This window comes from Yoonia sp. (assembly GCF_017854415.1).
Lineage (GTDB): Bacteria > Pseudomonadota > Alphaproteobacteria > Rhodobacterales > Rhodobacteraceae > Yoonia.
The window spans coordinates 1-47,779 of the sequence record NZ_JAFMHR010000006.1; the positions used below are offsets into that span (position 1 = coordinate 1).

The 47,779-nt window shown below is 54.6% G+C and carries 48 protein-coding genes, 1 tRNA gene and 1 riboswitch; of the genes, 17 read left to right on the forward strand and 32 right to left on the reverse strand.

What is annotated here, in order from left to right:
* Window positions 1-1,022: aminotransferase class I/II-fold pyridoxal phosphate-dependent enzyme (locus QZ197_RS01510; protein WP_296429461.1), on the reverse strand; the 1,022-nt coding region annotated here is incomplete at its 3' end.
* Window positions 1,023-1,141: 119 nt separating this feature from the next.
* Window positions 1,142-1,219, reverse strand: a riboswitch (SAM riboswitch).
* A 104-nt stretch (window positions 1,220-1,323) separates the two neighbouring features.
* Between QZ197_RS01510 and QZ197_RS01515 the strand changes: the two genes are divergently transcribed.
* Both QZ197_RS01515 and QZ197_RS01520 read left to right on the forward strand, forming a co-directional pair.
* On the forward strand, window positions 1,324-2,025 hold the full coding sequence (locus QZ197_RS01515; protein ID WP_296429462.1) for a glutathione S-transferase N-terminal domain-containing protein: 702 nt from the start codon (window positions 1,324-1,326) through the stop codon (window positions 2,023-2,025).
* 65 nt (window positions 2,026-2,090) lie between these two features.
* Complete coding sequence (locus QZ197_RS01520; protein ID WP_296429465.1) at window positions 2,091-2,420, forward strand: PilZ domain-containing protein; 330 nt, start codon at window positions 2,091-2,093, stop codon at window positions 2,418-2,420.
* Here QZ197_RS01520 and QZ197_RS01525 read toward each other — a convergent pair.
* The 4 genes from QZ197_RS01525 to QZ197_RS01540 form a co-directional block, all read right to left on the reverse strand.
* Complete coding sequence (locus tag QZ197_RS01525) at window positions 2,417-3,028, reverse strand: inner membrane-spanning protein YciB (RefSeq protein WP_296429467.1); 612 nt, start codon at window positions 3,026-3,028, stop codon at window positions 2,417-2,419. The two genes, QZ197_RS01520 and QZ197_RS01525, sit on opposite strands and share 4 nt — an antisense overlap.
* 11 nt (window positions 3,029-3,039) lie before the next feature.
* Window positions 3,040-3,951: a DMT family transporter gene (locus tag QZ197_RS01530; RefSeq protein ID WP_296429518.1), complete on the reverse strand. Its 912-nt coding sequence runs from the start codon at window positions 3,949-3,951 to the stop codon at window positions 3,040-3,042.
* Window positions 3,952-4,003: 52 nt separating this feature from the next.
* Window positions 4,004-5,221, reverse strand: a complete 1,218-nt coding sequence (gene ftsY / locus QZ197_RS01535; RefSeq protein WP_296429469.1) for a signal recognition particle-docking protein FtsY — start codon at window positions 5,219-5,221, stop codon at window positions 4,004-4,006.
* A 116-nt stretch (window positions 5,222-5,337) separates the two neighbouring features.
* Window positions 5,338-7,023: an NAD(P)H-dependent oxidoreductase subunit E gene (locus QZ197_RS01540; RefSeq protein WP_296429471.1), complete on the reverse strand. Its 1,686-nt coding sequence runs from the start codon at window positions 7,021-7,023 to the stop codon at window positions 5,338-5,340.
* 125 nt (window positions 7,024-7,148) lie between these two features.
* Between QZ197_RS01540 and QZ197_RS01545 the strand changes: the two genes are divergently transcribed.
* Window positions 7,149-8,183 carry an alkane 1-monooxygenase gene (locus tag QZ197_RS01545; RefSeq protein WP_296429473.1) on the forward strand — a complete coding sequence of 345 codons (1,035 nt, stop codon included), beginning with the start codon at window positions 7,149-7,151 and terminating at the stop codon, window positions 8,181-8,183.
* Window positions 8,184-8,232: 49 nt separating this feature from the next.
* A complete protein-coding gene (locus QZ197_RS01550; RefSeq protein WP_296429475.1) occupies window positions 8,233-8,562 on the forward strand; it encodes a hypothetical protein in 330 nt (109 codons plus the stop codon).
* A gap of 5 nt (window positions 8,563-8,567) precedes the next feature.
* Here the strand turns inward: QZ197_RS01550 and xseA are convergent, their stop codons facing one another.
* Both xseA and QZ197_RS01560 read right to left on the reverse strand, forming a co-directional pair.
* Window positions 8,568-10,052 (reverse strand): exodeoxyribonuclease VII large subunit, encoded by a 1,485-nt coding sequence (gene xseA / locus QZ197_RS01555; protein WP_296429477.1) that lies wholly within the window; start codon window positions 10,050-10,052, stop codon window positions 8,568-8,570.
* The gene (locus tag QZ197_RS01560) at window positions 10,045-10,629 is read right to left on the reverse strand and encodes a hypothetical protein (RefSeq protein WP_296429478.1); all 585 of its coding nucleotides are present in this window, start codon (window positions 10,627-10,629) and stop codon (window positions 10,045-10,047) included. The genes xseA and QZ197_RS01560 overlap by 8 nt, the downstream gene beginning before the upstream one ends.
* A 183-nt stretch (window positions 10,630-10,812) precedes the next feature.
* Between QZ197_RS01560 and purD the strand changes: the two genes are divergently transcribed.
* Entirely contained in the window at window positions 10,813-12,075 is a 1,263-nt protein-coding gene (purD, locus tag QZ197_RS01565; protein WP_296429479.1) for a phosphoribosylamine--glycine ligase, read from the forward strand.
* 103 nt (window positions 12,076-12,178) lie between these two features.
* Here the strand turns inward: purD and QZ197_RS01570 are convergent, their stop codons facing one another.
* From QZ197_RS01570 to QZ197_RS01590, 5 genes are all read right to left on the reverse strand, one after another.
* Window positions 12,179-12,685: a CarD family transcriptional regulator gene (locus QZ197_RS01570; protein WP_296429480.1), complete on the reverse strand. Its 507-nt coding sequence runs from the start codon at window positions 12,683-12,685 to the stop codon at window positions 12,179-12,181.
* 211 nt (window positions 12,686-12,896) lie between these two features.
* Window positions 12,897-13,232, reverse strand: coding sequence for a ferredoxin FdxA (gene fdxA / locus QZ197_RS01575; protein WP_296429481.1), 336 nt, complete (start codon window positions 13,230-13,232; stop codon window positions 12,897-12,899).
* Between the two features lie 48 nt (window positions 13,233-13,280).
* Window positions 13,281-13,667 (reverse strand): RNA-binding S4 domain-containing protein, encoded by a 387-nt coding sequence (locus tag QZ197_RS01580; protein ID WP_296429482.1) that lies wholly within the window; start codon window positions 13,665-13,667, stop codon window positions 13,281-13,283.
* Window positions 13,664-16,411, reverse strand: coding sequence for a helicase-related protein (locus tag QZ197_RS01585; protein WP_296429483.1), 2,748 nt, complete (start codon window positions 16,409-16,411; stop codon window positions 13,664-13,666). The genes QZ197_RS01580 and QZ197_RS01585 overlap by 4 nt, the downstream gene beginning before the upstream one ends.
* Before the next feature lie 30 nt (window positions 16,412-16,441).
* Complete coding sequence (locus QZ197_RS01590; RefSeq protein WP_363157872.1) at window positions 16,442-16,996, reverse strand: tetratricopeptide repeat protein; 555 nt, start codon at window positions 16,994-16,996, stop codon at window positions 16,442-16,444.
* Window positions 16,997-17,075: 79 nt separating this feature from the next.
* On the opposite strand from QZ197_RS01590, the gene QZ197_RS01595 reads away from it, so the two are divergent.
* A complete protein-coding gene (locus QZ197_RS01595; protein ID WP_296429485.1) occupies window positions 17,076-17,366 on the forward strand; it encodes an SCP2 sterol-binding domain-containing protein in 291 nt (96 codons plus the stop codon).
* A 2-nt stretch (window positions 17,367-17,368) separates the two neighbouring features.
* Window positions 17,369-18,307 (forward strand): alpha/beta hydrolase, encoded by a 939-nt coding sequence (locus tag QZ197_RS01600; protein ID WP_363157873.1) that lies wholly within the window; start codon window positions 17,369-17,371, stop codon window positions 18,305-18,307.
* On the opposite strand, the gene QZ197_RS01605 is transcribed toward QZ197_RS01600, so the two are convergent.
* Window positions 18,299-19,513 carry a threonine ammonia-lyase gene (locus QZ197_RS01605; protein WP_296429486.1) on the reverse strand — a complete coding sequence of 405 codons (1,215 nt, stop codon included), beginning with the start codon at window positions 19,511-19,513 and terminating at the stop codon, window positions 18,299-18,301. The two genes, QZ197_RS01600 and QZ197_RS01605, sit on opposite strands and share 9 nt — an antisense overlap.
* A gap of 104 nt (window positions 19,514-19,617) precedes the next feature.
* Between QZ197_RS01605 and QZ197_RS01610 the strand changes: the two genes are divergently transcribed.
* From QZ197_RS01610 to QZ197_RS01620, 3 genes are all read left to right on the forward strand, one after another.
* On the forward strand, window positions 19,618-20,613 hold the full coding sequence (locus tag QZ197_RS01610) for a ligase-associated DNA damage response exonuclease (protein ID WP_296429487.1): 996 nt from the start codon (window positions 19,618-19,620) through the stop codon (window positions 20,611-20,613).
* Window positions 20,610-22,199, forward strand: coding sequence for an ATP-dependent DNA ligase (locus tag QZ197_RS01615; RefSeq protein WP_296429488.1), 1,590 nt, complete (start codon window positions 20,610-20,612; stop codon window positions 22,197-22,199). Before QZ197_RS01610 ends, QZ197_RS01615 begins: the two co-directional genes overlap by 4 nt.
* A gap of 63 nt (window positions 22,200-22,262) precedes the next feature.
* Window positions 22,263-24,080: a M3 family oligoendopeptidase gene (locus QZ197_RS01620; RefSeq protein ID WP_296429489.1), complete on the forward strand. Its 1,818-nt coding sequence runs from the start codon at window positions 22,263-22,265 to the stop codon at window positions 24,078-24,080.
* An 88-nt stretch (window positions 24,081-24,168) separates the two neighbouring features.
* Here QZ197_RS01620 and QZ197_RS01625 read toward each other — a convergent pair whose 3' ends face one another.
* The 5 genes from QZ197_RS01625 to QZ197_RS01645 all read right to left on the reverse strand — a co-directional run bounded on the left by QZ197_RS01625 (window position 24,169) and on the right by QZ197_RS01645 (window position 27,827).
* Window positions 24,169-24,456: a DUF4389 domain-containing protein gene (locus QZ197_RS01625; RefSeq protein WP_296429490.1), complete on the reverse strand. Its 288-nt coding sequence runs from the start codon at window positions 24,454-24,456 to the stop codon at window positions 24,169-24,171.
* A 9-nt stretch (window positions 24,457-24,465) separates the two neighbouring features.
* Entirely contained in the window at window positions 24,466-25,446 is a 981-nt protein-coding gene (locus QZ197_RS01630; RefSeq protein WP_296429491.1) for a Gfo/Idh/MocA family oxidoreductase, read from the reverse strand.
* 127 nt (window positions 25,447-25,573) lie between these two features.
* Window positions 25,574-26,470 (reverse strand): RNA polymerase sigma factor RpoH, encoded by an 897-nt coding sequence (gene rpoH / locus QZ197_RS01635; protein WP_296429492.1) that lies wholly within the window; start codon window positions 26,468-26,470, stop codon window positions 25,574-25,576.
* A gap of 161 nt (window positions 26,471-26,631) precedes the next feature.
* Window positions 26,632-27,660 carry an RluA family pseudouridine synthase gene (locus QZ197_RS01640; RefSeq protein ID WP_296429494.1) on the reverse strand — a complete coding sequence of 343 codons (1,029 nt, stop codon included), beginning with the start codon at window positions 27,658-27,660 and terminating at the stop codon, window positions 26,632-26,634.
* 90 nt (window positions 27,661-27,750) lie between these two features.
* Window positions 27,751-27,827: transfer RNA gene (locus QZ197_RS01645), tRNA-His, on the reverse strand.
* 161 nt (window positions 27,828-27,988) lie between these two features.
* Here QZ197_RS01645 and QZ197_RS01650 point away from each other — a divergent pair.
* Entirely contained in the window at window positions 27,989-28,180 is a 192-nt protein-coding gene (locus QZ197_RS01650; RefSeq protein ID WP_296429496.1) for a DUF6324 family protein, read from the forward strand.
* On the opposite strand, the gene QZ197_RS01655 is transcribed toward QZ197_RS01650, so the two are convergent.
* The gene (locus QZ197_RS01655) at window positions 28,167-28,625 is read right to left on the reverse strand and encodes an MmcB family DNA repair protein (RefSeq protein ID WP_296429497.1); all 459 of its coding nucleotides are present in this window, start codon (window positions 28,623-28,625) and stop codon (window positions 28,167-28,169) included. The two genes, QZ197_RS01650 and QZ197_RS01655, sit on opposite strands and share 14 nt — an antisense overlap.
* A 321-nt stretch (window positions 28,626-28,946) precedes the next feature.
* On the opposite strand from QZ197_RS01655, the gene QZ197_RS01660 reads away from it, so the two are divergent.
* The gene (locus QZ197_RS01660) at window positions 28,947-29,093 is read left to right on the forward strand and encodes a hypothetical protein (protein ID WP_296429498.1); all 147 of its coding nucleotides are present in this window, start codon (window positions 28,947-28,949) and stop codon (window positions 29,091-29,093) included.
* Between the two features lie 260 nt (window positions 29,094-29,353).
* Window positions 29,354-29,851: an aggregation factor core gene (locus QZ197_RS01665; protein ID WP_296429500.1), complete on the forward strand. Its 498-nt coding sequence runs from the start codon at window positions 29,354-29,356 to the stop codon at window positions 29,849-29,851.
* Here QZ197_RS01665 and QZ197_RS01670 read toward each other — a convergent pair.
* Complete coding sequence (locus QZ197_RS01670) at window positions 29,848-30,174, reverse strand: hypothetical protein (protein WP_296429502.1); 327 nt, start codon at window positions 30,172-30,174, stop codon at window positions 29,848-29,850. The two genes, QZ197_RS01665 and QZ197_RS01670, sit on opposite strands and share 4 nt — an antisense overlap.
* 65 nt (window positions 30,175-30,239) lie before the next feature.
* Window positions 30,240-30,713, reverse strand: a complete 474-nt coding sequence (gene nusB, locus QZ197_RS01675; protein ID WP_296429503.1) for a transcription antitermination factor NusB — start codon at window positions 30,711-30,713, stop codon at window positions 30,240-30,242.
* 249 nt (window positions 30,714-30,962) lie between these two features.
* Here nusB and QZ197_RS01680 point away from each other — a divergent pair, with 249 nt between their 5' ends.
* The gene (locus tag QZ197_RS01680; protein ID WP_296429504.1) at window positions 30,963-31,292 is read left to right on the forward strand and encodes a hypothetical protein; all 330 of its coding nucleotides are present in this window, start codon (window positions 30,963-30,965) and stop codon (window positions 31,290-31,292) included.
* Between the two features lie 39 nt (window positions 31,293-31,331).
* Window positions 31,332-32,132: a DUF2145 domain-containing protein gene (locus QZ197_RS01685; protein WP_296429505.1), complete on the forward strand. Its 801-nt coding sequence runs from the start codon at window positions 31,332-31,334 to the stop codon at window positions 32,130-32,132.
* Window positions 32,133-32,215: 83 nt separating this feature from the next.
* On the opposite strand, the gene QZ197_RS01690 is transcribed toward QZ197_RS01685, so the two are convergent.
* From QZ197_RS01690 to QZ197_RS01700, 3 genes are all read right to left on the reverse strand, one after another.
* Window positions 32,216-32,746: a 6,7-dimethyl-8-ribityllumazine synthase gene (locus tag QZ197_RS01690; RefSeq protein ID WP_296429506.1), complete on the reverse strand. Its 531-nt coding sequence runs from the start codon at window positions 32,744-32,746 to the stop codon at window positions 32,216-32,218.
* A complete protein-coding gene (gene ribB / locus QZ197_RS01695) occupies window positions 32,746-33,876 on the reverse strand; it encodes a 3,4-dihydroxy-2-butanone-4-phosphate synthase (protein WP_296429508.1) in 1,131 nt (376 codons plus the stop codon). The genes QZ197_RS01690 and ribB overlap by 1 nt, the downstream gene beginning before the upstream one ends.
* 61 nt (window positions 33,877-33,937) lie before the next feature.
* Entirely contained in the window at window positions 33,938-34,534 is a 597-nt protein-coding gene (locus QZ197_RS01700) for a riboflavin synthase (protein WP_296429509.1), read from the reverse strand.
* Between the two features lie 139 nt (window positions 34,535-34,673).
* Between QZ197_RS01700 and QZ197_RS01705 the strand changes: the two genes are divergently transcribed.
* On the forward strand, window positions 34,674-35,954 hold the full coding sequence (locus tag QZ197_RS01705; protein ID WP_296429510.1) for a capsule biosynthesis protein CapA: 1,281 nt from the start codon (window positions 34,674-34,676) through the stop codon (window positions 35,952-35,954).
* 25 nt (window positions 35,955-35,979) lie between these two features.
* The gene (locus tag QZ197_RS01710) at window positions 35,980-37,962 is read left to right on the forward strand and encodes a capsular polysaccharide biosynthesis protein (RefSeq protein ID WP_296429511.1); all 1,983 of its coding nucleotides are present in this window, start codon (window positions 35,980-35,982) and stop codon (window positions 37,960-37,962) included.
* On the opposite strand, the gene ribD is transcribed toward QZ197_RS01710, so the two are convergent.
* The 8 genes from ribD to QZ197_RS01750 all read right to left on the reverse strand — a co-directional run.
* The gene (ribD, locus tag QZ197_RS01715; protein ID WP_363157874.1) at window positions 37,927-39,045 is read right to left on the reverse strand and encodes a bifunctional diaminohydroxyphosphoribosylaminopyrimidine deaminase/5-amino-6-(5-phosphoribosylamino)uracil reductase RibD; all 1,119 of its coding nucleotides are present in this window, start codon (window positions 39,043-39,045) and stop codon (window positions 37,927-37,929) included. The two genes, QZ197_RS01710 and ribD, sit on opposite strands and share 36 nt — an antisense overlap.
* The gene (nrdR, locus tag QZ197_RS01720; protein ID WP_296429512.1) at window positions 39,042-39,515 is read right to left on the reverse strand and encodes a transcriptional regulator NrdR; all 474 of its coding nucleotides are present in this window, start codon (window positions 39,513-39,515) and stop codon (window positions 39,042-39,044) included. Before nrdR ends, ribD begins: the two co-directional genes overlap by 4 nt.
* A 154-nt stretch (window positions 39,516-39,669) precedes the next feature.
* The gene (locus tag QZ197_RS01725) at window positions 39,670-39,933 is read right to left on the reverse strand and encodes an HlyU family transcriptional regulator (protein ID WP_296429513.1); all 264 of its coding nucleotides are present in this window, start codon (window positions 39,931-39,933) and stop codon (window positions 39,670-39,672) included.
* 119 nt (window positions 39,934-40,052) lie between these two features.
* Window positions 40,053-42,035: an RNA polymerase sigma factor RpoD gene (gene rpoD / locus QZ197_RS01730; RefSeq protein ID WP_296429514.1), complete on the reverse strand. Its 1,983-nt coding sequence runs from the start codon at window positions 42,033-42,035 to the stop codon at window positions 40,053-40,055.
* 132 nt (window positions 42,036-42,167) lie between these two features.
* Entirely contained in the window at window positions 42,168-44,132 is a 1,965-nt protein-coding gene (dnaG, locus tag QZ197_RS01735) for a DNA primase (RefSeq protein ID WP_296429515.1), read from the reverse strand.
* A gap of 94 nt (window positions 44,133-44,226) precedes the next feature.
* The gene (locus QZ197_RS01740) at window positions 44,227-44,748 is read right to left on the reverse strand and encodes a sarcosine oxidase subunit gamma (protein WP_296429516.1); all 522 of its coding nucleotides are present in this window, start codon (window positions 44,746-44,748) and stop codon (window positions 44,227-44,229) included.
* Window positions 44,741-47,647, reverse strand: a complete 2,907-nt coding sequence (locus QZ197_RS01745; RefSeq protein WP_296429517.1) for a sarcosine oxidase subunit alpha family protein — start codon at window positions 47,645-47,647, stop codon at window positions 44,741-44,743. The genes QZ197_RS01740 and QZ197_RS01745 overlap by 8 nt, the downstream gene beginning before the upstream one ends.
* On the reverse strand, window positions 47,644-47,779 hold a 136-nt coding region (locus QZ197_RS01750), incomplete at its 5' end, for a sarcosine oxidase subunit delta (protein WP_296429521.1). The genes QZ197_RS01750 and QZ197_RS01745, both read right to left, overlap by 4 nt.

The following is a 47,779-nucleotide window of genomic DNA, read 5'->3' on the forward strand; positions in this document are numbered from 1 at the left end:
ATTGATTTGGCGTCCCCAAGGTTATTGGAAATCGTCCAAATCTCTAGCGCATTCAACAGTTTAAAAGCCGCCTCTTGGGTACCAGCATCGATGGACAATACTGTTCCACCTTCTGCCATCTGGCTTACAACCAACTCGTGCTGCGGATGGCTGTCCAAGCCTGGGAAAATCACGTTTTGCAGGGCACCGTCCGCTTCGAGTGCGGTCGCAATCACCAGTGCAGTCGCGGCTTGGGCGCGGACACGCAGGTCCATCGTCTCAAGCCCTTTTACCATCATCCAAGCCGTAAACGGGGACATCGAACCACCCGTATGCTTCATGAAAGGTTCCACCGTTTTACGGATGTATTCCTTGGTTCCAAGGATGATGCCGCCCAGCGCACGGCCCTGACCGTCGATATGTTTGGTTGCCGAATAGATCACAACATCCGCACCCTGATTGATCGCATCCGAAAATACAGGCGTCGCAAAGACATTGTCCACGACAACGGTCGCCCCAACCGCATGCGCCAGCTGCGATACTGCAGTAATATCAATAACTTCTAGCGTTGGATTAGAAATGCTCTCAAAGAACACAACCTTGGTTTCCGGTCGGATGGCGGCCTGCCATGCAGTCAAATCAGTGCCGTCGACAAAGGTCACCTCGACACCGAAACGGGTCAGAATGTCTTCAAGGATATAAAGACAGGACCCAAACAGCGCGCGCGCCGACACGACATGATCACCCGCCTTCAACAAGGACATCAGCGCCCCGTTGACGGCAGCCATACCTGACGCCGTCGCAAAGCCGGCTTCCGCCCCCTCTAGCGCCGCAATCCGGTCTTCGAACATCGCAACAGTCGGGTTACCATAGCGGGCATAGATGAATTCATCTTCACCCGATTGGATAAAACGGGCCTGCGCGTCTTCGGCGGTGTCATAGACAAAGCCTTGGGTCAGGAAAATTGCTTCGCTGACCTCGTTATATTGGCTGCGGCGAATGCCAGCATGCACGGCTTTGGTGCGTTTATTCCAAGTCTTCATCTTCATTCCCCGTGCGCGCCTGACGCGCTCTCTCATTCATGCGCGCCTGACGCGCTCTCTTAGTCATGCCCGCCTAACGCGCAATAAAAAACCTCGACACCGGGAAAAGGTATCGAGGCGTAAAAACCCGAAAACCCTCTTTAGCAGCATATTTAACGTGGCCCGCAATCCGGTAACAAATCGCCACAACCATCCAGATACGCCCGTGCCGCGATCCCGTCAAGCGGTGCGCACTGCAATGCACTTGTCCTTTTTGGTCAGGCTGCGATGTTGGCGCCACCGAACAAAAAGGAAGACCGACGTGACAAAGCCCATTGATCTGTATTTTTGGCCGACCCCAAATGGCTGGAAGGCATCCATTGTCCTTGAAGAACTCGCGTTGCCTTATACCGTGCACCTGATCAATATCGGCGCAGGCGATCAGTTTAAGCCCGATTTCCTCAAGATTTCGCCCAACAACCGGATGCCAGCAATTGTCGACCATGACGGACCCGATGATGCGCCAATCTCGATCTTTGAATCCGGTGCGATCCTCCAATATTTGGCACGTAAAACTGGCAAGCTATATGGCGATACAGCCCGCGACCAGATCAATGTCGATCAATGGTTGATGTGGCAAATGGGCGGTCTGGGACCGATGGCGGGCCAAGCGCACCACTTCTTGAAATATGCCCCTGCAATGGATCCGCCAAACGACCTGCCTTACGCCAAAGACCGCTACCGGAACGAAACGGCACGGCTTTATGGAGTACTCGACCGTCAGTTGGCTAACCATGAATATGTTGCGGGTGATTTCTATTCAATCGCCGACATTTCGATTTGGGGTTGGGCATCGCTATGGGAAGGGCAGCAGCAAACGCTTGACGACAAACCACATATGGCACGCTGGCTTGAAAAGGTAAGCGCGCGGCCGGGCGTGCTGCGTGGGCGCGCGTTGGCCGCAGAAAAGCGCGGGGATTTCCGCAAAGATAGCGCCGCCCAAAACGTACTTTTTAAGAAATAGACGTAACGAATTCTTAGGTTTCACTTGGTAGCTTTGTAGAAAGTTATCAGAAAGTGAGGCCTATTATGCAGTATAGATCACATCGCTATCCCACGCAGTTTCCCCTTAGGGTCCAAACCCGGCAGGGGTCTCAACAGGGTGAAGTTGTTGATGTGAACCATAGTGGCGCGCGACTGACAGGTCTTAAGCGATTAAGCCGCGGCGACAAAATTCAGCTGGATATTCTATCGCACCGTGTCGAAGCCGTGGTGCTTTGGGCTGCGCGCGGCGGCATCGGGGTGATGTTTCGGCCCAAGCTATGTGATCATCATCTCGATACACTGCGACAACGATGCAACCGACGCAGCACACCGCAACGTGGACAGGTCGGTTTCACATTCGTCGAAATGAGCTAGCTTTGAGGGTCCTGCGGGTCTTCAATCAAAAACCTTTGTAGCCCGATAATCTGCACCCACAGAAATACGAAAAGCACGACAGGGAAGGCAAAAGTCTCAAGCTTGACCCAAAGGTCTGTTGACTGGGTCCGCCAAATAACCTCATTCGCAATGGCCAAAGCAAAGAACATATAGCACAGACGCCGGGTAAAAATCATCCAGCCTTCTTGTTCCATCGGAAGGAATTCTTCCATCACGTATTGCAGATAGCTTTGACCGCGCAACAACCCGATGCCAAGCAGCGTTGCCATACAGCCATAAACGATCGACGTCTTCATCTTGAAGAAACGCTCGTCATTGAAGTAGGCTGTCAAACCACCAAAAAAGATGACCATAAAGGCGGTGAACACCTGCATACGGCTAAGCTTGCCAGTCAAAATCCAAAGAATTCCCATCGCGACCAGCAAAATGGGAACAAAGACCAAAGCCGCCACAATAAAGCCGGTGTACTCACTGCCTGCAAAGGCAAACGTGTCATCTTTGATACGCAAATAAATCAGGAAAAACGCAAGTGTCGGTCCAAGCTCGAGCACCTGTTTCAATACCGGATTGATCTTCTTTTCAGTCATTGCCGTCTCCCTTAGCCACCCGTTTCAACGATGATGGCGCCAAGTGCAACCAGCGTCATTAGTAACAGGCGGCGCGGGCCAACTTTTTCGCCCAAAATGAACCATCCGATAAATGCGGCAAAAACGACGGATGTCTCGCGCAAGACCGCAGCCTCGCCAACCTTGTCCAGTCGCGTTGCCATCAACACACCACCAAAACTGACCCATGCAATCAAAGCGCCAAAAAACCCCCGCCACATCAGTGGCCCTAAGTCCGGCTTCGTCACCATGCGGCGATACCGCATTGTCGCAAGGATAGGAAAATCGAAGGCCGTCACAAAAAAGAACCACGCCAAGAACGTGAACGGATCAGGGGATTGGCGAATACCATATGCGTCATAAGTGGTATAAACGGCCACAAGAAATCCGCCGGCAAGTGCCCAAATCAACCCCAGTTTTAACGCATGCAAATCAACGGTTTCTTCGGCTAGGTTGCGCACCGCCAACAACAATATCCCCCCCGACAGACACGCCACGCCGACCCACTGCACAAGTGTGAAATGTTCACCGAAAAACAAGGAGGCCGCCAAAACGGTTACAATTGGCCCCGTCCCGCGCACAACGGGATAAACCACAGTGTAAGCCGCGCGCTCGTATGCCAAGGCCATAGTCACCTTATAGGCAAAATGCACCACGATCGCGCCTAACAATATGAAACCCATCGTAAGGTTTGGCCACGGCACAACGAACAAGGCAATCGGGGCAGACAGCACCAACAACCAACCATCGATAGCGCCGCGCGTCAGCCACGGATCATAGCGCCCCTTTTGCAACGCACCAAATATCGCGTGCGCCAATGCTGATACCAAAGCCAATATCGTCGCAAAACGCGCACCTTCGGGCGTGCCTGAAATATCGACCAGCCATAAGCCGAGGTCATTCAACGCTGCGTCCGGTTCCGGCAGGTGACGGCAGTTTGCGCAAACTGCGCCCCTCTCATGCGTCCAAACCGACCAATGCCGCTGCAAATTCATCCGGATCAAAAGGGGCGAGATCGTCAATCTGTTCTCCGACGCCAATCGCATGGATAGGCAGACCAAACTTATCCGCTAGCGCCACCAAAACACCGCCCTTTGCGGTTCCGTCCAGCTTTGTCATGACAAGACCGGAAACGTCCGACAATTCTTGAAAGACTTTCACCTGTTGCACAGCATTCTGACCTGTTGTCGCATCAAGAACCAAAAGCGTATTATGCGGGGCATCAGGGTCTTTCTTGCGGATGACACGCACAATCTTTGAGAGCTCTTCCATCAAATCAGCACGGTTTTGCAGCCGCCCGGCAGTATCAATCATCAAAAGATCAGCACCATCGGCTTGAGCCTGCGTCATGGCATCAAATGCCAAACTAGCCGGATCGGACCCCTGCGCGGCAGTTAAAACAGGCACGCCCGCACGATCACCCCAGACCTGCAATTGCTCAACTGCAGCCGCTCGAAATGTATCCCCTGCCGCAATCACAACCTTCTTGCCAGACGCTTTGAATTGACTGGCAAGCTTGCCAATCGTCGTCGTCTTGCCCGAACCGTTCACGCCCACCACCAGAACAACTTGCGGTGTCTTGGCGTAGATCGGCATTGGGCGCGCAACCGGCTCCATGATCCGACTGATTTCCTTTGCCATCAATGCTTTGATTTCCGGCACCGATAGCTTTTTCCCCAAATTCCCTTCGGCCATATTCGCAGTGACACGCAGTGCTGTATCAACGCCCATATCGGCTGTAATCAGCAATTCTTCCAACTGTTCAAGCATGTCATCATCAAGCGTACGCCTGACAATTGTTTTCGTTTCCCCGCCGCCGAAAAGCCGACCCAGGATACTCTTTTTTTCAGGGGTCTCGATTGGTGCTTGTCGATCAAGCGCCGCAGTGAGATCGACATCAAATTTGACAGGTTCCGGCGTAATAACAGGCGCGGCATCACCGGCAACATCTTCATCATCATGTGGATGTATCTCAGGCTCAGGCTCAGGCTCAGGCTCAGGCTCAGGCTCAGGCTCAGGCTCAGGCTTTGCTTCCACAACGGCTTCGGTTACGGCAAGAAGTTCTTCACGAATTTCCTCTTCTTCGCCACCGTCTTGGACAATCGCATCAAGCCCTTCGTCAATCTTTGACGAGGATTTGAACATCCGGCTTTTGAGTTTTTTAAAGAATGACATGACGATCAACCATTAGAACCTTTCCACCCACCTAATGATGAACAGCGGTTTTGGAAAGCCGCAACAGCGCAAGACGGGCATTCCGACCCGCCTCGCTTTGTCTTAAATACTCAAAATCAGACTTCGTCTTTGAAGTGCTGCATCACCAATTTGATCGGATTTGGTGCCGCCTGCCCTAATCCACAAATCGATGCATCGGCCATCGCCACGCATAACTCTTGCAATAGTGGTTGGTCCCACTGATCAGCTTGCATCAGCTTCACTGCTTTTTCACACCCCACCCGGCAAGGTGTACATTGTCCGCAGCTTTCATCTTCAAAGAACCGCAGCATGTTCAACGCCGCATCCCGCGCGCGATCTTTGTCTGACAGAACAACAACTGCCGCAGAGCCAATAAACGTGCCCAGCGGTTGCAATGTATCAAAATCAAGCGGAACATCATTGATCGTCGCGGGCAAAAGGCCGGACGACGGCCCACCCGGTTGATAGGCCTTGAACACATGGCCATCAGCCATGCCGCCAGCCGCATCAATTATATCCAAAATGGTAGAGCCCGCAGGCAGCAAAAACACACCTGGTTTTTGCACACGCCCTGACACCGAATAGGATCGCAAACCAATACGGCCGTTCTTTTTAGTGGTGTTCAAAACCTCCGGACCCTCGCGACAAACACGCGCCACCCAAAGCAATGTTTCGACATTATGCACCAGCGTAGGTCGGTCAAAAATGCCGACCTGTGCCACAAATGGCGGGCGATGGCGTGGAATACCGCGTTTGCCTTCGATGCTTTCGATCATTGCGGATTCTTCACCGCAAATATAGGCACCAGCACCACGTCGAAGATCGATATACCCCTTGGCCACGACCCCTGCATCTTCCAATGCTTTGATCTCGCGTGCTAAAATTTCCAAAACTGCAGGGTATTCATCGCGCATGTAGATAAAGCAGGTGTCCGCTTCAACCGCCCAAGCGGCGATCAACATACCCTCAAGAAACAAATGTGGCGTGCGTTCCAGATAGTAGCGATCTTTGAACGTGCCCGGCTCGCCCTCGTCGCCATTCACGGCCAGATAGCGTGGACCCGCATTGCCGCGTACAAACCCCCATTTCTTGCCCGATGGGAAACCTGCCCCGCCCAGACCGCGTAAGCCAGAGGCAAGAATATTGTCCTGCACCGCTTCCCAGTTGCCATTGGCCCGCAGGTCGCTTAGCGCCAGATACCCACCATCTGCCAAGTAAGCAGCATAGGCTTGATAGTCTGGCAAATGCGCATGGGTTTCGCCGGCAGCAATGGCCGCCTCTACTTTTGCGACCGTCGCATGGTCGATGTGGTGATGTCCCAATTCCAACACAGGTGCCGTATCACAGCGGCCCATGCATGGCGCACGCAACACACGCACTTGCGATGCATCCAACCCGTCTTCCAAGGCAGCCTTTAGTTGCTGCGCGCCCGCCAATTCGCACGACAGGCTGTCACAAACACGAATAGTGAGTGCTGGTGGTGCTACCTCTCCCTCTTTCACCACATCAAAATGAGCGTAGAAGGTTGCGACTTCGTAAACTTCAGCCTGGGACATGCGCATTTCTTCGGCCAATGCACGCAAGTGGGCTGCAGACAAGCACCCATGTGCGTCTTGGATCAGGTGCAAATGCTCTATCAGCAGATCCCTGCGGCGTGGACGGTCGCCCAACAGCGTTTGTACGTCTGCCCAAGCTGCATCATCCAACTGGCGGCCTTTAGGCGTGTGACGCCCTTTGCCTTTGCCGGATTTCCAAACACCGTCCCGATTTTCCAAAGCCATTGTACCTTCCGCCGTCAAATCCCGCTCAACATACCGTCCGCCGTGCCCATGAACCACGCAAAAGCGACACGCTGGGTGACCAATACGCGCAGCTTTGCAATTTCCCCTGACCAAGGCGGAAACCCATGCTAACTATCAGAAACATGAACAGGCTGATCCTTCAATTTGCGGTTGCGACCTTGACCCCTGCCCTTCTGCTGGCGCTGGGGGCTCTTTGGGGTGGCATCTGGGTTGCCGTGGCTTTGATCTATTTAACGGCGATGACAAGTTTGCTGGACCGCTTGATCAAACGCGAAAGCAAAGCGGGAGATGCGACTTTCGACAATAGCCTCTCAATCGCTCTCGCACTGACCCATTTCGCTTTGATTCCCTTGGTTGTCTGGGCTTTGGCAGCCGATCATCTTGCACCCTTGGCCAAAGCCGGTGTGTTCTTTGCCGCCGGCCTTTGGTTTGGCCAAGTCAGCAATGCCAACGCACACGAGCTGATCCACCGCAGCACCCACGGCCTGCACCGTCTGGGCATGTGGGTCTATATCACGCTGCTTTTTGGACATCACACCTCAGCGCATGTTTTGGTGCATCACCGCCTGGTGGCGACCCCCGCTGATCCAAACACATCACGCAAAGGCGAAAGCCTTTACCGCTATATCTGGCGGGCATGGACCGGATCATTTCGCGAAGGATATCGTGCTGAAGCTGCGCGATTGCTGCGCATAAGACGCCCCGCTTGGCGCAATCCGTATCTGATTTATATCGGCGGTGCGATCGCCTGTGTCATGGTTGCGTTTGTATTTGGCGGCGGGCGTGCCGTTGTCGCTTATCTCGCTATTTGTGCCTATGCGCAGTCACAGCTTTTGATGTCAGACTACGTCCAGCACTATGGATTGATGCGCGCAAAAGACATCAACGGGAAACGCGAGCCTGTCGGTCCCCGTCATAGCTGGAACAGCCCACATTGGTTTTCATCCGCCCTTATGCTGAATGCCACGCGCCATTCTGACCACCACGCGCATCCAGCGCGCCACTATCCTGCGCTGACCATTCCTGCTGAAGCGCCGATGCTGCCCCGTCCGCTGCCGTTGATGGCTAGCATCGCGTTGATCCCGCCGCTTTGGCGCAAAATCATGGACCCGCGTGTCGCGGCGTTGCGCAATGCGTAGCCTCGCGATCTGCCTCATGTTTGCAGCCCCGCTGCAGGCTCAAGACGCCATGAACGGCCCCGAATTTGACGCCTATGTCACGGGCAAAACCATCACTTTCCGCACCGAAGCAAACCCCGCATACGGGGTCGAGCGTTACCTGCCCAACCGCCGTGTGATGTGGTCGGCCTTTGACGGCACCTGCAAATATGGTGTTTGGTTCGAAAGCAAAGGCGACATCTGTTTTCGCTACGATGACATTCCGTTGGCACAGTGCTGGACAATGTATGACGAACCGAACGGCTTGCGCGGGGTCTACACGACCAATCCAAACACAACCGTCATATTCGAAGTTTTGGGTCGCGATGACCCGTTGATTTGCAATGATTTATCGTCGTAAAGCTGCTAGGTATTCTTAACCGCAACACGCCCGTCTGCGAATTCAATCTCAAGCGATTTCGCCGCCTGCGCCGCACCCTTGCCGGTAACAACAGCCCCATCACCGCGCACAACCGCATAGCCGCGTTTGAGGGTTTCAACATAGCCCAACGTCTCGCGCAGACGGTCCAGTGCATCCAACCTTGCTGCGCGCTCCGCCTGCTGGCGGGTAGCACGATCCGACAAGCGACGCAGTTGCACTTCCAAACGCTCGGCTTGGCGCACAATGCGTGTTTGCAAGATATCAGTGCGCAAGCCACGGCTGGTTTGGTCCAACACACGGCGCCCATCGCGGGCACGTCGCTCCAAGGCAGGGACAAGCCGCTCTGCAAGAGCATCGACACGTCTGCGATCCTCTGCCAATCGACGCGCCAATATACCCGGACGCAATGCGGCCTCTGACATCTGCAAACGCTTCTTCGCCGCCGCTTCGCGCAGCGCAGTTGGCAAACGTTCTCCTAGATAATCCAGTCGCTGACGTGGTCCTTCAACCAAGGTTTCGACCTGCGGCAATGCACGACCCAGATCACGGACACGCTGCTGGCGCTGCGTTAAGCCAGTGCTTAACGCACGGCTTAGGCGCGCACCTTGCTGATCCGCCCATGCCAACAATTCCATCCGCACAGGCACCGCCAATTCCGCTGCAGCTGTCGGTGTCGGTGCGCGTACGTCTGAAACAAAATCAATCAGCGTCGTGTCTGTTTCATGCCCGACGGCCGATATCAGCGGAATATTCGAACGGGCCGCAGCACGCGCCACAATTTCTTCGTTAAAGCCCCATAAATCCTCAAGTGATCCACCCCCACGCGCGACAATCAGCAGATCAGGGCGTGGCAGTGCACCACCAGGCGTCAATGCATTGAACCCATCGATCGCTGCGGCCACATCGGGCGCGCATCGCTGGCCTTGTACGGCGACAGGCCAAACCAGAACCTTACGTGGAAAGCGGTCGCGCAAGCGGTGCAGGATATCGCGGATAACAGCGCCAGAAGGCGACGTGACCACGCCGATAATCTCTGGCAGATATGGCAGCGGTTTCTTGCGTTCCGGTGCGAATAGCCCTTCGGCAGCCAACGCTGCCTTGCGCTTTTCCAGCATCGCCATCAAAGCACCTGCCCCTGCGGGTGCGATATCCTCGATGATCATCTGGTACTTTGATTGGCCCGGAAACGTGGTCAGCTTGCCAGTGGCAATGACTTCCATTCCTTCTTCGGGACTGTGCGCTAGGCCCTGCGCGCGCCCCTTCCAGATAACGGCGTTCAAAACGGCACGGTCATCCTTAAGGTCCAAGTAAATATGGCCCGATGCGGGGCGTGACACGCGCCCTACCTCGCCGCGGACACGCACATAGCCAAACCCACCTTCGATCGCCTTTTTCACAGCTCCTGACAGCTCAGAAACCGAAAACTCCGGCGTATTATCTATAGGTCCGTCATCGAACAAATCACTCATACCGGTCTCCTTGGGCGCCAAGATTTCGCAACGGCAGTGATGAAAATTTCCATCGCAAAAACAATGTCATAACAATAACGAGCGTACCGAAGACCGCAAAAACCGTCGATTGCAACGCCAACGCCAAGGCAACAGCCGCCAAACCAATCAACCAAAACAGAACACTGGACATCCGCACTGACGCAAGATCAGGATCTGGCCAGTATTGCACCTGCGCCCGCCCAAATTCTTGCGCATAATAGTCGAGCGTTCGTCCATAAGCAGGATCGTCTTGAAAATCGAGCAAACCACTATGATCACCATCTGGCCGGTAGATCGTTCGACCAATAACGCGCGGGCAAAAGTCCTCATAATAGGCATCGGTATCTTCGGCATGCAGCCGCCAAACGACATCGACAATCGGCGATGGCGCGAGCACGTCACCGGTGCTGCCCACCAGATAAATAAAGCGGCGATATTCCTCGAGCATCGTATAGCATACGTCGACCGAATGGCCGGTTTCTTCTTGCAGGCGCTCAATCAAAGACTGCGCCAAAGGGCGCTCGTGAAAGCTGTAGCCTTCCAGACGGCGCCACAATGATCGATCTGACTTGATGCGCTTCAAAGTATACAACCTCTGCGTGATAATGTATGCTGGAACGATACCTTGACCCGCAACAAACGCCAAGGCTATCACGCAAGAAATTTGGCCATGTCGTTGCTTGTAGTCATGCTAGCCGCACCTTAGAACCAGCCTCAGACAGCGATGTAAGGGGCAACAATGAACATTCTGATTTTGGGCAGCGGCGGACGCGAACACAGCCTTGCATGGGCGATCAAACAAAACCCCAAGTGTGACCGGCTGATTGTCGCGCCGGGCAATGCGGGCATCGCAGAAATCGCGGAATGCGCCGATATCAACATCCTTGATGGCGGGTCCGTTGCAACCTTCGCCGAAGAAAACGCAATTGATTTCGTAATCATAGGCCCCGAAGCGCCGCTCGCACTTGGTGTCGCTGATCGCTTGCGCGCCGCAGGGCTTTTGGTCTTCGGGCCCAGCAAGGAAGCCGCTCTGCTTGAGGCATCAAAATCCTTTACCAAGGCAGTGTGCGACGCAGCAAATGCCCCAACCGCAGCCTATGCGCATTTCAAGGATGCAGACGCCGCACGCGATTACATCCGCGCCCAAGGTGCGCCCATTGTCGTCAAAGCGGATGGTTTGGCCGCAGGCAAAGGCGTGATTGTCGCCATGACCGAAAATGAAGCCCTCGCTGCCATCGACGACATGTTCGACGGCAGCTTTGGCGATGCTGGCGCAGAAGTCGTAATCGAAGAATTTATGGACGGTGAAGAGGCATCATTCTTTGTGCTTTGCGACGGAAAGACCATCAAGCCTGTCGGCACAGCCCAAGACCACAAGCGCGCCTATGATGGCGATACAGGTCCAAACACTGGCGGCATGGGGGCTTATTCGCCCGCACCTGTCATGACCGACGAGATCACGCAAAAAGCGATGGATGAAATTATCCGACCAACGATGGACGAAATGGCAAAACGCGGCACACCATTCCAAGGGGTGCTGTTTTGTGGATTGATGATTCAGAACGGCCAGCCACGGCTTGTTGAATACAACGTGCGCTTCGGCGATCCGGAATGCCAATGTCTGATGATGCGCTTGGGAGGACAGATCCTGGACCTGCTTCAAGCCTGCGCTGAAGAGCGGCTACATGAAGTCAAAGTGAACTGGGCTGACGATCATGCGCTGTCAATCGTCGTGGCCGCCAAGGGGTATCCGGGCGCATACCAAAAAGGCACTATTATTGGCGGGCTGGACGGCATCCCCGAAGACAGTTTCCACATGGTTTTTCACGCCGGGACAACTGAAAACGAAGGAAAGATTACGGCAACGGGTGGACGCGTCCTTAACGTTACAGCGCGCGGCGCGACTTTGTCCGAAGCCCACGAAAAAGCCTATGCAATGGCACAAAACATCGATTGGAAAGACGGATTTTATCGTTCCGACATCGGCTGGCGCGCGCTCTGATCCACCTTTCTTCAGAGCATAAATATCCCCGCCGGAGGCAAAAAAGTCAAAAGCCGCGCTCTGTTTCCAGAGCGCGGCTTTCGCAAATCAAGTCGCAAGCATTTTAAGCTGCGCGGTTCACCAACACAGAGTCGATCTGAGCTGCCGAAGCATTCTCGTCACCACCAGCAACGGCAGCAAATTCACGGGTCAAACGCTCGAGAGCGGCTTCGTATAGCTGTCGCTCTGAATAGCTTTGTTCGCGCTGGTCATCTTGGCGGTGCAAGTCGCGAACAACTTCAGCAATCGCGATCAAATCACCAGAGTTGATCTTTTGCTCGTACTCTTGCGCACGACGCGACCACATCGCTTTTTTGACTTTGGCCTTACCGCGCAAAGTCTTCAGCGCATGGTTCACCACATCAGGTGTCGCCAAAGCACGCATTCCGACGTCAGTGGCTTTGTGTGTTGGCACACGCAAAGTCATCTTGTCTTTTTCAAAAGCAATCACGAACATTTCCAGCTCGAAGCCCGCAACCTCTTGCGTTTCAATCGAAACGACTTTGCCTACGCCATGTGCAGGGTAGACAACAAACTCGTTGGGGCTAAAATCGTATTTTTTCTTACTCATGGTCGTCCTTTCATAGCGATCCTAATTTGATACGACAAAAGAACCGCCGGTGGCTTGGTGCCTCCGCCGGGGTTTGTGGCTCTCGAAATTGGATCAAATTGTTCGCAGCATCGCAGACACTATACCACAAAAATGGGCATCCTAAAAGTGCTGCATTGCAGCAAAGAAAACCCCTTAGAAATATGGCCCGAGTGGCAGGTCTATCGCCGAATCAGCCGCCCTCGCCTGCTACTTCGGAAAACAGCTCAAGCTTGCCTTCTTTGCCGTCCATATCGTCAGCCGTTGGCAGTGGATCTTTCTTGGTGATGATCACTGGCCACATTTCGGAATACTTGCGGTTAAACTCAACCCACTTTTCCATGTCAGGCTCTGTGTCGGGGCGGATCGCATCAGCGGGGCATTCAGGTTCGCATACACCGCAGTCAATGCATTCGTCCGGATGGATCACAAGCATGTTCTCACCCTCATAAAAGCAATCTACTGGGCAGACTTCGACGCAGTCTGTGTACTTGCAGGCGATACAATTGTCGTTGACGATGTAGGTCATAGGCTCATCCGGATAACTAATGCGCACTTGCTAGAATAGTCGCACCCGTCATTCAAGGTCGAATGGTGTCGCACCTTCACGTTGCGACATCAGATCACGGCGATCTTTCTTGGTGGGGCGGCCTTTGCGGTCACCTCCGGGGTTGTAGGGGCGTTTTTCAACAACGGGTGTCATGTCCTCGTAGAGCGCCTGCGCCTCTGGGGCTGGACCACGTCGCACGCCGCAAGCCACAATCCGCACAACCCGCGTTTCGGCAGCTTGAATGAAAGTGAGCACGTCACCTGCGCCGACAGCGCGGGCAGGTTTGCCAACCAATTGGCCGTCCAAGCGCACCTTACCTGCCGTCACAACCCCCGCAGCAATGCTGCGCGATTTAAAAAACCGCGCCTGCCAAAGCCATTTATCCAAACGGATTGTGGGGCGTGGATCGCTCAATCCTTGTTGAAGCCGGCCAATGCGGCAGCAAACGGGTTGTCCGGATCAATCGGCTTTTCGCGCTTGGGCTTTGCTTGGAAGGTTTGCGGCTTGTTGCTATCCGCCTTTGGCTTGCTTTTACCCTTTGGCTTGCCCTTTGCACGCGGACGATTGTCCGCTTGCGGGCGCGCTGGACGGGCCGCGCGTCCACCCCAAGTAAAGGTGTAAAACGCTTCCATTTCTGGTCCGGTATCAACCGCTTCAGGTGTCGTATCAATCGGGGCTTCATCAGTCGGCGCAACATCTTCCGAAGGCGCGTCCGCAGTAATTTCAGCAGGTGCTTCAGCGTCAGGCGCAGCCTGATCCGCGACAACTTCAGTCGCGACGGCTTTGACTTTTTCGCGCTCGCCCTTCTCGGCCTTATAGCCAAGTCCTGCCATCAAATCCGCAAACTGTTCCAGCGTCATACCGGTGATCGACAACATATCCGGGTTGGCTTCAAAACCACCACGGCTGTCTTTGTCGCGCAGCATATCAGCAAGGCGTTCCAGCATATCAATGCGGATCGCACGTTCGCCGGCAGCACGGTAACCGGCCATTGCATAATACCCTGCAACCGCATCCTTGGCGGCGGGTACTGTCACCAAACCCGGTGGCGGGCTTTCGGGGAATTCGGACAGACCCTTGGACAGTGACCAAAGCACCAAACGCAGACGCGTCGGTGCGGGTTTGAGAAGCAAAGGCATAAAGATCGTAAACTGACCGAACCGCACACCATGTTTACGCAACGCACCGCGGGCATCTTGATCCAGCGCTTTGACTTCATCAGCGACTTCGCCGCGCGGCAAAATACCGAAACCTTCGGCCATGCGGTAGGCAAAGCCTTTGGCAGTGCCCGTCAAAGCCTCATCGTTCTTAAGCGCCAAAAGGGGTTCAAAACCGGCAGCAATCTTGCGATCGATGAAATGCTGCAACCGACGCTGCACTTTTGCTGCGACATCTGATCCGGCCTCTTCGTCAACGAACACTTCGATGGTCGGCTTGAACGGATCAGGACCGGTAGTCAGTTTTCCAACGGCTTGATCGCCCCACATCAATCCACCTTGTTCAGTAAAATCAATCTCGGGATCGGGCGCGTTGTAAAAGCGGTCTGCCAGCAGATGAAACTGCGGCACCAGCGCCTGTACGGATGCCTGACGCAATGTCTTGGCCTCATCGGGGCTACCCGCTTTGTCCATACGGAAACGGAAACCTTCTAACCGTCCAACGAATTCGCCTTCTACGGTCACTTCACCCTTGTCATTCACGTCGGCCACAAGGCTCTCCTTTTGTTTGAGCCGGCGAAGCAAAATGCTGGTCCGCCGATCCACAAATCTTTGCGTCAATGCACCGTGTAGCGCATCTGATAGTCGGTCTTCTACAGCGCGCGTCTCTTCGCGCCAATGAGATTCGTCAACCAACCATCCATTCCGTTGTGCGACATAAGTCCATGTGCGGATATATGCCAGCCTTTTGGACAGCGTATCAATGTCACCATCCGTGCGGTCAATGCGGCGCACTTGCAAGCCAAACCAATTGGATGACACATGCCCAAGTTGATGCAGGTCATTGTAAATCTGCGTGAGTAGCCCCGCATGTTCGCCTTTGCTGATACCGCGAAAATCAGGGACGCGGCACACGTCCCAAAGCAATTTAACTGACGGACCGTCAGTGGCCCGTGCCGCTACTTCCGTATCAGCGCCTAGCGCCTTCAGTGCTGCCAGATCATCGCTTTCGCGCACCCGCGTGAGCCACGGATCATCTGTGCGGTCTTCCAAAGTTGCGATCAGCCGCTTGACCGACCCAAACTGCAACCGGCTATTGCGCCACTGCAATTTCTTGACCGGTTGGAACTTATGATCGCAAATTGCCTGCGCAACCTGATCATCCAAAGGCGGCGCTTCGCCCGTCACGCCAAAGGTGCCGTTCTCGATATGACGCCCGGCGCGTCCCGCAATCTGGGCAAGCTCGTCCGGCATCAAATGCCGCATCCGTCGCCCGTCAAATTTGGTCAGCGATGAAAACGCGACATGACTAATATCTAAGTTTAGACCCATCCCGATCGCATCCGTAGCCACCAGATAATCGACGTCACCGTTTTGGTACATCTCGACCTGCGCATTGCGCGTGCGCGGCGAAAGCGCGCCCATCACGACCGCCGCACCGCCTTTGGTACGGCGCAGCAGCTCTGCGATCGCATATACATTTTCAACCGAAAAGCCGACAATGGCTGCCCTAGCGGGCATTCTGCTTATCTTTTTCGAACCTGAGTACGTTAACTGGGACATCCGCTCACGGCGCATGAACTGCGCATCAGGGACCATCGCTGCAATCGCGTTGCGCATCGTTTCAGCGCCCAAAAACAGCGTCTCGTGCAGGCCGCGCGCGTTCAACAGACGGTCGGTAAAGATATGCCCGCGCTCTGGATCGCCGCAAAGCTGGATCTCATCCACGGCAAGAAAATCGCAACCCATGCCGTCCGGCATCGCTTCGACCGTGCACACCCAATAGGCGGCGCGCGGCGGCACGATACGTTCTTCGCCCGTAATCAGCGCTACGACGCCAGGGCCGCGCGCAGCGACAATGCGGTCGTAAACTTCGCGCGCTAGCAGGCGCAGCGGCAGGCCAATAACACCCGACTTATACGACAGCATCCGTTCAATTGCGTAATGTGTTTTGCCAGTGTTCGTCGGGCCAAGAACGGCCGTAATCCGGGAACCCATCATTTCGTACCCCGATTAAACGAGGGCCCACGCCTAAAGCGCTTGACCCTCTAACTGTAGTTGAAGTCGTGCCTTGGATGCATTCACCTCGGTCGACTGCGGGTTAATTGCAAGGACCATTTCATAAAGCGTCATCGCATCTGCGGGCCGCCCCAGTTCTTCCATGATCAAAGCCAGTCCGCGCATCGCCTCAAAGTGACGCGGGTTCAGGATCAGGGCCTGCCGGATATCATCCAAAGCAGGCCCGATCAGACCAAGCAAATAATAAGACGACGCGCGGCCATAATAGCCTTCGGCAAAGTCCGGGGCATGATCAACAAGCGCGCTGAAATGTTCAACCGCAGCATCAGGTGCGCCTTCATCCAGCGCATCGCGGCCACGGCGCATGAGCAAGTCCATCGCAGCAGACCCGCTCTTGCTCCACTCAGAGATAATCTGCTGCTCAATACGGGAATAGGTTGCGGCGTCTGCCTCGGCCAACTCCTGAAAAAGTTCGTCAATTCCGGATTCTTGCGCCATAAGAGGTAAGGAAAACCCGACCATGAGCAAAAGTGCCGTAACGATACATTTGATGCGCTGTGTCTGCATAACCATATAACCAAATGTAGCGTACTGAGCGGCCAACACCAGAGGCCACGTAGTCACAAAACCTAAAAAGGACAAAAATATGAGTGATGTCATAACAGAAGCCGTCGCAGCACTGAATGCCAAGATGAATGGCGCGGGCTTTGATGGGACCGCCAAGTTCACAATCGAAGACGAAGGCAGCATCATCATTGACGAAAGCGGCGCGCGGGCAAGCGACGAGGATTCTGACGTCACTTTGACCGCAACAACAGATGTCTTCAAAGCAATTCTTGATGGCGAAATGAACCCAACAACTGCGTTCATGACTGGCAAACTGACCGTCGACGGCGACATGGGTCAGGCCATGAAGCTTTCAAGCGTCCTGTCTTAATCATGCAGTCGGCCCCCTATCACGCTGATATCGCAGGCGGACCCGATGGAGGTGCTGCGCATTGGTTAACAACACCAGATGGGCTGCGCATTCGCGTGGCCCACTGGAATATGACAGATGCCAAAGGCACAGTTCTGATCTTCCCGGGCCGCACCGAATTTATCGAAAAATACGGGGATGCCGCGAAAGAATTTCAAAAGCGCGGGTTTGCGACCATCGCAATCGATTGGCGCGGCCAAGGCATCGCTGACCGCATGACATCCAACCGCGCGATTGGCCATGTTGGTGAATTCATCGACTATCAAAGTGATATTGCCGCAATGATGGCCCATGTGGCCGAACTTGATCTACCGCGCCCCTACTTTCTGGTTGGGCATTCTATGGGTGGATGCATTGGCCTGCGCGCGCTGATGAACGGGCTTGATGTCAATGCTGCGATGTTCTCGGCACCGATGTGGGGCATGGAAATGTCGTTGCATCTGCGACCTTTTGCTTGGGGCCTTTCTACGCTTAGCGTCGCGCTTGGCTTTGACGAAAAGATCGCACCCGGCCAGATGGAAGAAGACTACGTTTTGCGCGAAGATTTCGCAGCAAACACCTTGACCAATGATCCCGAAGTCTGGGCAATGCTCGGTCGTCAACTAAAGGCGCAACCGGATCTTGGCCTTGGCGGGCCGTCATTGCGTTGGTTGAATAAATCGCTGCATGAGACGCGCACGTTAAGCAAACTGCCTTCACCTGCGACGCCCTGCCTGACGTTTCTCGGAACTGACGAAGAAATCGTTGACCCGCAGCGCATCAAAGACCGGATGAATGCATGGCCTAATGGCACGCTGCGCGTGATCCAAGGCGGCAAGCATGAAATGCTGATGGACCTTCCGGATCTACGAAAGCAGGTCTTTGATGAAACCGCAGCTTTCTTCGACAACCACCTAGCCTAAGTCGCTGTCCGTACGCACTTTAAAGCCCGCCTGCCGCAGCTCCGCCACCGTTTCGATTACATGTTGCTGATCGCGCGCTTCGATCACGATCTCAAGCTCGGCCTGTTTCAACGAAACACTTTGCATCATTCGCTGATGGATCACCTCGATCACGTTTGCACCCGCTTCGCCAATAATGCGCGAAATGTTGGACAGTTGACCCGGGGTGTCATCAATCTCGAATGTCAGCCGCGTGATCCGACCGTCGCGTACAAGTCCGCGCAAGATCAATGTGGATAGCAATCGCGAATCAATATTGCCGCCACAGACGACCAACCCGACTTTCTTGCCCTTCAGGTCTTTTGCAAGTTTTTCGATTACAGCAAGACCAGCGCCAGCGGCACCTTCGGCTACGATTTTTTCGAGCGATAGCAAGTCAAAGACGGCAGCTTCTATTTCGGATTCGGTCGCTATTTCTACGCGGTCAACGTGTTCCTTGATGATGGCTACGTTGGTCGGCGAAGGTTCACGCACAGCAATTCCTTCGGCCAATGTTGCCCCGCCAAAATGCGTATCAGTGTTGTCAAATTGCGCTTTCACTGCATCAAAATTGGCCGCTTGCGCACCAATCACCTGCACGGATGGTTTCACCGATTTCGCAGCAACGGCCATACCAGCGATCAACCCACCGCCACCTATCGGCACAACGATGCAATCCAGATCAGGTGCTTGCTCTAACATCTCAAGCGCGACAGTACCTTGCCCCGCCGCGACAACCGGATCGTCGAAAGGGTGCACAAAGGTCATTCCTTTTTCAGCCGCCATATCCAGCGTGAACTGCACGCTTTCGTCAAAACCTGTGCCATACAGCACAACTTCTGCGCCAAAATCCTTCGTCCGCTTCACCTTATTAAAAGGGGTGCCTTCGGGCATCACAATCACCGCCGGAATACCCAAGCGTTTGGCGTGATATGCAACACCTTGCGCATGGTTTCCCGCACTGCATGCGATGACACCCGCCTGTCGTTGCGCATCCGTCAACGTCAGCAATTTCGCCAAAGCACCGCGTGCCTTGAAAGCATTGGTATGCTGCAAATTCTCTAATTTGAGGTAAAGATCGACACCCAAATGCAGCGAAAGCCGCGCTGCATGCACAGTCGGCGTGCGCATCGTTGCGGATTTGATCGCGTCATACGTCTGGTCAATCAATGCAGGATCAAGGGCCATCTGCCACCTCGTTTAGGTCGTTTCAATCACACTAGCTGCCCGCGATCACAGACGAAACCCATCACAGCCATTGGCCATACAGCCCGAAGCCCTATAGTTGGTGAATGGCAGATGTTTTGACCTTCACAGATCGCGGAATCTACTGTCCCGCTGGCGATTTCTACATCGACCCGTGGAAGCCCGTGGATCGCGCGTTGATCACTCACGCCCATAGCGACCATGCGCGCCCCGGCATGGGAAGATATTTGGCGACAAAGGGCACGGCACCCGTCATGCGGCACCGCTTAGGTGACATTCAACTTCAGACCATAAACTATGGTGAAAAAAGAAAAATTGGCGATGCCGAGGTTTCATTTCACCCTGCAGGCCACGTTCCCGGATCAGCCCAGATCCGGATAGCGGTCAAAGGCGAAATCTGGGTCGTTTCAGGTGACTATAAGACCGTCGCGGACGGATTGTCAGAACCGTTCGAACCCGTACCCTGCCACGCCTTCATCACCGAATGCACTTTTGGCATGCCGATCTTCAAATGGACCCCCGAAGATGTTCTGACCCAGCAAATCAACGATTGGTGGGCGGCAAATGCAGCAGCGGGAAAAACATCGATCCTTGGCGCATATGCCTTGGGAAAGGCACAGCGGCTGTTGACCACAGTGAACCCCGATACTGGTCCAATCCTGACCCACGGCGCCATAGAAGCCACAAACACTGTGCTGCGCGGTCAAGGGATCACACTGCCCGACACCACACTTGTGACCCCCGATATCACACACAAAACCCATCCGGGCGCATTGGTGCTTGCCACACCTAGCGCCCTTGGCACCACATGGGCGCGGCGCTTTGGCCCCACCTCAACGGCATTCGCCAGCGGCTGGATGGCCTTGCGCGGTGTGCGGCGCAGACGCGCAGCAGATCGCGGTTTCATCGTGTCCGACCACGCCGATTGGGATGGACTAAACGCCGCGATCAAAGCCACAGGGGCCACAAAAATCTTTGCGACCCACGGCTATACATCTGTCTTCCAACGTTGGTTGCGCGATGAAGGTTACGACGCGCATATCGTCACCACAGACTATCAAGGCGATGAGGCGGAAGAATGAAGGACTTTGCAGCCCTTTTCAGCCGCATCGACGAGTCCACCAAGACGTCCGTCAAGACAGCTGCATTGGCAGATTATTTTGCAACAGCCACCCCCAAAGACCGTCTATGGACCATCGCGCTTTTCACGGGCCGCCGCCCGAAACGCACGATCACAGCAACCCGACTGCGCATATGGGCCGCAGAGGTCGCAGGCCTACCTGACTGGCTCTTTGAGGAAAGCTATAGCATCGTCGGGGATTTAGCCGAGACGATCGCATTGGTCTTACCACCCGCAAATTTAGATGTAGATCAACCTCTAGAATATTGGATAAATTACATAAAATTTCTTTCTGCGTTGGATGATGACGCGCGCAAAAAGGGTATACTTGCCGCGTGGGACAGTCTGCCTGGCACCGAACGCTTCCTTTTCACAAAACTGCTGACTGGCGGGTTCCGCATCGGGGTCAGCGCCAAGTTGATCACCCGCGCACTTGCCCAATCCACAGGCCAGCCAGAGCCGCAACTGACCCATAAGCTGATGGGCAACTGGACACCTGACACAGCAACATGGGAAACCTTGATCGAGGCAAACGACCCAACAGCCGACCAATCCCGACCCTACCCGTTCTATCTGGCACACCAACTCGACGGGTTCGATGCTTTGGGCGATCCCGCCGACTGGAGCGCCGAGCGAAAATGGGACGGCATCCGCGGGCAACTTATTGTTCGGGGTGGAACACATCATCTTTGGTCACGCGGCGAAGACCTGATGACAGACCGCTTTCCCGAACTGGCGCAACTCACTGACTACTTGCCCGACGGCACCGTGATCGATGGCGAAATCTTGGCCTTCACAGACGAGACGCCACTGTCGTTTAACGCACTGCAAAAGCGCATCGGGCGCAAAACAGTGCCCAAGAAACTATTGATCGAAGCCCCCGTAATCGTGATGGCTTATGATCTGCTAGAGCACGCGGGCAAAGACATCCGCAACGCCACGCTGAAAGATCGCCGCGCCATTTTGGAAACGCTGGTCGCCGACGTTCCCAAAACTGCACCGCTGCGACTTTCGACCTCTCTCCCCTTCCAAACATGGGATGATCTGGCCAACGCGCGCGACCAATCACGTGCGTTACACGCTGAAGGTTTGATGCTCAAACGTCGCGACAGCCCTTACCTGGCTGGTCGCAAACGGGGTGATTGGTGGAAATGGAAAATTGATCCGCTGACCATCGACGCAGTTATGATCTATGCCCAAGCAGGCCACGGGCGACGGGCCAACCTGTTCACCGACTATACTTTTGCAGTGCGTGACGGCAACGATCTGGTGCCCTTTACCAAAGCTTATTCCGGACTAACCGACGCCGAATTTGGCGAAATCACCGCATGGGTGCGCAAAAACACCCTGCAACGCTTTGGACCCGTCCGCCAAGTTCCCGCACACCATGTCTTTGAAATTGCATTCGAAGGCATCCAAGCCAGCCCCCGTCATAAATCCGGCGTCGCCCTACGGTTCCCTCGCATGCTGAGGTGGCGACGCGATAAACCTATGGATCAGGCCAATACGCTTGATGATCTCAAAGAGATGTTGGCAACGTATGGCTGATGGGCTTTCAACCTATGTTGCGCATGACTATGTTACGCAGAACAGTTTATGAAAGGTCCTACAATGAAATATCCACAGCCCGTATTCGATGCAAACACTAGCGGCGGCAAGGATTTTGGCAATTTGCCAGAATGGGACCTCAGCGACCTTTATCCCGCTACCGATAGCCCTGAATTGACGCGTGATATGGCGTGGCTGGAACAGGAATGCGCAAGTTTTGCAGCCAGCTATGAAGGTAAACTTGCAGGTCTGGATGCAGCGGGCCTTTTGGCTGCGGTGCAGCAGTACGAACAAATCGACATCATCGCTGGCCGCATTATGTCCTTTGCGGGCCTGCGCTATTACCAAGCCACAACTGACAGCGATCGTGCCAAGTTCATGGCCGACTGTCAGGACAAGATCACAAATTTCACAACCCCGCTGGTATTTTACGGGCTGGAGTTCAACCGACTTGACGACGCTCATCTGACAGGTCTGCTTGCCGCTAACGCTGATCTTGCCCGCTATAAACCTGTCTTTGACCGGATGCGTGCGATGAAACCGCACCAGCTATCCGACGAGCTTGAAAAGTTCCTGCATGACCAATCAAGCGTTGGTTCTGCTGCTTGGAACCGCCTGTTTGATGAAACGATGGCTGGGCTGGAGTTCACCGTGGACGGTGAAACGCTAAGCCTCGAATCCACCCTCAATCTGTTGACCGAACACGACCGCAGCAAACGCGAGGCCGCGACCCATGCGCTAGCCGAAGTGTTCCGCGACAACATCAAAATCTTCTCGCGTGTGCACAACACGCTTGCCAAAGAAAAAGAGATCGAGGATCGCTGGCGCAAAATGCCGACCCCGCAGACAGGACGGCACCTGTCCAACCACGTCGAGGCCGAAGTCGTCGAGGCCCTGCGCAACGCTGTCGTCGCAGCCTACCCGCGCCTGTCGCACCGCTACTATGCACTTAAAGCCAAATGGCTGGGTTTGGAACGCATGCAGACTTGGGACCGCAACGCACCCTTGCCGATGGAAATCGACAAGACCGTCGGTTGGGATGAAGCGACAGAAACGGTCATGTCGGCTTACGCCGATTTCGATCCTAAAATGGCCGAGATCGCCAAGCCGTTCTTTACTGACGGCTGGATTGACGCGGCGGTTAAACCGGGCAAAGCACCGGGTGCTTTTGCACACCCGACCGTAACACCTGTGCATCCTTATGTGATGCTGAACTACTTGGGCAAACCACGCGATGTGATGACATTGGCGCATGAATTGGGCCACGGCGTGCATCAGGTGCTCGCCGCAGAACAGGGTGAATTGCTGTCATCGACGCCACTTACGTTGGCCGAAACAGCCTCTGTTTTCGGTGAAATGCTGACCTTCCGCAAAATGCTTGAAGGCGCACAGACCCAGCAAGAACGCAAAGTCCTATTGGCCAACAAAGTTGAAGACATGATCAACACTGTTGTGCGCCAGATCGCGTTCTATGACTTTGAATGCAAATTGCATGCAGCACGTGCAGAAGGCGAATTGACGCCTGACGATATCAACGCGCTGTGGATGTCGGTCCAAGCCCAAAGCCTTGGGCCTGTATTCGACTTTGCCGATGGCTATGAGACCTTCTGGGCCTACATCCCCCATTTCGTGCATTCGCCTTTCTACGTCTACGCCTATGCGTTCGGCGACGGGCTCGTGAATGCGCTTTATGCGGTTTACGAGGAAGGTGACCCTGATTTCCGCGAAAAGTATTTCGACATGCTGCGCGCAGGTGGATCAAAGCACCACAAGGAACTGCTGGCCCCATTCGGGCTAGACGCGTCTGATCCGAAATTCTGGGACAAGGGTCTGTCGATGATCAGCGGAATGATCGACGAACTCGAAGCGATGGAGGGATAAGGCGGCTCGCCTTAACCTTTTGTTAATTAATGCTTCTTGATATCATTGATACAATCCTGTCGTTTCGCGTGCGAAATCTAGGGTTGTATCAATCAAGCTCCGTCCAAGGCCAAGGTTTGACCTCGCTAGCCGCTGTTTGATAGCGCGCAGCTTTGGCCATCCAAACGCCCATGGTCGTGCCCAACTCGGCAAGCGGTTCATTGGGTGTTCGCTTGCTAAACAGCATGATCAGGAATTGCGCAACGGTCAGAAAGCCCAGGATTGTGCTGGCCATGCTCATGAGCACAGCAATAATGACCATATGCAGTAAACGGAGCCAGATATTCTCGAAATCCGCTTCAGCGTCGCTATCGTCTGTATGATGATCCAGAGCCATCGTTCTCTCCTATTGTAAAAGCAGCGGCCCACCGGCGGCAAATACCATGTCCATCATGTGCTGCGTTCCGCACGAAAATTCAAGCGGACAAGGGTAATCTCCGCCATGTTGCACGGTTCCGCAGAAATTCTCTACCTGCAGCACGTAATGATTTACCGCTGGCCACCTCTCTGACACGACCGTTAGACCGTCGTTCTCAAGCGTCAGTTCGGCCACGTCAAAGACGTTGGCATTGAACGGGCAATTCAACCGCAAAACGCCTTTGTCGCCATGAAAGATGATCTCTTGGCGCGGAAACATTCGCATTGAAACGGTAGCCGCATAGGTAAAACGGGGAAATTCAGCTGCGACCTGCGCAAAAACATCCACGCCGTTCTCATAGCGCAGTTTGGCATAGGGCACTGAAACCGGCTCTTGTCCGGTCACAAACCGGGCAGCGCCAAAGGTATAAACACCAATATCGCGCAAACCACCGCCGCCAGCGTCCGGATTGTTACGAATGTTAGCCGCATCATCGTTAAAATAACTAAAAGTCGCATCAACATGAACCAGCTTGCCGATCGCCCCGCCTTGCACCAATTCACGCGCACGGATGAACTGTGGATGATGAACTATCATGAAAGCCTCTGCAGCCAGCAATCCTGTCTCATCGCGCGCGGCAATCAACTGTTCATATTCGGTCGCCGCCAATGTCATCGGCTTTTCACAAAGCACATGTTTGCCAGCCTCTAGCGCCTTGAGCGACCATTCCACATGCATGTGATTTGGCAACGGCACATAAACCGCATCGATATTGGGATCGGCCAATAGCGCGTCATAGCTGCCATAAACCGTAATATTCGGTGCAAATTCCTGAAATCCAGCCGCTTTTTCGGGGCTCGACGTAGCAAGCCCCACAAAATCCGCGCCTTTGGCTGCATGAATGGCAGGTGCCATATGCTTGCGCGCAAAATTCGCGGCTCCCAATACACCCCAACGTAACGCTGTCATCATCTTTTCCTCTTCAAGCAAATGCTAACGCGATCACCATGATAAGGAAATCCAAACTTCTTCCGAGAAAAAATATCCCCGCCGGAGGCTCCGACGGGGATACTATTTTCAAACGCTGCTGAAGAACTTATGCCGTCGCGAGCATCCCTCTTTCACGAGCAAGCTCTTGCATTTTCGACTGCAACTTCTCAAACGCACGCACTTCAATCTGGCGAATACGCTCGCGGCTAACGTCATATTGACCACTGAGATCCTCAAGCGTGATCGTCTCTTCGGACAGGCGACGTTGCATCAAAATGTCCTTTTCGCGGTCATTCAAGACTTCCATCGCCTCTGCCATCAACGCACGGCGGGCATCAAGCTCATCATTCGCTTCATAGTCCGCAGCCGTATTGGCACTTTCGTCCTCAAGCCAGTCCTGCCACTGGGCAGCGCCCTCGCCATCGGCACTGACGGTCGCATTCAATGATGCATCCCCGCCCGACAAACGACGGTTCATCGATATGACTTCGGTCTCTGTAACACCTAGATCAGTTGCGATCCGTTTGACGTTCTCAGGGCGAAGATCGCCCTCTTCAAGTGCGCCAATACGGTTCTTGGCCTTACGCAAGTTAAAGAACAGCTTTTTCTGCGCAGAGGTCGTACCCAGCTTCACAAGTGACCAAGACCGCAGAATGTACTCCTGAATAGAGGCTCTGATCCACCACATTGCATAAGTCGCCAAACGAAAGCCCTTTTCAGGGTCAAACCGCTTAACAGCCTGCATCAAACCAACATTGGCCTCAGATATCACTTCCGCCTGTGGCAAGCCGTAGCCACGGTAGCCCATAGCGATTTTTGCCGCCAACCGCAGGTGTGACGTGACCATCTGGTGTGCCGCATCCGTGTCCTCGTGATCGACCCAGCGCTTGGCAAGCATGTACTCTTGCTCTGGCTCCAGCATCGGAAACTTGCGGATTTCCTGCATGTAACGGTTCAGACCACCTTCCGGGGATGGTGCTGGCAAATTCTTATAATTACTCACTGTCTATGCCCTCCTATGTTTAAAGGCTTAACATCGATATGGGAATACGGATATCTGCTTTCAAGGGCCCGATACACGTTTTCCGTAACCACTATATGAACTCATCAGTTTAGTTTTAGAAGGGGTGTGTCCGTGCGCTCACGCACATGGGATCGATTATTTCAGACTTCTGCGCCAAGTGCGCGCAACAAACCAGTCATATCTGCAGGCAAAGGGGCCTCAAACTCTAGAAACTCGCCAGATACAGGGTGTTTGAACCCCAAAGTGGCTGCATGGAGTGCTTGGCGCGGAAACTGTGCGACTGCCGTCACACCGGCCTCGCCTACGGCCTTTGGTGACAGTTTGCGCCGCCCGCCATAGACAGGATCACCGATCAAGGAATGCCCACAGTGGGCCATATGCACCCTGATCTGATGGGTGCGGCCTGTTTCCAGCCAACATTCAATCAAGGCCGCACATTGCGGATTTCCCAAAGGTGTGACGATCCGCGAACGGGTCACAGCATGGCGGCCATTTGTGAATGACACGGCTTGGCGTTGGCGGTCGGTGCGGTGACGGCCAAGCATTGTCTGAATTTTCAAGATATTGCCCGGGTCAAAAGAGGTGCCTTTGATCCCGCGTAACCGGGGGTCATTCTGGTCCGGCACGCCGTAACATACGGCTAGATAGCGACGGGCGACGGTGTGCGCCGCGAACTGCTTGGCCAAATGATGGTGGGCGCGATCCGTCTTGGCCGCAACAAGCAAGCCGGTGGTTTCTTTATCAATGCGGTGCACAATTCCGGGGCGTTTCATGCCGCCCACACCCGATAGCGTATCGCCACAATGATGGATAAGTGCATTCACCAAAGTGCCACCAGGTGTGCCGGGGGCCGGGTGTACGACCATGCCGCTGGGTTTATTCACGACAATCAGATCGTCGTCTTCAAAGATCACATCAAGCGCGATATCTTCGCCACCGATATGGCTTTCCTCGGCAACAGCGACGGTCACAGCGATCTGCGCACCATGCGCCACGCGGAAACGGGGATCAGTGACGACAACACCGTCAACCTGCACAGCACCATCTGCAATCAGCTTTGCAAGACGTGAACGGCTGAGCGACGCATCTTCCGGCACATCACGGCCTAGCGCCTTATCAAGGCGCGGCGGTGGTGCCGCTGCTATCTCAAACTCGACCAATGTCATCATCTTGCCCTTCAAACTCCCGCCGGAGGCTCCTGCCCCTACCCTACGCGCAAACGCCCGTAAATCACCGGCGACATCTCAAAAAGGGAAAGGTGGTACCACCTCCTGGTCTCGAACCAGGGACCTCCTGATCCACAATCAGGCGCTCTAACCAACTGAGCTAAGGCGGCACAGCGCCGGATTAGCCGCAAGTGTGAATGATTGCAAGACCCTCAAAAGCTATTCTTGCATGTCTTTTAATTTGATCTGGCCAAGAGGAATGCACAGCCCGCCCTTGCCAATCCATCCCGACGCCCTGTAGGAAATTGATCAGCAGACCAAGGGGACAGACATGGGTATCAACAACGAACGCGACATTGAAGCAAACATGCAGATCGGTCCAACCGACCTTGGCATGGTGCGGATCTTCATCGATGCTGGCGAAATTGAGATACCAATGGATTTCTCGCCAGAGGAAGCTGACGAAATTGCTGACGAGATTAAAGCCGCAGCAATGGCAGCACGTTCCGTCAAAAAACGTTAACAAACCCCGGATCACGCGCGGCTTGCGCCCGCATGGCCGCGTGACGGGCGAATTTTTGCACCATGACCTTGCGCCGCGCCGTTGCTAACTTGGCCTCTGGCCCCATGCGGATAATCTCTGCGTCATAGGCATCTGCCAGAATCAGACCTGTCTCATCGGGCAACAGTTCGGTCGGGAAATCGCTATCGACCGCCCAAAAGAACCGGTCACACCATTCCAGATAGCCATGCCATTTGTGATCTGATTGAAAATCAGCGCGGCTGGATTTGCATTCCACAATCCAAATCTCGCCTTTGGGTCCAAGTGCCATCACATCAACCCGCAGCCCCGACGTAGGCACTAATTCTTCCACCGCTACGAAATCATGGCTCCGCATTGCGCGGCTCACACCGCGTGCCAAAAGCTGGCCGGGCATCAATTGTGTGGGGGCTATATCATCTGGCATGAAAATAAAGATGAACAATAGGTGAACAAAACTCAAGTGGAAAAATTTTGCGACTCGGTCCGACTCACTCTCGCGCGAAGCCATACCAAAACTCGGCCTCAAATTGAGGCAAATGCCCACGTTAACTCGCGGTTAAGACCTTAGCGCTTAGATTCAATCACTTACCGCAGAATGCGCGACAAACGGACAGTGAAAACGTTCAGCTTTGTGACGCAATTCGGGCAAATCCGCCTTGAAAACCGCCCAAAAGCCACCTGCGCGTCATGTTTTCGTCTGCTTTGTTACCTATCCACTAATCATCGGAACAAAGGATTTAACCCAATGTCACTGTTAACAAGTATCAGCTTTTTTGACGTATCAATGGCACTTTTGTTTGTTGGCATCGCCGAACGTTTGATCCTGGCCTACGCCCCGTTAGAGATGGTTGGCCGCGATGGCTGGCTTATCCGCTGTGACATTGAAGAATAATCAATACCGCTTACCCCTTGCCCTTATTCTATTGCGCGCCTACCTATTGAGCGACGGGTTCTGCGCTTCTTCGTAAACCATAGGTACAAATCCAGTGGCCTTACGCAAATCCTAGGGGGCTGGCTCTGTTCTGACCCTGGTCAGTTTACCTGGCGCCCACCTGTACATACAGGTCCTCGGGATTAGTTACCTCTACGGTTGCCGTGGTTCCCGTCACCTTCGCTGTTTGACCTCCGCCGATCTTAGGCTAGTTTCAGCTTATGAAATATTTTTTCCCCTTTGCGATTTTGGCATTTACGGCACAGCCGGCTTTTGCCGACGTCAGCGTCCGTTTTGTAGAAAGCGCACCCAAAGACCGCTTTGTCATCAGCACTGACTGCGCTGTCACCGACCTCGCGATCACAATCGACTTGAGCCAGTCAAACGGATCATTGATCTTTGATGTCACCAGCGAAGGTGCAGGTGTTGAGGTGTTCCAACCCGTTGAGGTCCAAACCGGTACAGCAAGCATCACGCAGGTTCTAGATGGCGATCAAACGCTTGGGCTGACAATAGACGCCCTCTCTGAAGGTGCAGATGTCATTATTTCGGCTGATCTGGATGATGTTTTGACCAACAGTAGCCTTGGTCAAATACGCGTTTCTGGCAGTGAACTGGACGGTGCAACAATCGTTCTGGCGATCGCGGGTCAATCACAGCGCGCGACATTTGAAAACGGCAGCAACCGCGTATCGTTCCCACAAGGATGCATCAGCTAAACGCGACGATCCAATGCGTTCTTTTTCGCCCGCGTTGGCACACGAACGGGCATCATAATTCCGCGCCGCGGGCCGTTATCTGTGTCATCATCTGCTTGCGACATGATTACAATTGCGAATTGTACACTGCCAAAGATGGTTCCATTAAAAAACCACAACAAGAATATCGCCAAGACGCCGACATCGGATCCCATGACAAGGCCGCGCAGACCGACCACATCAAACCAAAGTACCAGGCCCACAAACACCGCAGACAATCCAAAGCCGATCACACAGTGACGCAAGTAAAGACGCATGAGGTTTGGTTCATGGACTGGACGCATTGCAGGTCTCCTTTAGGCAAAAATAATGCCGAAACGATCAAATTCAATGCAAAGTTTGGTTCGAACTAGTTGCCAAACGCCTCTGGCTGCACATCGCGAGCCATATGGTCCAGCACCGCGTTGACAAACTTGGGTTCTTTGTTGTCGGCGGAAAATGCCTCTGCCACGCCCACAAATTCGCTAATCACAACCTTTGGCGGCGTTTGCTTAAGAGCAAGTTCAGCCCCTGCTGCCCGGAACAAGGCCCGCCACGTCGGGTCAATCCGTGCAATTGGCCATTTCGCGACAAGCGCCCGATCGGTCATTTGGTCGATCATCGCCTGATCATCAACAGCCTTTTCCATCAGCCCGCGAAACGTATCCAAATCACCTTCGGTCATTTCAATGTCGTCATACGACGCGCCAAAACGGTGGTCTTCGAACTCGCGCTGGACCTGTTCAACAGTCTGCCCAGAGGCTTCCATCTGAAAAAGCGCCTGCACAGTATAGAACCGCGCCGCTGACTTCATTTTCCGTTTTTGGTTATTCGAGAGTGTCATACTGAGGTCTTAATATTGGATACGCCATGGATACCCCTTTGAATCGGAGTAAGCAGAGCCGTTGGATTAGACCCGCTAACTGACAGCAACACCAAGGGTTGTCGAGACTGATCTTGCACTAACCACTATCCGGTTTGAACTGAAAATTTGGTGGCGCACCCAAATATGAACAATGTTCAATATTGTACTTGACGGTAGGTGATGCGCTCACTACCTTTTGTGAACAATGTTCATAAGCGGAGATACACCATGACCAAACGTTTTACTTCCCTCGCGCTCATCATGTCGGTTCTCGTGACGCCAGCATTCGCAGGTCCAAGCGGCCAGCATTCCGCCAACGCTGTCGATCATAGCGGGCAAGCCGCGAGCGAAGGCTCGGCAGCTATAGCAACGGGGACTGCCGTCGTCGCCTCTGTGCCAATTATGACAGTTGGTTCCGCAATCGCGATCACTGGCGCTGGTCTGCAAATTATCGGCGAAGAGGTTCTGTTGCTGGGCAACGAAATGCACCGCTCCGGTACAGGCCGCGCTGTTGTGACCAAGCCCGTCGCGCCAAATGGCCCACCAACCCTTGATTAATCAAGGCCTTCGTTCGCCCATATTTCAAAGGATAATTTCATGTCACATATGATTTCTATGATGCTTTTTATTCTGTCGCTGGCGCTGCCATCATACGTTATGGCAGGCAGCAGCGAAGCGGGCAAACCTATCTTGTCCCAAGTCGCGGTCGTGGATTTCGCCAACCGCGTCCAACAAGATCTGGCTTCACGCGGTGCAAGTGTCGCAATCGTTTCGCGCATGGGGCGCAACCCCAATGTCCTGCCTGACGGCGTGACCTACACGCATGTCGCTTTCTGGGTCTATTCGCAAACGACGCGTGCCGATGGCAGCACTGGTCGCGGCTATCAGGTCTATAATCTTTACCAACAAGCGGAAAACGACACGCGCAGTTCTCTTGTCCAAGACAGTCCGGCAGATTTCTTTGCCGGAGCACACAGGCTGGATGCTGGCGTCATCATTCCCGATGTGCGCGTGCAGGAAAAACTGTTGAGCGTGATCGCCAGCCCGACCTATGCCGCACTGCACAATCCGCAATATGCGGTTCTGGCGAATCCAAATTCAAACAGGTTCCAAAATTGCACAGAACATACGCTGAATGTCTTGATGGCAGCGCTTTATGGCACCTCTGATGTGCCCCAGATCAAGGCCAATATCGCCGCCTATTTCGAACCGCAACACATTCAGATTGGCGGGCTTAAGCGCGCATTTGCCCCTGCGGCATCGCAAGCACTCACCACAGCCGACCATGGGCCAACTGTTTCAACGGCGACATTCGGGTCAATCGCGCGGTTCATGAACGCCAACGAACTTGCATCGCTTGTCTATCGGATCACGCCTGACAGCCTCATAAGGTTCTGATCATGCGATTGCGGGCCGCGAGGGCAAATAACCCGCAAAACCCGCCTGAATATGCTTTGGGCGCAGAGTATGCACCTGCGCATTCACGCTTTGTTGTCTGCACCAGCCAAGAGGATTTCGTGCGTAAAACCAACGCCCTTTTCAGCTTTGCCCCACTTACGAGCCAGAGCGATCAGGTGAAGCGCGGCAGCGGCAGCACCGCCACCTTTGTTCATTGCGGCAGGATCGGCGCGTACTTCGGCTTGCGCGCGATTTTCCACGGTCAGGATGCCATTGCCGATGCAAAGTCCTTGCAGACCCAAAAGCTGCACAGCGCGACTACTGTCATTGCAAACCGTGTCGTAATGCGTTGTTTCGCCACGGATTACACAACCAAGGGCGACATAGCCGTCAAAATTGCTCATCCGTTCGGCGATCCCGATAGCTGTCGGGATTTCAAGCGCGCCGGGTACTTCGACGATTTCCCAAGTGCCGCCTGCCTTTTCGATCTCGGCTTTGGCGCCTGAGATCTGATTATCCGAAATGTCTTTGTAGTATGGCGATGCCACGATCAGGATTTTGACTGGCTTTTCAAATTCCGGCAGCGGCATAATGTAGTGTGATGGTCCGGCCATTAACCGATCTCCGAAATCTTGCGTGTGCCGACAATTTCAAGCCCGTAAGCATCAAGCCCCACGACTTTTGGTCGCGGTGAATTTGTCAGCAACTCGATTTCATGCAAACCCAACGAGCTGAGGATTTGCGCGCCCAAACCATATTGACGCAGCGTTTGCGGCGATGCCTCTTCCACGGAATCCAACTTCATGTGCACGTCGCGCAACAAAACCAACGCGCCCCGCCCTTCGTCCGCGATCATCTGCATAGCGTCGCCAAATTCGTCGCGGCGGCCACGTGGACCCGCACCCAAAACGTCCAGCATCGGGTCCATCGCATGCATGCGCACCAAAACCGGCTCAGGCGTTGTGATGTCGCCTTTGATCAGCGCGATATGTTCAGCGCCTTGGGTCTCATCGGTATAAATCCGCATTTCCCAGTCGCCACCGAACTCTGATGTTATGGTGCTGGTGTCGCGCACGCGGACAAGGTTGTCGTGACGGCGACGGTAAGCGATCAGATCGCTAATCGTGCCAATTTTCAGGTTATGCAGCTGCGCAAATGCCACCAAATCCGGCAGCCGCGCCATTTCGCCGTCTTCTTTCATAATCTCGCAGATCACGCCGGATGGGTTCAGGCCAGCAAGACGCGAAATATCAACCGCGGCCTCAGTGTGACCCGCACGGACCAGCACACCCCCGTCACGGGCGCGCAGCGGGAAAACATGCCCCGGAGTCGCGATATCAGCAGCGGTCTTGCCGCCGTCAATCGCTGTCGCAACCGTACGTGCACGATCATGCGCGGAAATGCCTGTACTGACGCCTTCGCGCGCCTCGATGCTAACCGTAAAAGCAGTCTCGTGCCGCGACGAGTTATGCGAGGCCATCAATGGCAGACCAAGCGCATCAATCCGCTCGCCCGGAAGCGTTAAGCAAATCAGACCGCGTCCGTGCTTTGCCATGAAATTGATCGCATCAGGCGTCGCCATTTGCGCGGGAATCACCAGATCGCCTTCGTTTTCGCGGTCCTCGTGGTCGACCAGCACAAACATTTTGCCGTTGCGCGCATCTTCAATGATCTCTTCGATCCTGCTGATTGCGTCTGACCAGTCTTGTTCTACTTGGCCCGGCTTTTCAAAATTCTGGCTCATGTCATTCCCCGCAATATAATGCTTTGCAGATAGCCCAGCATTATCTCTTTGGAAAGGCGCATCACTCATATTCGCGCAGCCGCGCGACGTAACGGGCCATTGTATCAATCTCGAGGTTGATCTTGTCGCCCATGCCGACGTCGCCCCATGTCGTCGCCGATTTGGTATGCGGGATAAAATTGATGCCAAAGTCGGTGCCGGACACCTCGTTCACCGTGAGCGAAGTGCCATTCAATGCGACCGACCCTTTGGGCGCGATAAACCGCGCCAATGCGTCAGGCGCACGAAACATCACGCGTGTGCTGTCGCCTTCATCGTGCATTCCTACCACTTCGGCGACGCCGTCAACATGACCGGACACGATATGCCCACCAAGCTCGTCACCGACCTTTAGGGCGCGCTCAAGGTTCAATCTACCGCCGACTTGCCAGCCGCCTACATTCGTGGCCCCAACCGTTTCGGCAGAGATTTCGACGTCAAACCAGTTCTGTGGATCACGCCCCAAGGCAATCACGGTCAAACACACACCGTTACATGCGATCGAAGCACCGATATCGATGCTTTCCACGTCATAGCCGGTTCCGATCCGCGCACGCAGATCGCCGCGCTGTTCAAGCACAAGTACCCTGCCGATATCGGTCACTATTCCTGTAAACATCGGTTGCGTCCTTTAGCTGTTTGTCCTGATCTAGCCCGTCCGTGCGCGCCCGACAAGCCGCAGCACTTGCCTGGTATCCATAATCGCGTCACCAAATTACGTTAATGCGTTATCAAACATGTAGCGTTAGACAGGGTCTATGAAGACTTCTCGGGCTTTTCTTTTCCTTCAGGGGCCACACGGCCCCTTTTTTCGCCAGCTGGCGAATATGCTGCGCAAAACTGGCGCGCAGGTCTGGCGTGTGGGGTTTAATGCAGGTGATGCTGCGTTTTGGGGCGGAGCTGCGGGGTATATCCCGTTTCAGGCAGCCCTTGAAAGCTGGCCAGATACGCTTGCCAGCCTGCTAAGAGAACGCCAAATCACCGACATCGTCCTTTATGGTGATACCCGACCGCTGCATGCACAAGCCGTGCAGCAGGCCAAAGCTGCGGGCATCCGCGTTCATGTTTTCGAAGAAGGGTATATGCGCCCCTATTGGGTCACCTATGAACGCGATGGCAGCAATGGGCATTCGCAACTAATGCACATCAGTGTGACCGATATGAAAAACCGGCTGGCGCAATCGGACGGGGATATGGCGACTCCGCCTGCGCAATGGGGTGATATGCGCCAACATATCTTTTATGGGGCTGCGTATCATTGGTTCATTATGTTCAAGAACCGGCGCTATCCAGCATTCCGCACACATCGCGCCCTCCCCGTCCATCGCGAAGCGCTGCTTTATACAAAACGATTGATCCTCATGCCGTTTCTGGCGCTTGAGCGGATGTGGAAAACCCGCCAGATCAAAGCGGGTGGATACCCCTATCATATTGCACTTTTGCAGTTGGCACATGACGCAAGCTTTCAAGCGCATTCACCATTCGAAGATATGAATGCATTCATTGCATTGACCATAGACGGGTTCGCTAAAGGTGCGCCATTGCATCACCATCTGATCCTCAAGGCGCACCCGCTTGAGAACGGCCAATCACCGTTGCGCAAGATGATCCGCGACCATGCTGACGCGCATGGCATCGCAGACCGCGTGCACTATGTGCGCGGTGGAAAACTCGCGCAGGTCTTGGGCGAAGCACGTTCTGCCGTGACGGTTAATTCTACGGCTGGCCAACAGGCACTTTGGCGCGGCATCCCGCTGAAATCGTTTGGCACGGCTGTCTACAACAAACCTGAATTTGTCTCTGACCAATCGCTGCCTGCCTTCTTTGCCAACCCATACCGCCCCGACGCGCAAGCCTACCGCGATTATCGCCAATTCTTGCTGGAAACCAGCCAGGTTCCCGGGGGCTTTTATTCATCGGCTGGCCGCAAACAGCTTTTGCGGCAGGTCATCGACATGATGCTGCGCCCTGATACACCTTATGATGCGATAATCAGCAAACCGAGTACCCAGCAGCCTACCATGCGCGTTGTGAACTAAGCGTCTGTGTCATAACTTGCCTTTGATGACAAAATCCACGCGCCAGAAACTTTATGTCTACAACGGTGGCTTTCTGACCGAAGGCCGCGTGCGCCGCATTCTTGATCTCTCAGGCTATGATATTCGTCTGGGCGCACCAGGCGATGATGATCTGATCGGCGTTTGGGGACATAGTCCGACCGCCCCAAGGGGCGAAGCAATCGCTGCGCGCAAGAACGCCCCGGTTCTACGCGTCGAAGATAGTTTTTTGCGGTCGGTCAAGCTTGGACGCGATGGCGAGGCACCTCTTGGGCTGAACATCGACCGCCACGGTGTGCACTTTGATCCCAACACCCGCTCTGGTCTGGAACTGATCCTGACCGAGGATCCGCTGGACGACACAGCCCTGCTAAACCGTGCGAAAGCAGGCATGGCTTTGATGCAAAAGCACCATATCTCAAAGTACAACGCCTTTGATCTTGATCTGCCGGCACCTGAGCCCGGCTATGTGTTGGTCGTTGACCAAATCCGCAAAGACGCATCGATCAAGGCCAGTGGAGCCGACAGCAACACCTTTCGCGAGATGCTATTTTACGCCCAGACAGAACATCCGGGCGCACGCATTATCATCAAAACCCACCCCGAAACTCCCGCAGGACACCGCAAGGGATACTTCACGCACACCGATACCAATGATCAGATCACGCTATGCGACGATCCCATGTCACCTTGGACGCTGTTCGAAGGGGCGATCGCTGTCTACACCGTGAGTTCGCAACTGGGGTTTGAAGCCATTATTGCGGGCCATAAACCTGTCGTGTTTGGCCAGCCGTTCTATGTAGGTTGGGGGCTGACCGATGACCGTAAACCGCTGCAAAGGCGTCAACGTAGCTTGACCCGCGCGCAGCTTTTTGCCGCTGCGATGATCCTTTATCCGACGTGGTACGATCCCTATCACGACCGCCTTTGTAGCTTTGAAGAAGCATTGGCGACATTGACCAGTCTTAGTCGTGCCTGGCGCGATGACCAGCATGGGTGGACTGCAATTGATATGCGCCTTTGGAAAAGAAAGCCGCTGCAGCAGGTCTTCGGCGGCCCCAAACCCGTTCGCTTCAGCAGCGGTCCTGCGATCCCAGATCAGAGGCGCTTGATGCGTTGGGCAAGTGCGGGCGACACCGACGCCGTGTTGGTCGATGACGGTTTTTTGCGCTCGCGCGGCCTTGGGGCGGACCTGATCGCACCGCTAAGCCTCGTTTTGGATGACGTCGGCATCTATTATGACGCCACTCGACCCAGCCGACTTGAGAACTTAATCAATGCCTCGGGCGATTTAGCAGCGGACGAACGCGCGCGCGCGACCGCCTTGGTCGCACGGATCACCGATGCTAGGCTGTCCAAATACAATTTGTCTGGCGCGCAAATTGCTGATCTTCCAAAAGGGCGGCGCATTCTTGTGCCCGGCCAAGTCGCTGATGACGCCTCCATCAAGTTAGGTACAACTGACATCAAAGACAATAAAACCTTACTGAAAACAGTCCGCGCAGCCAATCCTGCGGCGATTGTCATTTATAAACCCCACCCCGATGTCGAGGCCGGCCTGCGGAATGGTGCCGTGCCAGTCGCCCTAGAGTATGCTGATGTTGTCCTAAGTAACACCGATCCAATCGCGGCAATTGACGCAGTTGATGCGGTTTGGACGATGACGTCCTTAATAGGGTTCGAGGCGCTTTTGCGCGGCAAAGAAGTGACCTGTCTGGGCATGCCATTTTACGCCGGATGGGGGCTGACGGATGACCGTTGTATGCCAATCCCAAGGCGAACAGCGCGCGTTGATTTGACGGCGTTGGTACATGCCGCTTTGATTGCATACCCGCGTTATTTTGACCCCATCACCGGCCTTGCCTGCCCACCCGAAGTCGTCGTTGATCGCATTGAAAACAATGACTTACCAAACTGTAGCCACGCGAACCGTGCACTTGCAAAGCTGCAAGGGTTATTGGCCAGCTACGCGTATCTCTGGCGCAGATAACCGGTCCCATGTGTGGCAGATATCTGCCCCAAGCTGCCGCACATCTTGCAAAGCAAACTTTGGCGCATCGGCTAGCTTGGAAACCCCCATCGCCGCTAACATTGGCGTGCCTTCCGCACCGATTGCAGATCCTGCCGAAAACACTACGAGACGGTCAACCAAACCTGCATTCAACAAGGACGCGGCCAACATGCCGCCGCCTTCGCAAAAGACCCGTGTGATCCCCTTTTCGGCCAAAACGCGCATTGCATCCACCGGATCAACCGTTCCGGATGCCGTCTTGCATGGCAAACTCACTGCGCCTTGATCTGTCCAGCCAATGGCGTCCGCCCCTGCCCCGTGACAGAGCCAAACAGGTACGTCGTGGGCTGTTCTTGCCAATTGCAGATCAACAGATAACTTCAATGCACGTGAAACGACCACTCGAACTGGCTGGTGGGGAATCCCGACACCGCGCACCGTCAATGACGGATCATCAGCCCGCACTGTGCCCGCCCCAACCATCACTGCATCATGGCGTGCGCGCATCATATGCACCGCGCGGCGCGCATCAGGTCCGGTGATCCATTGGCTTTCGCCGGTGGCGGTCGCGATACGACCATCCAACGTGCCAGCAAGTTTTAACGTCAAAAAAGGGCGGTTTTGCGTGATGCGTTGGAAAAAACCAGCGTGATCCTGATCGGCTTGACCCCGCAAAACGCCCATCAAAACACTGACGCCCGCGTCCTGCAGCATCGCAATGCCGCGACCCGCAACACGTGGATCTGGGTCACCGGTCGCAATCACAACCCGTGCAATTTTGGCATCAATCAATGCTTGCGCGCAGGGTGGTGTTTTACCTTGATGGGCGCAGGGTTCGAGCGTGACAAAGGCCGTAGCACCCTGCGCTGCTTTGCCTGCCTGCGCCAATGCGCGCGTTTCCGCATGTGGTCGCCCGCCGTCTGCTGTCCAGCCGCGACCCACGATCTGACCATTTTTCACAATGACGCAACCGACCGCCGGGTTCGGCCAAACATGGCCCATCCCGCGCCGCCCTAAAGAAAGGGCAAGCGCCATAAAACGGGCGTCAGCGTTTTGGGTCACTCTGGGTCTTCAGTGGCGCTATCTGGGCGCAACTCACTGACAAACTTGTCAAAATCATCGGCGGCTTGGAAGTTTTTGTAGACACTGGCAAAGCGCACATAGGCGACCGTATCAATCCGCGCGAGGCTTTCCATCACGATCTCTCCGATGGTGCCCGACGGAATATCTGTTTCTCCCATGCTTTCCAGACGCCGCACGATGCCGCTGATCATCTGGTCCATCCGTTCGGGTTCAACGGGGCGTTTTTGCAGTGCAATCCGGATCGAGCGTTCAAGTTTGGGTCGGTCAAAATCTTCGCGGCGGCCGTTGGATTTGATCACAACCAGATCACGCAGTTGCACACGTTCGTAGGTCGTAAATCGTCCCCCACATGCAGGACAAAACCGGCGACGCCGGATCGCGACATGATCTTCGGCAGGACGGCTATCTTTAACCTGTGTGTCGACATTTCCGCAAAATGGGCAACGCATGATGATCCCTCATATCTCAAACGGGGGCAGCACTTGCTTGGCCCCCAAACTTATCCACAACCACTATATGTAGGCGTCTCGCGTTTGGGTAGTGGGCAAATAAAGCAAGTGAACGGGCATCACGAACCGTTGCAGAAGGGACTCGCTTTGGGACCTAGTTGAAAATCCGCTCACCCATCTGATCAATCAACTGCTTGGCCTTTGCAAAGGCGGCTTCATTCGCGGCCTCTTCGGTGTTCAACGTATCGGCACGGATCAGGTGATGCACCTTCAATTCGCCGCCAAATTCTTTTTCGATGCGGGCCGCGAGGCGGTAGCCACCGTTGTCTTTCTGGGATGCGGGATAGATGGCAAAGCCTTCGTAACGTTCGGGTTCTGGTTCCGGCTTTGCCTTGCTGCCAAAGAGTTTGCTGAACATTTGGAGCGCTCCTGATTTGCTGATTGCTTTAAAGCTAATGCAGACAAAGCAAAAACAAAACGCAGAAACGAAAAAGGGGCGCATCTGCTGCGCCCCTTGGATCGAAAATATGACTTGGCTTACTGATCCAAGAACGACCGCAGTTTACGGCTGCGGCTTGGATGCTTGAGCTTGCGCAACGCTTTCGCCTCAATCTGACGAATTCGTTCGCGCGTCACGCTGAACTGTTGACCGACCTCTTCAAGGGTGTGGTCGGTGTTCATGCCGATACCAAAGCGCATCCGCAGTACGCGTTCTTCGCGTGGCGTAAGTGACGCCAGAACCCGTGTCGTCGTTTCTTTCAGGTTCTCTTGGATCGCTGAATCCAAAGGCAAGATCGCATTCTTGTCCTCGATAAAGTCACCCAATTGGCTGTCTTCTTCGTCACCAATTGGTGTCTCGAGGCTGATCGGCTCTTTGGCGATTTTCATGACCTTGCGGACTTTTTCCAAAGGCATTTGCAGCTTTTCTGCCAGTTCCTCTGGTGTTGGTTCGCGGCCAATTTCGTGCAACATCTGGCGACCGGTACGGACCAGTTTGTTAATCGTTTCGATCATATGCACAGGGATACGGATCGTGCGCGCCTGATCAGCAATCGAACGGGTAATCGCCTGACGGATCCACCATGTCGCGTAAGTCGAGAATTTGTAGCCACGGCGATATTCGAACTTATCAACAGCCTTCATTAAGCCGATGTTGCCTTCCTGAATAAGATCAAGGAACTGCAAACCACGGTTCGTGTATTTTTTCGCAATTGAAATCACGAGGCGCAAGTTTGCCTCGACCATTTCTTTCTTGGCCTGACGTGCTTCTTTTTCGCCCTTTTGGACCTGCTGCACGATGCGGCGGAATTCGGTAATATCGACGCCGACATATTGACCAACTTGGGCCATGTCGCCGCGCAATTCTTCGATTTTGCCTGTCGATTTTTCGACCATCATCTGCCAGCCGCGACCCGCTTTTGTGGCCATATCTTCAAGCCAGTTAGGGTCGAGTTCGCGACCGCGGTACGCATCGATGAATTCACGACGGTTGATACGGGCTTGGTCGGCCAGTTTCACCATCGAGCTGTCGATCGACATGATCCGGCGGTTGATGCCGTAAAGCTGATCGATAAGCGCCTCAATGCGGTTGTTATGCAGGTGAAGTGAATTCACTAGTTCGACAATCTCGGAACGCAGCTTTTGATACTTCGTTTCCTGCTTATCGGAAAAAGACGAATCTTCGTTCAATGTGGCCGACATACGCGCGTCTTGCATATCTGATAGATCAGCAAAATCGCGTGCGATAACCTCAAGCGTTTCAAGAACGCGCGGCTTCAATGCTGCTTCCATCGCGGCAAGCGACATGTTGGCCTGATCGTCTTCATCTTCGTCGTCATCTTTGGCAATCGGGTTGCCATCAGCATCTAATTCTGGCGATGCTTCTTTCTTGGCTTCACCACCCGCAACTGGCGCAGAAACAACAGGTTCTGCGGCACCTATTTCGTCAAGCTGATCACCAAAGGTGGTTTCAAGATCGATCACATCACGCAGTAAGATGTCTTCGGAAAGAAGTTCGTCGCGCCAAATTGTGATCGCTTGGAATGTCAGTGGGCTTTCGCAAAGCCCCAAGATCATTGTGTTCCGGCCCGCTTCGATACGTTTAGCGATCGCGATCTCACCTTCGCGCGACAGCAATTCAACAGAACCCATTTCGCGCAGATACATCCGCACCGGATCATCGGTACGGTCCAGCTTTTCAGCTTCGGCACCACCAATGGTAACATCGCGCGAACCTGAAACCGTGGCCACCGCAGTGTTGCCTTGGTTCTCGTCGGTTTCTTCGCTTTCTTCTTCTTCCGTCACCTGAATGCCCATCTCGGACAACATCGACATGACGTCTTCGATCTGGTCCGAAGAAACCTGTTCTGGCGGCAGAACGGCGTTCAACTGGTCGTAAGTGATATAGCCTCGCTCGCGCGCATCGGCGATCATCTTTTTAACGGCGGCTTGGCTCATATCAAGGCTGATATCGCCATCCTGGTCCGCATCTTTACGGTCGTCGTTATCTTTCGCGGCCATGTAAAGTGCCCTTTCAAAGCGGTCGTTTCAAGCCAAAGTGATTCGGCTGATTCGGTTGATGTCGAATCAACCCCGCTTTGAGGCGATTCGCAAGTGGGCTGGGCCCTGATTTATTGAGTGTTGCGCCTGTGGCTATTTAGGCCGATCGCTGCCCTTTGCAAAGTTTATCTGTCCAAGAAGCTGATCAAATGCACTTTGTTCTTCCTTCTTCATGCGTGCGCCGTTTTCACCAATGGCATATTCAGCCTTGTCTTCGTTGTCGCCCCGGCCGGCCTTGTCCACGGCTGCTGTAGACTGCGCCAACCGCCATGTCAGCCCTTCATCGGCAACACCGCCAAGGTCGGCAACAGCATCTTCGATTTCGCGCTTGTGGCCATGTCGCGCCGATAATTTGGCAAATTCTTCTGCCAGACAAAGCCGCACGATTTCTACGTCACCACCACGCCGTATTGCGGGGCTGATAGCGACATGGTTCTGGCTCATCAGCTTTTCAAGGGGTGCTGATCCCAGATCGTCGATCACGCGAGCCCGCAAGTCGTTTGCGCCAAGATGTCGCAGCAAGCAAGACTGCAAATCACGGTGTGTTGGATCGCGACTATTCATTTGCTCAAGCGGTGTTTCAAAATCGACGGCCACGGAGGGGGCCGCGATCATCGCTGCCAATATGACAGCCTCGCGGACGTGGTCTTCGTCCGCTGCGGCACCAGCAAGCGCCGATCTGCGCGCGGTGGCTACGGGACTGACATCACGCTTCCATGGGTCTTGCTTACCATTCCACGCACGGTTTCCGGCAGACCGTGGCGCTGCCGCCTTACGCGTTGAAAACAACGCCCAGCGCATGTCTTTGATCGCTTGGCCATAGTGGTTCCGGATAGATGGATCTTGGATCAGCTTAATCTTTTCGCGCAGCGTTTTGTCGAGGGCCGCCTTGCGTTCCGGACTATCAAAAACTTTGCCCTCTGTTTCGCGTTGCCACAGCAATTGCACCATCGGGATCGCTTGATCCAGCAATTGCTGCATCGCTCCTGCCCCTTGCGCCTTGATCAAATCATCAGGGTCCAACCCTTCTGGCATCAGTGCAAAGCGCAGCGATTGCCCTGCCTCCAACAATGGCAACGCAATTTCAATCAAACGCATTGCGGCGCGCAATCCTGCTGTATCCCCATCCAGTGCAATGATTGGCTCTGGCCCGATGCGCCAAAGCAGGCGCAATTGATCCTCAGTGATCGCTGTACCCAAGGGGGCGACAGTTGCGGTAAAACCAGCCTCTGACAGCGCGATCACGTCCATATAGCCTTCAGCCACGATCAGCGGCTTCCCCTTGCCAGCAGCCTCCCGCGCAGGCCCGTGGTTATAAAGGCTGCGTCCCTTATCAAACAGCGCCGTCTCTGGCGAATTATAATATTTCGCCGGCGCATTCGGGTCCATCGCACGGCCCCCGAAACCGATTGCACGACCCCGCGCATCGCGAATGGGAAACATGATCCGGTCACGAAAACGGTTATAGAGCCCGCCGCCGCGGTCACTTTCTGCAGCAAGGCCCGCGTCGACAGCTAGCTTGGGATCAACGCCTTTGCCCTGCAGATGCTCTAGAACGCCCCCATTTGCGGGGGCAAACCCGATATCCCAACGCGCCTGCGCCTCGACGCTCAATCCACGCCGTTCCAGATAATCGCGTGCATCAGCCGCCACCGCAGTCTGCAATTGCAAACGGTGAAACTGCACGGCCTGTTCCATCACATCGGTTAGAACAGTGCGCGCATCCGCCTTTTCTTGCGCACGCGGATCGCGGTCTGGCACCGGCATACCTGCTTCAGCCGCAAGTATCTTGACCGCTTCCATGAACTCGACGTTCTCGGTTTCGCGTACAAACGAAATGGCATCGCCCTTCGCATGACAGCCAAAACAGTAGTAAAACCCTTTGCGATCATCGACGTGAAAGCTGGCGCTTTTCTCTTGATGGAACGGACAAGACGCCCATAGATCACCCTTGCCCTGATTGGATTTGCGGGTGTCCCACATAACTTTACGGCCTACGACCTGCCCCAAAGACAGCCGATTGCGTAATTCATCAAGGAAACCGGGTGGAAGACTCATGGCTGCTAGTATCTGCCAATTCACCCCAAAGGCCAATCCTTCTTCAGAGCCTAAATATCCCCGCCGGAGGCATCAAAATTCTTCGAATTTTGACTTAACGCAGGGCAACCCCACGCATTGCAATCTGTAGGTCATGCACCAATGTCGCAGCCATGGACCGCATGACCATAATCTCAAAGCCCTGCGGCCCAATCCGCGTGATTGTTACAGACAAATGCCCCAACATCGTTTTCGCGACATGGTCCACGTGAAAAATGTGCCCGCGCAAATCGACAGGGACCAAGCGCGCCAAGACATCCTCGACACCAAGCCCTTCGATGTGAACAACCGCCCATGCATCGGTCTGATCTGACACCGCTGCCAGCCCGTCCAATGACACTGCACCTGTCACCATCCAAACCCCATGTCCAAACCAAGACACAGCACCAGAGCGGCGATTGGGTGCAGCCAATCCAGCACCAACTTGGTCTTTTAGGCTGGTCGAGGTTGCCTTGGTTTTCCCGTCAAAAGCGGCAACTGACGTCAAGCGATCGATGCTGACCTCGGTCACCACAATGCCCCCGATCTCCAATGGCAGCAGGCCGCTACAAGGCGAAAGTGCAATCAATTTAGCCACGCGCACGCCCTCCGGTTGGGTCAAAAAAGACAGGATCACACACGGTGACCTCTTGAGTAATATCCCGCAGATGATCGCATAGTTTGATCACTTCGCCGTGGCGCGCGCGGCCATTTTCAAGAAAGCCCAGCGCCAGATGCGTATCAAGCGTGGGCGAATAGCACACAGATGTCGCATAGCCCTGGCTGTTTTCGCGCACCGCCGATGCCCCTGCTTTAAACAAATGCGCACCGGCACTTAGCGCGTGATCGCGACCTTTGGACTGCAATCCGACCAACTGCTGGCGGGTTTCGCCGTGCAAACCAGGACGGGCGGCTGCTGCTTTGCCGATGCAATCCTTCTTGGCACTGACCATCCTGTCCATGCCAATATCAAACGCGGTTGTGCGCCCGTGGATTTCGGCATGTGTGATAAAACCCTTTTCGATGCGCAAGACATTCAACGCTTCCATGCCGTATGGTCCGCCGCCCATGACTTCGGCTTGGGCGACCAGTTGCCGGAACAAGCTCTCGCCATAGCGTGACGGCACAGAGATTTCGTAAGCGTGTTCCCCAGAAAACGAGATACGGAACAATCTGCCTTTGGCACCGCCGACACCGACAGTCCCGCACGCCATGAACGGCCAAACCTCATCATTCAGCTTTTTATCCAGAACAGTATTCAACAGCGCCCGCGCTTGCGGTCCAGCCACGGCAAACTGCGCCCACTGCTCTGTCACCGAAATGACCGACGCATCCAGATCGGGCCGCAACGCTTGCAAGACAAACTCTAGATGACGCATGACCAACCCAGCAGCAGCGGTGGTTGTCGTCATCACAAAATGCTGTTCGCCCAGCCGTGCGGTCGTGCCGTCATCCAGCACGTGCCCGTCTTCGCGCAACATCAGACCGTAGCGGACCCGCCCAACTTTGAGGGTTGAAAACATGTTGGTATATACAAAATCCAACAGAGCAGCAGCATCTGGCCCCTGCACATCGATCTTGCCAAGCGTCGATACATCGCAAACGCCGACTGATCCGCGGACATACCCGACTTCGCGGTCACAAGACTGACGCCAATTGGTTTCACCCGTTTGCGGAAAGTAGCTTGGACGATACCAAAGCCCCGCCTCGATCATCGGCGCGCCGCGCGCAACAGTAGCCTTGTGCGAGGTAGTAAACCGTTCAGGCGCAAAGCCCTTGCCTTGGCTGCCCGCGCCCATCGCTGCTATAGAAACAGGAACATAGGGCGGGCGAAATGTTGTCGTGCCCGTCTCGGGAATGCCGCGTCCCGTCGCATCAGCCAAGATCGCCAAAGCCACCACATTGGATGATTTGCCTTGATCGGGTGCCATACCTTGCGTGGTATAACGTTTCATATGCTCGACCGAGCGAAAGTTCTCTTGGGCAGCGAGTTTGATGTCCTTGATGTGCACATCGTTCTGGAAATCGATCCATTTGCGCCCTTTGCCTTCGACCGACCATAGCGGCGTGATAGCATATGCAGTGTCATCAGCGGCGGGCACCGTCACCTTGGGTTTTAACCCAAGGCCCGTTGAAACTTCCATTGCGGCCGTAGCACCCTCGGCTAGACAATCCGCAGTGCTAAATGCCCCGTTACATGCACCCGCCGTCACCATACCCGGCACGCTATCCGGAGTGGGGATGAACGATGCGATCTCTTCTTTCCACGTCGGGCGCCCATTCATGTGACATGTCAAATGCACCGTCGGGTTCCAACCACCCGACATTGCAAGGCAATCGGTGCGGATAACCCGCGTGCCGTTCCCATGGCTGATCGTTATACTTTCGAGAGCATGACGGCCCTTGGTCGCGGTGACTTGCGCGCCCGTGTAGACAGGGAAATCACCCAACACCTGCGCATCTTCGCGACTATCGATGACAGCTGCGACCTTGATGCCAGCAGCAGCCAGGTCCCGTGCAGTCCGGTGCGCATCGTCATTATTGCCAAAAATCGCGACCGATTTACCCGGTGCAACGCCCCAACGGTTTACATAGGCGCGCACGGCGCTGGCCATCATAATGCCCGGGCGGTCGTTGTTGGGAAATGCGATCGGACGCTCTAACGCACCAGCGCAAAGGATCGCGCGTTTAGCAACTATACGCCAAAAACACTCTAGCGGTTTACCCTGCGCACGCGGCCCGGCGATTTGTTCGAGTGCACCGTATGTGCCTTGATCATATGCCCCCGTCACCGTTGTACGCGTCATCATACGCACGTTGGGCAAGGCGGCCAATTCGGCCAAGGCAACCGCAACCCATTCCACTGCAGGCATGCCATCTATATCTTCGCGCTCGCGCAACAGACGGCCGCCCATGGCAGTATCTTCATCAGCCAAGATAACCTCTGCACCAGCGCGCCCAGCGGTCAGGGCCGCCATCAATCCCGCAGGCCCCGCGCCAATCACCAGCATGTCGCAAAAGGCAAAAGCCTTTTCATAATCATCAGGGTTTGTCTGGCCGCTTAACGCGCCCAAACCAGCGGCCCGCCGGATTACAGGCTCGTAAAGTTTTTCCCAAAAGCTGCGCGGCCACATGAAGGTCTTGTAGTAGAATCCTGCCCCTAGAAACGGCGAAACCAGATCATTCACCGCCATCGCGTCATAACGCAGCGATGGCCAAGCGTTCTGGCTTGATACCTCTAGCCCCTCGGACACTTCCAAAGTCGTCGCGCGCACGTTCGGTTCTGCTTGCGCACCGCGCCCCACGGTCATCAGCGCGTTTTGCTCTTCCGATCCTGCAGACATCACGCCACGCGGGCGGTGGTATTTAAACGAACGGGCCATCAGCTTGATGCCATTGGCTAAAAGGGCCGCGGCCACTGGTTCACCCGGCACACCTTGTAGGCGCTGCCCATCAAAGGTGAACATAACTGTGTTTTCGGGTGCGCGAACTCTCATCGTTCTACTTTCTCGGCCAAAGTGGCGCTGTGCACCGCATGGGTGACGGTGTTGCGTGCAACGACCAGCCAAGCCCCGCAGCCCGCCTCGTGAAACCACAAATCGCGGGTGTCACCCGCAGGGTTTGCACGG

Coding starts and splice junctions, on each gene's coding strand:
- QZ197_RS01520 (WP_296429465.1), top strand. CDS start 2,091: ATGCAGTATAGATCACATCGCTATCCCACGCAGTTTCCCCTTAGGGTC.
- QZ197_RS01525 (WP_296429467.1), bottom strand. CDS start 3,028: ATGACTGAAAAGAAGATCAATCCGGTATTGAAACAGGTGCTCGAGCTT.
- ftsY (WP_296429469.1), bottom strand. CDS start 5,221: ATGTCATTCTTTAAAAAACTCAAAAGCCGGATGTTCAAATCCTCGTCA.
- QZ197_RS01540 (WP_296429471.1), bottom strand. CDS start 7,023: ATGGCTTTGGAAAATCGGGACGGTGTTTGGAAATCCGGCAAAGGCAAA.
- QZ197_RS01545 (WP_296429473.1), top strand. CDS start 7,149: ATGCTAACTATCAGAAACATGAACAGGCTGATCCTTCAATTTGCGGTT.
- QZ197_RS01550 (WP_296429475.1), top strand. CDS start 8,233: ATGAACGGCCCCGAATTTGACGCCTATGTCACGGGCAAAACCATCACT.
- xseA (WP_296429477.1), bottom strand. CDS start 10,052: ATGAGTGATTTGTTCGATGACGGACCTATAGATAATACGCCGGAGTTT.
- purD (WP_296429479.1), top strand. CDS start 10,813: ATGAACATTCTGATTTTGGGCAGCGGCGGACGCGAACACAGCCTTGCA.
- QZ197_RS01570 (WP_296429480.1), bottom strand. CDS start 12,685: ATGAGTAAGAAAAAATACGATTTTAGCCCCAACGAGTTTGTTGTCTAC.
- fdxA (WP_296429481.1), bottom strand. CDS start 13,232: ATGACCTACATCGTCAACGACAATTGTATCGCCTGCAAGTACACAGAC.
- QZ197_RS01585 (WP_296429483.1), bottom strand. CDS start 16,411: ATGATGGGTTCCCGGATTACGGCCGTTCTTGGCCCGACGAACACTGGC.
- QZ197_RS01590 (WP_363157872.1), bottom strand. CDS start 16,996: ATGCAGACACAGCGCATCAAATGTATCGTTACGGCACTTTTGCTCATG.
- QZ197_RS01595 (WP_296429485.1), top strand. CDS start 17,076: ATGAGTGATGTCATAACAGAAGCCGTCGCAGCACTGAATGCCAAGATG.
- QZ197_RS01600 (WP_363157873.1), top strand. CDS start 17,369: ATGCAGTCGGCCCCCTATCACGCTGATATCGCAGGCGGACCCGATGGA.
- QZ197_RS01605 (WP_296429486.1), bottom strand. CDS start 19,513: ATGGCCCTTGATCCTGCATTGATTGACCAGACGTATGACGCGATCAAA.
- QZ197_RS01610 (WP_296429487.1), top strand. CDS start 19,618: ATGGCAGATGTTTTGACCTTCACAGATCGCGGAATCTACTGTCCCGCT.
- QZ197_RS01615 (WP_296429488.1), top strand. CDS start 20,610: ATGAAGGACTTTGCAGCCCTTTTCAGCCGCATCGACGAGTCCACCAAG.
- QZ197_RS01620 (WP_296429489.1), top strand. CDS start 22,263: ATGAAATATCCACAGCCCGTATTCGATGCAAACACTAGCGGCGGCAAG.
- QZ197_RS01625 (WP_296429490.1), bottom strand. CDS start 24,456: ATGGCTCTGGATCATCATACAGACGATAGCGACGCTGAAGCGGATTTC.
- QZ197_RS01630 (WP_296429491.1), bottom strand. CDS start 25,446: ATGACAGCGTTACGTTGGGGTGTATTGGGAGCCGCGAATTTTGCGCGC.
- QZ197_RS01640 (WP_296429494.1), bottom strand. CDS start 27,660: ATGATGACATTGGTCGAGTTTGAGATAGCAGCGGCACCACCGCCGCGC.
- QZ197_RS01650 (WP_296429496.1), top strand. CDS start 27,989: ATGGGTATCAACAACGAACGCGACATTGAAGCAAACATGCAGATCGGT.
- QZ197_RS01655 (WP_296429497.1), bottom strand. CDS start 28,625: ATGCCAGATGATATAGCCCCCACACAATTGATGCCCGGCCAGCTTTTG.
- QZ197_RS01660 (WP_296429498.1), top strand. CDS start 28,947: ATGTCACTGTTAACAAGTATCAGCTTTTTTGACGTATCAATGGCACTT.
- QZ197_RS01665 (WP_296429500.1), top strand. CDS start 29,354: ATGAAATATTTTTTCCCCTTTGCGATTTTGGCATTTACGGCACAGCCG.
- QZ197_RS01670 (WP_296429502.1), bottom strand. CDS start 30,174: ATGCGTCCAGTCCATGAACCAAACCTCATGCGTCTTTACTTGCGTCAC.
- nusB (WP_296429503.1), bottom strand. CDS start 30,713: ATGACACTCTCGAATAACCAAAAACGGAAAATGAAGTCAGCGGCGCGG.
- QZ197_RS01680 (WP_296429504.1), top strand. CDS start 30,963: ATGACCAAACGTTTTACTTCCCTCGCGCTCATCATGTCGGTTCTCGTG.
- QZ197_RS01685 (WP_296429505.1), top strand. CDS start 31,332: ATGTCACATATGATTTCTATGATGCTTTTTATTCTGTCGCTGGCGCTG.
- QZ197_RS01690 (WP_296429506.1), bottom strand. CDS start 32,746: ATGGCCGGACCATCACACTACATTATGCCGCTGCCGGAATTTGAAAAG.
- ribB (WP_296429508.1), bottom strand. CDS start 33,876: ATGAGCCAGAATTTTGAAAAGCCGGGCCAAGTAGAACAAGACTGGTCA.
- QZ197_RS01700 (WP_296429509.1), bottom strand. CDS start 34,534: ATGTTTACAGGAATAGTGACCGATATCGGCAGGGTACTTGTGCTTGAA.
- QZ197_RS01705 (WP_296429510.1), top strand. CDS start 34,674: ATGAAGACTTCTCGGGCTTTTCTTTTCCTTCAGGGGCCACACGGCCCC.
- QZ197_RS01710 (WP_296429511.1), top strand. CDS start 35,980: ATGACAAAATCCACGCGCCAGAAACTTTATGTCTACAACGGTGGCTTT.
- nrdR (WP_296429512.1), bottom strand. CDS start 39,515: ATGCGTTGCCCATTTTGCGGAAATGTCGACACACAGGTTAAAGATAGC.
- QZ197_RS01725 (WP_296429513.1), bottom strand. CDS start 39,933: ATGTTCAGCAAACTCTTTGGCAGCAAGGCAAAGCCGGAACCAGAACCC.
- rpoD (WP_296429514.1), bottom strand. CDS start 42,035: ATGGCCGCGAAAGATAACGACGACCGTAAAGATGCGGACCAGGATGGC.
- dnaG (WP_296429515.1), bottom strand. CDS start 44,132: ATGAGTCTTCCACCCGGTTTCCTTGATGAATTACGCAATCGGCTGTCT.
- QZ197_RS01745 (WP_296429517.1), bottom strand. CDS start 47,647: ATGAGAGTTCGCGCACCCGAAAACACAGTTATGTTCACCTTTGATGGG.